A 57344-nucleotide genomic window follows, 5' to 3' on the forward strand; every position below is an offset into this window, starting at 1 on the left:
GAATTCAGCCGACGGTGCACACCACCGATGCCGCACCATCAGCCGGCGGCACATCGCTGTCGATCATGTCGTCGCCAGCTGTATTGAACTGCGCCACAGTGGTTTCGTCGATCGCTGCAATCACCGCACGGGCCGCCAACGCTAGCGGCTGGTCCGCGCCATGGCTATCAGCCAACGCCGCCTCCAGTTGGTCCCGCGCCGCCAGCAACGCACCGAATCCGGGTGCCGCAGCGGGAGTCTGTGAGGCAACGAACGCGCGGAGCAACTCGTCGAGGGCACGGCGCTGGCGGGTATCCATCCGCTGCGCTTCGGCGGGCAGTTCATAGCGGTCCGCTGCCGGCGGGCGAACACCCACCGCCGCGAACGCTGTCGCCTCCGGCACATGCGCGAGATACGCAATAGCTCGGATGGACGCGTCGGTAGGCCGGGAGGCGTAGGTGCCCTGGCGCAGCCGATTGAGGGTGGCGTGGGAAATGTCGTGGCCGGCCTGCTGCGCAACCTCGGCCAGGCGCCTGCCGGACGCTCCACCGTTGCGCTTGACCGCGATTTCGATCAGGTCCATCAATGATTTGCTGGTCTTGGCCATCAGCACACCTGCCTTACCTCTGCGCCGGGGTTGCCCGTTTGCTTGCCCCTCATTCTTCTGCCGCATGTAACACGAGTCAAGCGCAACCTTCGGCGTGTCATTGCCCGCAAACGCTTTCACGTTTTGTATCGTGCCACACGTGTCATGCGCCACCAATTCACGAGCAGCCGCAGGTACCGTCGGCCAACCGCGGCCACAGGGTCCGCCCCAAGGCATGTTCAAGGCTGGCCAGCGTTCCAATGTCACACAACACGGTGCCGGCCAAGATGCGACCGACGGTCGTGTGAGCGACGCCGGTGACAGTAGCCAGCGCCCGCTGGCCGACCCGGGTCTCCGCCATCGCCAGGCGCAGTTCACGCGCCACATGCTGAGCCGCCGACGCCGACGGTGGCGCATCAGCGACCAGTTGCCCGCTCGGCCAGGCGCCAGCGGCCAAGTAGGAGACCGGCCGCCGAACACCGTGACTGCGCGCCATCAGCCGACGATAGCGACCGCGACCGACATCAGCATCTGTGCCGTCAATCACCCTGGCCAGGATGGGTTTGGTGCATATACGCACCGCATGCGAGGGTGCCGCGGTGATTCAACGCGTTCAACCAATGGACACCTGCCATGAACTGGCAGTTAACCTTGGCGCTGCCCTGGGGCCCCGCCATGGCTGAAGGCAGCCTCATCACCGCGGTGGACACCGTCGTCGCCGCCTGGACGGTCGATGGCACCATGTCCGAGCAGACCCTGGACAAGTTCGCGCTGCTGGCCCGCCGGTTCACCCGTTTCGCCGCCGCCTACGACGTCACCACCCTCGCCGGCGCCGACACCGAGCTGGTCACCAAATTCGTCGCGGCCAAAGGCCGAACCCGACACGGCGCGGTTGGCACCGCCGCGGTGGCGACCATGCACAACCGCCGCGCCGCCCTGCGAGCGTTTTTCCGCACCGCCCGTCGCCTGGGCCTGACCCTCGATGACCCCACCACCGACATCACCGTCCCCGACCGCGAAGCCAAGACAGTACGGCCGCTGCACGACGAGGAAGCCGCACTGGTGCGACTGTTCTCCGAACACGCCACCCCAACCCGACACGCCGCCACGACCGCACTGCTGCTGGCCGGAGCGCATACCAGCGAGCTCGGCCACATCAGCATCAGCGACGTCGACACGGCGGCCCGCACGGTGTGGGCGCACGGGTCGACCAAACACCGTGCCCGGGCCTTGCCGCTGGACACCTGGGCCTACCGAGTCATCACCCAACGCATCGACCATTTGACCGACCGCAGCGCCAACGACGAGACGATCTTCTGCACCGGCTCGGACGGATCGGACGCCCAGCGCCAAGCCCGGGTGTGCGTCACCGTCCGCGACGTGCTGACTCGCGCCGGCCTGAGCAGCACCGCCGGAATCAAACCGTCCTCACTGACCGCGTACGCCGCCCGCTGCGTCTTCGATGACACCGGACGCATCGAAGCAGCAGCGAGACTCGTCGGCTCCGGTTCACTTGACCGGGTCGCAGCCCTCATTGGCTACACGTGGAGCCAGGACGACTAGGGGCCATGGCTTCCCTGCACTCTTCGCGCCGGCGCAGTAGCGCCAACGCGTACGGTGCCCACCGCATCAACCAGCGACAGCGTGACGCGCTGCCCACGCCCATGGATAACACGCTGCTGGAATTCGAAAAGGTCCGCGCCGTCGCGTCCTATTCGGCCCTGTACGGGATCAGCGACCTGATCCCCGACCGCGCGCCCAATAGTCCCGGACGCCCTGCGCACTACCCGCCGTGGGTATCGGTCATCCACAAGGTGCTGCACGGCGTGTTCGGCAGCGCCAACATGGCCAGCCGGATCATGGCCAACCCCGAGTACTGGCAGATGATCCGCGACCACGCCGCTAGACACGGCAAGACCGCCCGCGCTAAACCACCCCGGCGCCACCATCACACCTACGCCTTGGAGCGACTCGATACCTACATCGACAGACTGCACCAAGGACTACTCAACACCGCCGCCGCTCTCGCTCGCCAACTCGGCTGCCTCAACCCAGAAACGCCCGTCAGGCGCGCCGACCCCGTCCGCGCGCAATTCGTCGTTGGTGACGGCACGGTTGTCGCTGCACCCTGGCGCCAATCAACGATCGAAAAGAAAACCGCCAAGGGAAAGTCCACAGTCCACGCCCACCTCGAATTCCAAAACGGTGACGGCGCACCAGAAGCCCGCCACGGCACCAAATTCAGCATCCTGGGCGCGCGCCCCGACAACACCCCCAACGTGCGCGTCATCCTGGACGCCATGCCCGTTCCACCCGGCAAGGGCTACACCGGTGAAGCCGGAATATCGCGAGCCATGCTCGACCGCGTCATCGCACGACCCGATCTACGCGTCGACGGCGCCTGCTACGACGGGGCCTTCCGCGGCAAACACATCGACCACCTGATGAAGCAAGGGCTTACCGTCCTGGTCCCACCGCATGCCGGCACCGCCAAACCCACCCCCCACAACACGATCAAATGCCCTTGCGGCGACACCCATGCGATATGGACCAAAGACGGGCGCCTGCACGAACGCATCATTCTGGACACCGGCGAACCCGACGATCAGCCTCTGCCGATCGCGAAGGTATACCCACGACGCAACCGCAACGGCACCTTCCGCTGGTACATCGAATACGCCGCCCTGTGCGGCACCGTCTACACCGACCGCATCGACAACACAGACGAGGACGCTAAGAAGGGCTACAACCGCGCCGAGCACCTGCGCCAGCACACCAAGACCGAAGAAGGTGACAGCATCTACGACCGCTGCTATGGCTGGCGCGAAGACGCCGAATCCCTCAACAACACACTCGACCGCACCCTCTACGGCGGCCGGATGACCGCGCACTCAGCCACTAGGCAGTACAGCGTGATGATTGGATTTTCATTGGGCCGCAACGCAATTGCCGCCTTCCTCCACCAAAAACAGCGGCAACCCGCAGCAGTCTGAGCACCCCCAACGGGACAGATCTACCTTCCGATCAGTCACATGCAACCCATGTAGCACACCGGCCACACTCGCACCACAAATACCGCGGCATCGCGAGCCCAAATACCGCCACCGCCCGTTCGCCGACTAGCATGAGGCGTCCCTTAGGGTTTTACACACCTATTTCGATAGGTCCCCCGCCCCCGTAGCTCAGGGGATAGAGCACGGCTCTCCTAAAGCCGGTGTCGCAGGTTCGAATCCTGCCGGGGGCACTTTCCTGTTGGCGCTACGTCGAGCGTGCGACCTTTCGAGGTCCGCCGCGGCGTGTCGCCTCGTCAGCCCCCACGCTCGGCGTAGAGCGCTAGCCCGGTAGGTAGATCAGCCGGGCCATCACCACCGTGATCACCATGGTCAGCGCCAGCAGGGGCACGCCGACCTTCGCGTAGTCGGAGAACCGATAGCCGCCAGGCTCCATGACCAGCATGTTGGTCGGCGACGACACGGGCGTGACGAACGCCGCGGAGCACGCGATGGCGACGGTCATCGCGAAACCCTGCGGCGACACATGCAACGCCTGGGCCGCCTCGATGGCGACCGGCGCGATGAGCACGGCGGTCGCCGAATTCGAGATGAACAGCGCCACCACCGCCGTCACCAGAAACACCACCGCGAGCATGCCGGTGGGGCCCAGCGCGCCGAGCGTCTCGACCAGCTGGTGCGCGATGAGCGTCGTCGTCCCCGTCTTGGCCAGCGCCGTGGCCAACGGCAACATCCCAGCGATCAGGACCAGGGCGTTCCAGCTGATCAGCCGGTAGATGCTGTCGACGCGAACGCAGCCCGCACCGACCATGGCCAGCGCCCCGAGCAGGGCCGCGTCGGCCCCGGGAAGCCAGCCGAAAGCCATGCACGCCACCATCGCGATGAGGATGGCCACCGCGGCGCGCGCCCGGCCGGGCGCCACCAACCGCTGTTGGTACTCGGCGGGCAGGTTCAACAGGATGAAATTGCGCCGAGCATCGCTGAGCCGCTCGATGTCGTCCCAATTGCCGCCCACCAACATCGCGTCGCCGAAGTCGAGGGTGCGGCTGGGCAGGTCCTCGGTGATGCACTGACCGCGATGCCGGACCGCCAGCACCGTCACGTTGTGTGCGGCAGCGAGGTCCAGATCGCCGAGTGTGGTGCCGATGGACTTCGACTCGGGCGCGAGCATCACCTCGGCCACGCCGACGTCCTGCAACACCTCGCGGCGCTCATCTTCCGGGCGGGGACCGGTCACCTGACAACGAAGGTCGGCGGACAGCGCGACGGTCTGCTGTTCGTCGACCAGGGTGAAGACGAGATCGCCTGCCTCGAACACGGTTTCAGGCCGCGCCGACAGGTACCGCGCGGCGCCACGGCCGTGTTTCTCGAAGCCGAGAAGTTCCAGGCCGTAGCGGTCGCGCAGCGGTTGTCGTTGCGCCGCAACCGATTGTCCGACCAATGACGAGTCAGCCGAAACATGCAGCAAGTGCCAGCGGGCTTTCAGTCCATACGACTCGATGACGTCGAAGGTGGAAGGTTCCTGGGCATCCGCATCACCGGTTCTTCTGCGGCTCAACAGGTTACGGCCGACCACGAGCATGAAGACGACGCTCACCGCGAGCGTGACGACGCCGAACGGCGTGAAGCCGAAGAAGCCGAGCGTCGGCGTGATGCCGCGCTGACTGAGGATGCTCTCGATGATGATGTTCGGCGATGACGCGATCGACGTCATCATGCCGCTGATCATGACGGCCACACACAACGGCATCAGCATGCGTTTGCGGTTCAAACCCGTTGCGGCCGTGACCGTGAGGACCACGGGAATGAGCATCGAGACGATCGCCGCCGAATTCATGACCGAGCCGATGCCGGCGGCAAGCACCATGACCAACGCGACCAGCCGGGCCTCACTGCGGCCACCGACCTTGACGACGAATTCGCCCAGCCGCTGCGTGATCCCGGTGTTGACCAGCCCCGCACTGACGATGAATATCCCGGCCAGCAGAATCACCACCGGAGAGCCGAAGCCCGCCAGCGCCTCGGTCGGGGTGAGCACTCCACTGCTCATCAACGCGACCACCACGAGCACGCCGACGATGTCGGCGCGCGGACGGCCCCACACGAACAGCCCGACCGCCCCGGCCAGGATGCCGACGACGATCCACATTTGGTGAGTCACCCCTGATCAATAACATTCGACGCCGCTGATCGGTCGGAGATGCCCCGAATCCGAAGCGCATGCCGCTGGCGCACCGATTGCCGCAACACCCATTCAACCGTCGGAAATCTACGCATTGTTCAGGAATTTCCGCGGCCGTACAGTCAAGCTGACAACCAAATATCGGAGGGTCAGACATGACCGTGGACGAAGCCAAACTCAACGAATTTCTCGGCATGGCGATCGGCGACATGGGCGCCGCGATGAGCGCCAGCCTGGTCCTCATCGGCGATCGCCTCGGGCTGTACAAAGCCCTGGCTGCCGGGCCGCTCACCTCCACCCAGCTGGCCGAGAAGACCGGCACGGTGGAGCGCTACGTCCGCGAGTGGCTGTCCAACCAGGCAGCCGGCGGCTACGTCCAATTCGATGCGGACAGCGCCATGTGGTCGATGAGCCCGGAACAAGCCTCCTGCCTGGCCGACCCGAACGGACCAGTCGACATCCCCGGCGCCTACAACATCGTCGAGGCGGTGTTCCACGTCCTCGACCGCACCACCGAAAACTTCAAATCGGGCGGCGGCCTCGAGTGGGGTGAGCACCATCCGTGCCTGTTCGCCGGCACCGAGCGGTTCTTCCGCGCCGGCTACAACGCCGAACTCGTCAGCTCCTGGCTGCCGGCCCTCGACGGCGCGGTCGCACGCCTCGAGTCCGGGGGCAAGGTGGCCGACGTCGGCTGCGGCCACGGGGTCAGCACCATCCTGATGGCGCAGACCTACCCGAACTCCACGTTCATCGGCTACGACTACCACCCCGAGTCGATACACGTCGCCGCCGAACACGCCGAGGAAGCCGGCGTGACGAACGCACTGTTCGAGGTCGCCGACGCGACGGGATATGCGGACAAGGATTTCGACCTGATCGCATTCTTCGATTGCCTGCACGACATGGGCGATCCGGTCGGCGCGATGCAGCACACCCGGGCCGCCCTCAAGGACGACGGCATCGCGATGATCGTCGAGCCATTCGCCAATGATCACGTGCAGGACAACATGAATCCCGTCGGCCGCATGATGTACGGCGCGTCATCGCAGATCTGTGTGCCGGTCTCGCTCGCCCGCAACGGTCCGGCACTCGGCGCGCAGGCCGGCGAGGCCAGGTTGCGCGACGTCATCGTCGACCAGAGCGGATTCACCCAATTCCGGCGGGCCACCGAGACACCGTTCAATCTCGTCTTCGAGGCACGCCCCTGAACGATCAGGGAATCAGGATGTAGCTCATCCCGGGGACGTGCTGGGTGTCGCGGGTCCACCAGGCGAACGGCCCACCGTGCGACTCGTTGTTCATCTCGGTGATGTTGATCCACCGACCGGACACCGAATTCACCCACGCCACATGGCCGTACTCGCTGACGCCCGGCAGTTCGGCGGGATACACCGCGATGGAGCGGGCTTGCGGTTCATCAACGACCGTCCAGCCACGCGAGCGTGCGGAATCCGCCCAGAGCCTGGCGTTGCCGTGGATGTCCGGGTAGTAGCCCACATTCTGGTAGGCCATCTGCAGTGCACCCCAGGTGCACTGACCCGGCCAACCGGAGTTCGAGGCCTGGACCGCACCCATGGTTCGGCCGGGGCTGGAGACGGGTTGGCCGTAGCCCGTGGGACCGACGTACACCGCCGAGTCGGCGTTGCTCAGCGGCGCCGACACCACCCCCACGCCGGCGATCAAAGCGGCCGCGACCATGGCACCCGCATACGACTTGAAGCTCATTGCGTACATCCGTCCCCCCGATCAAGCGAACGAACCGATGCTTGGATCAAATCACAATTCGGTCACGATTAGACACGAATTCAAAAACATAGCTTGGCAAACTGTCAAGTTTTGCTCAAGAGATGCTGATCACCGGCGTGGGCGGCGTTACCTATTCAGGCGGAATTGCAGGTTGTTGCGCACTGCGGGCCATTCGATGTCGAGGATCGAGTACACCACCGTGTCACGTCGCGAGCCGTCACTGAGCAACTGATGCGAGCGCAACACCCCATCGAGCTTGGCTCCGAGCCGCTCGATTGCCGCGCGACTCGCCGAGTTGAAGAAGTGGGTTCTGAACTCCACTGCTATACAGTCGAGCGCTTCAAAAGCGTGCCCGAGCAGCAGCAGCTTGGCTTCGGTGTTCACCCCGGTCCGGCGAACCGACTCCACATACCAGGTCGCGCCGATCTCCAGACGCCGGTTGGGACCGTCCACATTCAGGTAGCTGGACGACCCGATGAGCCGGCCGTCGAGCGAGCGCACGACGAACGTCAGCCCGGTATCGGGGCGCTGCGCCGCCAACCGGGCCTGAACCCACTGCCCCGCCGTCGCCGGGGATGGCGCGGAGGTGAACCACAAGCGGCCCGGGTCCCCATCGGCGGCGGCCTCGGCGATCTCCGGCACGTGATCCTCGGTCAGTGGCTCCAACGAGACCCACTGCTGCCCCGTCAGCACGACCGGCTCGACGAATCCCATCACGCACGCCAGGCGACGACGGAAGCCAGCGCCGATAGCACGATGGCCAGTGCGGCTGCCACCAAACCCACATACAGCCCGTACGCCGCGACCACCGGGCCGTGCACGTACAGCACGTGGTACCAGACGCCGAGCGCCGTCAGCCCGGCCGAAAGAACCAGGGCCACAACGGAAGCGGCACGCGGCGACACCTTGCGCGCGGCCATCGCGGCTGCCACCAGCAGGCACGACGACAGCAGCACCATCAGCTGCCCGACCCCGAAACCCGGTGGCGGAACAGCGATGTGCCCGACCTTGCCTCCGATGGCGTTCGCATGCCCCGCCGGGCTCGACAGCCACGGCAACCAGGCGCTGACCAAGAGCACCGCCGCGCACAGCGCCACGATCCAGGCGGGCCGCAACCGTTCCATGGCATGAGCGTATCGACCTGCCGACACCGCCATTGCGCCGTAGCCTCAACTGCCATGACGGATCTCCCCGATTGGGCGCGACAGCTCGACCTGTCGCCGCATCCGGAAGGCGGCTGGTACCGCGAGACCTGGCGCAGCGACCTGACCGTTCCGCAGTCCGCACTGCCCGCGCAGTACACGGGCCCGCGCAGCGCCGGGACCGCGATCCTGTTCCTGCTGATGCCGGGCCAGCAGTCGGCCTGGCACACCGTGCACAGCGCCGAGCTGTGGCTGTACCACCGCGGCGGCCCGCTGCTGCTCGAGGTCGGGGCCGACCGGGACACCGCGGACACCGTGCTGCTCGGTGCCGACGTGGCGGCGGGTGAACAGCCGCAGGCGCTGGTGCCGCCCGGGCACTGGCAGCGCGCCCTGGCCCGGCCCGGGCGAGCGGAGCGACGGGGAAACAGCGCAGTCGACGAGCCGACTCTCGTCAGCTGTGTCGTGGTGCCCGGCTTCGATTTCGCCGACTTCGCGCTGACTGGGCAATAGCCGTATGCAGGGGCACGTCATCGTCTGCGGCACCGATGCGTTGGCCAACCGCATCGCCGAGGGGCTACAGGCAGCGGGCGCGACGGTGGTGACGATCCACGAACCCGCCGGCCTGAAGGCCGCCATCGTCACCAGCGCCGCCGCCATCGTCTGCGTCGGTGACGACGATGCCGTCAACCTCGAAATCGCCCTGCTGGCACGGGAACTCAATCCCACCGTCCGGGTGGTGACCCGCCTGGCCAACAGCGTGCTGCGCGCCGCGGTGGCCCAGGACAACGGTCCCGGCGCGGTCCTGGACGTCGCCGACCTGGCCGCGCCGTCGGTCGTGGAGGCCTGCCTGGCCCGCACCACCCACGCCATCTCGGTGGCCGGCGTGGATTACGTCATCTCCGGCACCGAGGCCCCGCGCGATGCCACGCTGCGGGAGATGTTCGGCGATCTGGCGCCGGTCGCCGTCGTCCGCGGTGAGAACTCGGAGGCGCCCGGCGAGGTGACACCTTGTCCCGGTAGGGATTTCGAGGTGCCGCCGGTGACTGGACCGCCATGATCGGCACCGCCGACGAACTGGCGGACGCCGGCATCACGGTGCCACGTCCGTTGACCAGCCGGACGCACCGCCCGTGGCCGCGCCGCCTGATCGACACGCTGCGCGTCATCCGCGACGACATCAACCCCATCTTCTGGTGGGCCCTCGGCACGTCGGCATCCCTGCTGCTCGGGTCGACGATCCTGCTGCGTTTCGCGTATCACAACCCGGCCGGCATGAGCTGGATCGATGCGCTGTACTTCTCCACCGAGACCATCGCGACGGTCGGTTACGGCGACTTCAGTTTCATGCATCAACCAACCTGGTTGCGGCTGTGGGGCATTGGCCTCATGTTCGCCGGTGTCACCACCACCGCGATCCTGGTCGCGTTCGTCGCCGACGCGCTGCTGTCCCGTCGTCTCGGTAATTCGTCCGGGCGGCGGCGGGTGCAGCATCTGCGCAACCACATCGTCGTGGTGGGCCTCGGATCGTTCGGCATCCGGGTGGTCAGTGATCTGACCGCAGCCGGCTACGACGTCGCCGTCATCGAACGCGACGAATCCAACCGGTTCCTCGCGCAGGCCGCGCAACTGGACGTCCCGGTGATCTTCGGTGACGCCACGCTGCGGCAGACGCTGGAGCTGGCCCGGCTCGACCGGGCCCGCGCCGTCGCGGTGCTGACCCAGGACGACATGGTCAACATCGAGACCGGCATCGTGCTGCGCGAGATGCTCAGTCCCCGGGTGCTGCCGGAAATCGACCGGCCCGACGTCCCGCTGGTGCTGCGGATCTACGACCGCACGCTCGGGGCTGCGGTGGCCCAGCGGTTCGGCTTCGCCAACGTCCGGTCGACGGTCGAGCTGGCGGCGCCGTGGTTCGTCGGCGCGGCGATGGGATTGCAGGTGCTGGGCACGTTCACGGTGGGACAGCAGTCGTTCACCGTGGGCGGCGTCCACGTCGACGCGGGCAGCGCACTCGACGGCATGCGGATGGCGGAGGTACCCACGCAAATCCGGGTCATCGCCATCACCCGGGCGGGGACCACGCATCGGAGGCCGCGGCGCGACACCCAGCTCTGTGCGGGCGATACCGCGTACCTGGTCGGCCCGTACCGCGAACTCATCGACACGCTGCTGACCGGTCAGGCCGCGATCATCAAGTCGATGGACAGCTGATCGCAGATGGTGTGCGTGGCGGGCCAGTCGCCGCGCAGCGTCGCGTGGGCGAGTTCCTCGGTCAATGGGCTCTGCACATCCAGTTCGGCGAGCCAGCCCGCCACCGTCGCCGCGACGCGGTCCGCGGTGACGCCGACGGCGTGACGATCGTGGAGCTGGTCGACGATCTCGTACGTCGTCGTTGCGGGGCGCTGGTGCCGCCAATGGATGTTCATATCGGTAGGAGCACCGAACTCCGGGAATCGGGACACTTTTCTTCAGTCACTCTCTTAGTTGTAGTAACGTCGCCGGAATGGACGTGTGGATCCTCGGCGGCTACCAGAGTGATTTCGCCCGCAACCTGCACCGGGAGGGCCTGGACTTCGCCGACCTGACCGCTGAGGTGGTCCGCGAAACCCTGGCCGCGGCCAAGGTGCGGGCCGCGGATATCGGCGTTGTGCACGTCGCGAACGCCTTCGGCGAGATGTTCGCCGCGCAAGGTCACCTGGGCGCGATGCCGGCCACCGTCGACGAGGGGTTCTGGGAAACCCCGGCCACTCGGCATGAGGCGGCGTGCGCATCCGGCGGCGTGGCGACCCTCGCGGCGATCGCCGATCTGCGTTCCGGCGCCTATGACAGCGCGCTCGTCCTCGGCGTCGAACTGGAGAAAACGGTGCCCGGAGACACCGCCGCGCAGCATCTCGGCGCCGCGGCGTGGGCCGGCCACGAGGGTGCCGACGCACAGTTCATGTGGCCGCACATGTTCAGCATCGTGGCCGACGAGTACGACCGGCGTTACGGCCTCGATGACATCCACCTCGACGCCATCTCCGCCCTGAACTACGCCAACGCCAAGGCCAACCCGAACGCCCAAACCCGGTCCTGGTCGGTCGATCCGCGGTCCAATCCCCCTGTCGAGGGCCGCATCCGGCGGTTGGACTGCAGCCAGATGACCGACGGCGGTGCCGCGGTCGTCCTGGTGAACGACGCCTACCGGCGTAACCACCCCACGGCCCGGCCCAACGCCCGCATCGACGGCTGGGGGCATCGCACCGTCGGCCTGGGGTTGCAGCAGAAGCTCACCCGCTCCGCCGATCACCCGTACGTCCTGCCGCACGTACGCCGGGCCGCCCTCGACGCATTCGAACGGGCACGGGTCAGCGTCGACGACCTCGACGGTGTCGAGGTGCACGACTGCTTCACGCCCAGTGAGTATCTGGCGATCGATCACCTGGGCCTGACCGGCCCCGGCGAATCGTGGAAAGCCATCGAGAACGGCGAGATCGAGATCGGCGGACGCCTGCCGGTCAATCCCAGCGGCGGCCTGATCGGCGGAGGGCATCCAGTCGGCGCCTCCGGCGTCCGGATGCTGCTCGACGCCGCCAAACAAGTCAGCGGAACCGCCGGCGCCTACCAGGTCGAAGGCGCAAAAACCTTCGGCACCTTGAACTTCGGCGGCAGCACCGCCACCACGGTCAGCTTTGTCATCGGGTCCGCCCAGGAGGTCTCATGAACACCGACGTCGTCGCCAAGTACCTGTCCACGCTGCCTGAGGACGACGACCATCCGTACCGGACCGGAGCGTGGCGCCCGCAGACCACGGAGTGGGACGCGGACGATCTGCCCGCCGTCGACGGCGAGATTCCCGTCGACCTGGACGGGGTGTACCTGCGCAACACCGAGAACCCGCTGCACCCCGCGTTCAAGTTCTACCATCCGTTCGACGGCGACGGCATGCTGCACATCGTCGGCTTCCGGGATGGAAAAGCCTTCTACCGCAACCGGTTCGTCCGGACCGACGGTTTGCTCGCCGAGATCGATGCGGGTGGCCCGCTGTGGCCGGGAATCGCCGAACCGGTCGAACTGGCCCAACGCGAACATGGTTGGGGCGCACGGACTTTCATGAAGGATGGCTCGAGCACCGACGTGACGGTGCACCGCGGCGTCGCGCTGACCAGTTTCTATCAGTGCGGCGACCTGTACCGCATCGACCCCTGCACGGGCGACAACCTGGGCAAGGAGGACTGGCGCGGCGGCTTCCCCACCGACCTCGGGGTGTCCGCGCACCCGAAGTCCGATGACCGCACCGGCGAATTGCTGTTCTTCAACTACGGCAAGCAGGCGCCGTACCTGCACTACGGAGTTGTCGACGAGAACAACGCGCTGGTGCACTACGTCAATGTCGAACTGCCGGGGCCGCGGCTGCCCCACGATATGGCATTCACCGAAAACTATGTGATCCTCAACGACTTTCCGCTGTTCTGGGATGCCGAGCTACTCAAGCACAACGCACACATCCCGCGCCTGCACCGCGATCTCCCGTCGCGGTTCGCGGTCCTGCCCCGCCGCGGCACCGCAGACGACGTGCGCTGGTTCGAAGCGGACAGCACCTATGTCCTGCACTTCACCAATGCCTACGAGGACGGTGACGAGATTGTGCTCGACGGGTTCTTCCAAGGTGAGCCCGCACCGAGCGACGGCGTCGAGAACGGTATGGATCCCAAGTGGCAGCGCATCTTTCGCGGTCTGTCCCTGGACGGAATGCAGACCCGACTGCACCGCTGGCGATTCAACCTCGTCACCGGGCAAACTCGTGAAGAGCAGTTGTCCGACAGCATCACCGAATTCGGGATGATCAACTCCGCCAACGCCGGCCGCGACTACCGCTACACCTACGCCGCGACCGGGAAACCCGGCTGGTTCCTGTTCGACGGCCTGGTCCGACACGACCTGCACACCGGATCAGAACAGCGATACGCCTTCGAAGACGGGGTGTTCGGCAGCGAGACGGCCATGGCACCACGCGTCGGCAGTACCGGCGAGGACGACGGCTACCTGGTCACCATCACCACCGACATGAATGCCGATGAATCCTATTGCCTGGTCTTCGACGCGGCCCGGGTGGCCGACGGGCCGGTGTGCAAACTCCAACTGCCGGAACGAGTATCGAGTGGCACCCATTCGACCTGGGCTGCCGGGTCGGAGCTGCGGCGCTGGCGCGAATGATGGGGCCCGGCCCGGATGTCAATGCCGTGGGGCGGATGCTCGGCCTGCTCGGCGACGAATGGACCCTGTTGATCGCACAGCAGGCCTTGCTCGACGCCACCCGCTATGCGGAGTTCGCCGACCGGCTGCCGATCTCCCATGCGGTGCTCACCCGGCGGCTCACCATGATGACCGACGCCGAACTGCTGAATCGTGTTGAATATCAGTTGAACCCGCCCCGATACGAGTATCGGCTGACGGGACGCGGCCGGTCCTTGTGGCCCGTGCTGGTATCGATCTGGGACTGGGAACGACGGTGGGTGCCCGAGCACGACCTTCCCGCCTTGCGGCACGGGCTATGCGGGCGGACCTTCTCCCCAGAGCTGACCTGCCGCGCCTGTGGAAGCCTCACCGATGAGAAAAGCCTTGTCGCGCAATGGGGTCCGAGCGGGTCGTGGCCCCGGTCCATGCCGGTATCGGCGACTCGGCGGCGCTCCCACGGCGACCGGGGCGGACAGGCCGAGCTGTTCCCGCAGACCATGAGCATCCTGGGTAATCGGTGGTCGTTCGCGGTGATGGTCGCCGCGTTCGTGGGAACCACCCGGTTCACTGATTTCGCCGACCAGCTCGGTGCCCCACCGGGATCGCTGGCCGACCGGCTCCAAATCCTGGTTGGCAACGACGTGTTGACGGTCAGCGACGGCCGGTACCGGCTGACCGAGAAGGGCCGGGCGGTGCTCCCCATCATCGTCACGGCACTCGACTGGGCGCAGCGCTGGTTCGCCACGCCGGAAGGCCCGGCGGTGATCGTCACCCACACGCGGTGCGCGAACGAGTTCCACGCCCAACTGGCGTGTGACCAATGCCAGGAGTCCGTACGCGGGTCCGAGATCGGGCAGCAGCCAACCTGAGAAGACTCAGCGGTCAGGGCATCAGGATGTAGCTCATCCCCGGAATGTCCTTGACATCGCGGGTCCACCAACTCCATTCACCGCCGTGGGCGATGTTGTTCATTTCGGTGATGTTGATCCATCGCCCGTCGGACCGCTGCGAGACCGAATTCACCCAGGCAACATGGCCGTTGGCGCCGATATCCGGCAGTCCCGGCCGGAACACCACGATCGATCGAGGCTGCGCATCATCGACCACGGTCCAATGGTGGTTACGTGCCGAATTTGCCCAGCTCAAGGCGTTACCGTCGAGATCCGGGTAGTAGCCGGCATTTCCGTGCCACTTCTCGAGCGCACCCCACGTGCACTGCCCGCCGACTGCCGAGTTCCCAGATTGCTTGTCACCCATCGCCCGGCCTGGAGTACCCGTCGGGGCGGCCTCCGGGGCCGGCGCACCGCCGCCGGCACCGAGCGCGCCACAGTCCGGGCCGACCGGCTGCAACGTGCCCGTCTCGATGTCGACATCAGCGACGTAGTGATTGTCCGCGGACCGGTACCAGAGGTTGTCCCAACCGCCGTTCGGAATATTGAAGCTGAAGTAACCCTTGACCGGCTGGCCGCGCTTCCAACAGGTCAACGTGACCCGATCGCCGGCGTTGTACCAGCCGTCCTGCCCGGAGCCGAGGTTGGCATCGGTCATCCGCTGCGTGCGCACCTTGACCGTGGCCGACGCATCGGCGTGCGCCGGTGCCACAACAGTCAGCTGAGAGCAAACAACGAACGCGGCGGCCACCGTGACTCCGATACGAGTGGCGGGCCATGGCTTTGTGCGCATCTGACTCCCGTTCAGCAAACAAGTCGAAACTTCGATCGAATGGAGGTATAGAGCACTAACAACCCCTCGCGCAAGTAGTTGCTGCAGATGAACTCGCGGAACTTCCGAGATTCATACGTTCGGATTACTACGACCGATGAGAGAACTGGTTACTTCAAAGCGAATCACCGTCCAAACCGTGCAGCAGCTTGACAAGTCGACTACCTTGACCGCAAACAGCAAACACTGATCGAGGGGAACCGCATCGTGGGATGGCTGATCGGCTTATTCGTTGCCCTCGTGCTCGCCGGGCTTACAGGCGAACTGGTCCAAACACAGCTTTTTCATGTCACGACACCCATCGCCGAGCGCGGTGCGACGTCGGACTTCATCATCGGCGGCATCGTCTGGCTGGTGATCGGCGCCGGCATCTACCTGCTTCGGCAGCGCAGCAAGGCGAACAAAGCGGCAGCGGCTCAACGCGAGCGCGATGAGAACGCCGCTCGTTCCAGGCATCAGGAACTCACCGCCGAACAAGAACGCATCGCCACGGCGCTGCTGTCCAACAACCGCAGTGCGGTAGCCGATTTCAATCGGCTGCCCACCCATCTGGCCAATGCCCATCGGTATCTGGACGGAGCGGAAACCGAATACCACGAGACCGCCTACGTTCCGTTCTGGACGGCGATCGAGAACGCAACAACCGAACTCGGAGAGTTCATCGATTGCGTCAACCGCATCAGCCGAGCCTCCGATGACTACGCATCGCTGGCCCGCCAGTACAACGGCCCCGTCGACCCCTTCGCGGTTTCGCTGGATGCCACCGCGAGACTGCATGTCAGCGAAGGTGTTTCGCAACGCATCGAACAGGTGACACGTCCTGCACACAGGGATCCGGAGTTTGCGAAAACCTTCCTGCTCATGCGCGGCAACGCCATCATGGTCGCAGGGTTCGCCAACCTGGGCCAGGCGCTCGGCAGAATGACGGGCCTGCTCTCCGACTCCCTGTCGCAAGTCGATCGGTCCATTCAGGGCCTGTCTACGCAGATGAGCGGAGTCGCGGTCGGCATCGGTTCCGTTGACGCTGCCATGCGCGCGAATACCGCCCAGGCGAGCTCCCACTACCGAGAGCTGGAGCGTCAACAGATGCAATCGGTCCGGATGCTCGACAACATCCAGCGCGACCGGAAACCCTTCTTCTGATCAAGGCTCCGAAGCTGAGCTTGCGGTCGAAAATCCGCGGAATGTTCGACCACAAGCTCAGTTTGGACAGTCAGCCCTGGATCGACGCCAGGTTGAATGCGGCGCCCGTCGGGTCGGTGACGGCGGCCAGTCGCCCGTACGGGGTGTCCTCGGCGGCGCGCACCACGGAGCCGCCGTTGGCGGTGATGAGTTCGATGGTCTTGTCGACGTCGTCGCTGCCGAGGAAACAGTTCCACGTGGAACCCTCGAGTCCGGGAATGACCGAGCCGTCCATCACGCCGATGAGCGGCACGCCGTCGAAGATGGCGTTGCTGTAACGGAATTCGGGGCTATCGGCCTCGACCTGCAGCTGCCAGCCGAACACCGTCGTGTAGAACTCGGTGGCCTTGGCGAAGTCGGTCGTGGTCAGCTGGAACCACGCGGGAGCGCCGGCTTCCTCGTACACCTCGAAGCCCTGGTGCCCGGTCGGCTGCCACAAGCCGAAGAAAGCGCCCGTCGGGTCGGTGAGCATGGCCATCCAGCCCTTCTCGGGCACCTCCATGGCCGGGATGCAGTTGGTGGCGCCGGCCGCGACTGCGGCGTCGATGGTGGCCTGGATGTCGGCCGTGTGCAGGTACACCGTCCAGGCGTCGGGAGCGTTCCACGCCGGGTCGCTCGCCATCATGCCGCCGACGTACCGGCCGTCGCGCCGGGCGTTGATGTAGCCGCCGTAATCAGGCCCCGGGTTTTCGTAGTCCCAACCCATCACCGTGCGGTAAAACGCCTGGGCGCCAGCCGCATCCGAGGTGGCCAGGTCGATCCATACCGGAGCGCCGAGCGGGGTTGCAGTACGGGTGGTCATGATGCTTCTCCCTAGATGGGTAACGGGGTGGTCATCAGTACAGACCACCACCTCGCCGAAAACTCATCGCTGCGCCCCGAACGTGAAAAAGATGGCGAGAATCTTCGAGATTCTCGCCATCTTCTTCACGTTGGACGCTGTCTAAACCGACGCGAACAGCTCCTTGAACTTGTCCAGCGACCGGTGGATATCGGACCGCAGCGCAGCCGCCACCACCATGCCGATGGGCCCGAACAAAGCCGGGCCACCGAGGTGGATGTCGAACGCCACGTTCGAGCCGTCGCCGGCCGGCGTGATCTTGGCCATCAACTTGACCCGGACACCACCCTTGCCGACACCGTTGAGGGTCAGTGACCCTGGCGGGTTGTAATGCACGATGGTCCAGTCGACCCGGTTGAGCATGCCCTTGACCTCGACGACGGACGAGATCTGGGTGCCCTTCTCCAACGTCTCGGGCAACGCGCTGCGCCACATCCGATGAATGGACAGCCAGTCGTCGTACCGGGACAGGTCTGACGCTGCCTCCCAGGCCTTGTCGGGAGACAGCGGTACTTCGATGGAACTTGCGAGCTTTGCCATGACTACTGCTGTTGGGTCCCCTCGGCAGGCGGTTCGGCAGCGGCCTCAGCCGGCTGCTCGCCCGCAACGGCCTTCTTCGCGGCCTCCTGGGCGCTGTCGACGACGCCCTTGAACTTGCCCTCGGTCTTCTCGTCGACGATGTCGCCGACCTTCTCGATGGCCGCCTCGACCTTGTCGGCGTTCTGTGCCGCCAGGTCCTTCACCTTGTCCAGAAATCCCATGGTTTCACCCTATCTATTGCCGGATTGTCCAGTGAACGTGCTCATTGTTCATTGCTCTTCGGTTCGCCACAACCGACGCGGCTCGCCCAGCCAGCGGCCCTGCAGCCACCACAGCACCTCGATCGCGCCCGCGCCCACCAGGCCTATTCCGACCGCGGCCGAGGTCAGCGCCAGGTTCGACGGATCGAGCATGAACTGTTGCTGCGCCCAGGGAATCGAAAAAATCACCACGTACGCCAACGCCGACCCGGCGACCAGCGCCACGCGCCACCACTGATACGGCCGGGCCACCACCGCCAGCACCCACACCGCGGACACCAGCAGCGTGATCAGCGCGGCGGTGGACGCCTGGTTCTGCTCGACCACATCTGCGTACTTCCCGTGATAGGCCATCAGGTACGAGGCGAACGTCGCGGCACCGACCACCAGGCCCGACGGCAGTGCGGCCGTCATCACCCGGCGCACGAAACCGTGATGCGCCCGTTCATTGTTCGGCGCCAGCGACAGCACGAAAGCCGGAATGCCGATGGTGAACCAAGCCGCGATGGTGACGTGGATGGGCTGGAACGGATACAGCACCGGCTCGGTACCGAAGAACCTGGCGGACAGGCCTGCCAGACCCACGAGGACCGCCAGCAGCACCGAGTAGACCGTCTTGGTCAGGAACAGGTTCGAGACCCGCTCGATGTTGCCGATCACCCGGCGGCCCTCCCCCACCACATACGGCAGGGTGGCGAACTTGTTGTCCAGCAAGACGATCTGCGCGACCGCGCGGGTCGCCGAGCTGCCCGACCCCATCGCGACGCCGATGTCGGCGTCCTTGAGGGCCAGCACGTCGTTGACGCCGTCGCCGGTCATCGCGACGGTGTGGCCGCGGGACTGCAGGGCATGCACCATAGCGCGTTTCTGGTCCGGCCGGACGCGACCGAAAGTGGTGTATTCGCTGACGGTTTCGGCCAGCTGCTCGGGCTCGTCCGGGAGGTGACGGGCATCGAGCGTCTCACCGTGCAACCCGAGCGAACCGGCCACCGCGCCCACCGACACCGCGTTGTCGCCGGAGATCACCTTGACCGAGACATGTTGCTGCGCAAAGTACTCCAACGTCGCACCGGCATCGGGGCGGACGCGCTGCTCCAGGGTCACCAGCGCCACAGGGGTCACTTCGCCGGGTGCATCGGGTGCGTCGACGGGGCGGTCCGAGGCACCGAGCAGCAGCACCCGCAGGCCTTGTGCGCCAATCTGTTCGGCCTGTTCGGCTTCCGGTGAACCGGCAGCAAGCAGGACGTCGGGCGCACCGAGCACCCAGTTGCCGTGCTCGCCGTAGGACACCCCGCTCCACTTGGTCGCCGATTTGAACGGCGCGTTCGCGGTCTGGGTCCAGCCCGGCGGCAGTTTGTACGCCTCGGCGATCGCGGCCATGCTGGCGTTGGGCCGGACGTCGTCGGCCGCCATCTGGGCCAGCACGGACGCGGCGTCGTCCGTCGTGAACGTACTGAGATCACTGACGCGCATACCGTTTTCGGTCAGCGTCCCGGTCTTGTCGGCGCACACCACGTCGACACGGGCCAGGCCCTCGATCGCCGGCAGCTCCTGCACCAGGCACTGGCGCCGGCCCAGCCGGACCACGCCGACGGCGAATGCCAGCGACGTCATCAGCACCAGGCCTTCGGGCACCATCGGCACCAGGGCGCCGACGGTCCGCAGCACCGACTCCCGCCAGCCGACGCCGGTCACGGTGAACAGCTGGGTGTAGATGATCAGCGCCCCGGCGGGCCACAGCAGGTAGGTGATGAACCGCAGGATGGTGTTGATACCACTGCGCAGCTCGGACTTGACCAGGGTGAATTTGCTTGCCTCGTCGGCCAATTGGGCCGCGTAAGCCGCACGACCGACTTTGGTGGCGCGGTAGGAACCGCTACCGGCGACAACGAAGCTGCCCGACATGACTGTGTCACCCGGGTTCTTGTCGATGGCGTCGGCCTCACCGGTGAGCAGCGACTCGTCGACCTCGAGGTTGGCGGCTTCCAGCACGATTCCGTCGACCACGATCTGATCGCCGGGGCCGAGTTCGATGACGTCGTCGAGCACCACCTCGCCCGCCGGCCGTTCCTGCGTGCCGGACTGCCTGCGCACCAACGGTTTTGCCTGACCGACGATGGCCAGCCGGTCCAGGGTCTGTTTGGCCCGCAACTCCTGGATGATGCCGATGGCGCTGTTGGCGACGATCAGCAGCCCGAACAGCCCGTTGATCACCGAGCCCGTCGCCAGCACGATCAGGAACAGCGTCCCGAGGATCGCGTTGATCCGGGTGAAGACGTTGGCGCGGATGATCTCCGAGACACTGCGGGCCGCCCGCGTCGGGACGTCGTTGGTCTGGCCGGTGGCGACTCGCTGTGCGACGTCAGCGTCCGACAGGCCGGTGAGATCCGTCGTGACGCTGCGTTCCGGATCGTCGACAGTCACGCTTCATTCCCCCACGAAGTCGTGATTTGTGCACGAAAATCCGCGACCGGCGCGGAAAATCGTGCACAAATCGCTATTGAGACGGCCGCCACCACTCATCCAGCCCCGGCAGCCGTGCCGGCTCCAACCGTTGCCCCGGCATGGGTACGGCCACATCGACCGATTCGTCGCGCGCCGCGACGATCATGCGTTCGACCGGCTCGGACCACGGGTGCGGGGCCAGCCGGAACGTCGCCCAGTGGATCGGCACCAGCAGGCCGCTGTCGGTGACGTCGCGATGCGCGCGCACCGCGAACTCCGGGTTCATGTGGATATCCGGCCAGCCCGGGTGGTACGCACCGATGGGCATGAGGGTCAGGTCGAATGGCCCGTAGTCGGCGCCGATGTCGCCGAAGCTCTTGGTGTAGCCGGTGTCGCCGCCGAAGAACGCCCGGTGCTGCGGGCCGATCAACGCCCACGACGCCCACAGGGTGGTGTTGCGGGTCAGGAATCGGCCCGAGAAGTGCCGGGCCGGCGTGCACACCAGCGTCAGCTCGCCGAGCTTGGCGCTCTGATTCCAGTCCAGTTCGACGATGCGCTCAGCCGGGATGCCCCACCAGCGCAGGTGTGCGCCGATGCCCAGCGGCACGAAGAACTTGGCCCGCTGCATGCCGGCCAGTTGCGTGACGGTGTCGATGTCCAGGTGGTCGTAGTGATCGTGGCTGATGATCACCGCGTCGACCGCCGGCAGCGCCTCCAGCGGCGCAGGCACCTCGTGGAGGCGCTGCGGGCCGACGGTCCGCGACGGCGAGCACCGTCGGCTCCACACGGGATCGGCCAGCACGCGGTAGCCGTCGATCTCGATCAGCGCCGACGAGTGCCCGAACCAGGTGACCGCCAGGTCCCCGGCGGGAAGCCCGGGGTCGGGCACCACCAGCGGGATGGGCACCGGGGGCTTCTGGGTCGCACCGGCCGTGAGGAGGTCACGGACCAGCGCGTACTGCTGTTCCCGGCTCAGCTCCGTGTCCGACGCCGGTTCGAGGTTGACGAACACCCCGTCGTGATAGTTGGGCGAGGTGGCCGCCACCGCGTTGATATCCACGGGGCCGGCACCGAGTGCGGCGGGCGCGCCGTTGAGCGCCCGCACCACCCAGCCACCGGCTACCAGCGCCGCCGTTCCCCACATCAGCCGCAGTGCCCGTCGCAGCATCAGGCGCCCTGGAACCTCGGCGCCCGCTTCTCGAACCGGGCCACCTGGGCCTCGATCACATCCGGGCTGGCCCAGGCCTTGTTGAACATGCGGGTGTGCTCGCCGCGAACGGTGTCGTAGGCACCGTCGTCGTTGAGCACACGCTTGGAGTGCGCCACGGACAGCGGCGCGTGGCCGGCGATCTCGGCAGCCCAGGCCTGCGCCTCAGTCAGCGAGCCGACGCGGTTGATCATGCCGGTCTGCACCGCGGTGTCGAAGTCGAGGCGCTCGGCGGCGATCAGCATGGCGCGGGCCCGGCCGTGTCCGACCAGCGACGTCAGCCGGCGGATGCTCCAGTTGTCCAGTGCCAGACCGTATTTGGCGATGGGGAATTGGAAGTAGGTCCCGGGAACGGCCACGCGCAGATCGCAGATCATGGCCAGGATGACGCCGGCGCCGATGGCCGGGCCGTTGAGCGCCGCGATGACCGGGATCGGGCTGGCGTCGATGGCCAGGTTCAGGGCCAGCGCCTTGTCCGGCAGCTCCCTGGCCACGCCCTCGGCGTCGGACAGGTCGGCGCCCGCGCTGAACACGGTGCCCTGCCCGGTGAGCACGATCGCGCGGGTATCGGCCGGCGAGGCCTTCTCGATTTCTTCGCGCACGCCGTCGACAAGTGCGGCGTTCAGCGCGTTGCGCCGCTCGGGGCGCTGCATTTCCAGGGTCAGGACATTGCCGTCCCGGGTCACTCCGATCATTCGGCCAGCCTAGGCGGTACGACGATCAAGCGGCGAGGCACGAGCCGTGTTGCGGAGTAACGCACGTGTTCAGGTGCAACGATTGCCCCGTGCCGCCTACCCCGCCCGACCAGCCCCGGGCGAATCGCATCGCTCACACGTTGACGCTGATCGCGGCCAACGCGATCCCGGCGGTGGGCTGGTTCTCACAGGACTGGTCAGCGGCGACGACGCTGATCGTCTACTGGTTCGAGACCGTCGTCGGTCTGCTGTTCATCTACGCGCGCGGTGTCCTGCAGCAGCGGTGGAACCCGCGCCGCGGCCATTTCCGGTACGAAGCGCCGCAGTCGAAAGGTCCCCAAGGCAAGCCCGGTTCCTTCATCAAGGGGTTCTTCTTCATCAACGCGGTCTTCTGTGCGGCGCACGGCGTCTTCATCGCGGTGATCCTGCTGATCCTCACGCACAACGGAAACGCCGAGCTGGTGGGTCTGGACTGGCGCAGCGCGGGCATCGGCTGCGTGCAGATGCTCGTCATCATCGTGGTCGATTTCCTCGTGGATGTGCCGTACCTGCGCCGCTGGTCGTTCGGTCTGCTCGAGCAGACCGCCAACCGGAGCTTCGGGCGGGTCGGGGTGGTGCATCTCGCGCTGATCTTCGGCATCTTCGCCGCCGCGGTGAGCAACTCCCCCGCCCGGATGTTCGGGGTGTTCGTCGTGCTGAAGACGCTGTACTCGCTGGCCAGCGGACTGCCGCAGTACGAGCCCGCCACCCCGCCGAAGTGGCTGAGCCGGCTGCTGAATCGCCTCCGCCGCGAACCCGAAGGGCAGCGGTTCGAAGACGTGTGGGTCAAGGACCAGGCCGCCGAGGTCAGGCGCCGGGTCCGAAACGACGAAGTGTGGACCGGGGCCGGGCGGTAGGCCATTAGCCTGACCGAGTGAGCCGGACGGGAGCACGGCAGTTCTTCGACGCCATCCTCGACGACGGATCGTTCCGCAGCTGGGACGGGCCGCCGCTGGAGGTCGCCGTCACCGACGCGTACCGCGCCGAGCTGGCCGATGCGACGCTGCGCACCGGACTGGACGAGTCCGTCCTGACCGGTGAGGGCACCGTCTCCGGTCGACAGGTGGCCGTGCTGGCCTGCGAATTCGACTTCCTGGCCGGCTCGATCGGCGTGGCCGCGGCCGAGCGGATCACCGCGTCCGTGCAGCGCGCGACCGCGCTCGGCTTGCCGCTGATCGCGTCGCCGTCGTCGGGCGGGACGCGCATGCAGGAGGGCACCGTCGCATTCCTGCAGATGGTGAAGATCGCCGCGGCCGTCGAGCTGCACAAGAAGGCGCACCTGCCGTACCTGGTGTATCTCCGGCACCCGACGACCGGCGGGGTGTTCGCCTCGTGGGGGTCGCTCGGGCACCTGACCGCCGCCGAACCGGGCGCCCTGATCGGCTTCCTCGGGCCGCGCGTCTACGAGCACCTGTACGGCGAGCCGTTCCCCGAAGGCGTGCAGACCGCCGAGCACCTGTTCGCGCATGGCGTGATCGACAGCGTGGTGCCGCTGGACAAGCTGCGCGGCGTCGTGGATCGCGTGCTGACGGTGGTCACCGACCCGCCCGAGCCAGTGATTTGTGCACGAAAATCCGCGGCGGGCGCGGAAAATCGTGCACAAATCACGGATAACCCGGCGTGGGATTCGGTGGAGGCGTCGCGGCGCGCGGACCGGCCGGGCGTGGACTACCTGCTGGCGCACGGGGCGACGGACCGGGTGCTGCTGTCCGGGACCGGGCGCGGCGAATCGGGGACGACGCTGCTGGCGCTGGCCCGCTTCGGCGGGCAGCCCGCGGTGGTGGTCGGTCAGCGCCGGGTGATCGGCGGCCTGGTCGGGCCGCGCGCGCTACGGGAGGCGCGCCGCGGCATGGCGCTCGCCGCCGGCTTGCAGCTGCCGCTGGTGCTGGTGATCGACACCGCCGGGCCCGCGCTGTCGCAGCAGGCCGAGGAGGACGGGCTGGCCGGGGAGATCGCGCTGTGCCTCGCCGAACTCGTCACGCTCGACACCCCGACGGTGTCGGTGCTGCTGGGTCAGGGCAGCGGCGGACCCGCGCTGGCCATGGTCCCGGCAGACCGGGTGCTCGCTGCCCAGCACGGCTGGCTGGCGCCGTTGCCGCCGGAAGGTGCCAGCGCCATCGTCTACCGCGACGTCGACCATGCCCCGGAACTTGCTGCCGCCCAAGGTGTCCGGTCCCTGGATCTGCTGAAGGCCGGGATCGTCGACGTGATCGTGCCCGAGGATCCCGACGCCGCTGACGACCCGGTCGGGTTCACCGAACGGATGTCCTCCGCCATCGCCACCGAGCTGCACGCGTTGCACACCGTGCCCGCCGCGCAGCGGCTCGGGGTTCGGCTGCAGCGGTACCGGCGGATCGGCGTCCCCGACAGCTGATCAGGCCTCGTCGAGGTAGCGCTGCAGCGTCGGCGCGAGCCAGTGGACGAGGTCGCCGTCGCTCATCGCGACGATGGGCGGCAGCTTCAGGACGAACCGGCACATCGCCATGCCGAGCACCTGCGTGGCGATCAACCCGGCACACCGCGCCGGGTCGGTGGGGTTCAGCCGGGCGATCGCGGGCCCCAATTGCTCGGCGAAAATGGCCTGCATTCGTTGCGCCGCTTCGGCATTCGTGGTCGACGACCGCAGCAGCACGATCAGCCCGTCGTCCTGGGTCCAGCGGTCCAGGAAATGCGCCACCAGCGCGGCACCGAGTTCGACCCTGGGGATGTCCGACAGGTCCGGGAAGCGCAGGTCGAATTCGGCTGCGGCGGCGAACAATTGGTCCTTGTTGCCAAAGTACCGCATCACCATCGACGGATCGATGTGCGCGTCCGCGGCAATGGCCCTGATGGTCGCCGCCTGATAGCCGGTCGTCGCGAACCGCTCCCGGGCCGCGGCCAGGATCACCGCCTTGGTCTCTTCCGACGATCTACGCATGCCAACAAGTGTATGCCAACAACTGTTGACTTTGGCATCGCGGCGCGCCACCATGGTTATGCCAACAACTGTTGGCATACGTCGAAGGAGACGCAGATGACTGACACCGATGTGCTGATCGTCGGAGCCGGCCCCACCGGACTGGCCCTCGCCGCCGCACTACAGGCCCGCGACGTCGACACCGTCGTCGTCGACCGTCTGGCGGAGGGCGCCAACACCTCGCGCGCGGCAGTGGTCAATGCCCGCACACTGGAGGTGCTCGAGGAGTTGAAAGTGTCTGAACGCCTGGTTGAGCTGGGCATTCAGGCGCCGCGGTTCACGATCCGCGATGGCCACAAGACCCTGATCCCGGTCGACTTCAGCGCGCTGCCGACGCGCTATCCCTACAGCCTGATGGTGCCGCAGTGCACCACCGAGCGGGTACTGCTGGACCGCCTGGCCGAACTCGGCGGCAAGGTCGTCCGGCCCAAGACCCTGACCGGTCTCACCCAGGACGCCCACGGTGTCACCGCGCAGTTCGATGACGGCGAGACGATCCGCGCGCGGTATCTGGTCGGCGCCGACGGCATGCACAGCGTCGTCCGGGAGCAGGCCGGGATCGGGTTCAGCGGCGGGCAGTACGGGCAGTCGTTCGCCCTGGCCGACGTCCGCCTGACCGGCGACGTCACCGCGGACGAGGTGATTCTCTTCTGGGCGGCCACCGGACTCACGGTCGTCGCTCCCCTGCCCGGCGGCACCTACCGGATCGTCGCGCCCGTCGACGCGGCGCCCGAAGAGCCGTCCGCCGCTTTCGTCCAGGAACTGCTCGACACCCGCGCTTTCGGGCCGGGCCGGGTGACGGTGACCGACGTCGAATGGGGATCGCGGTTCCGGGTCCACCACCGGGTCGCCGACAGCTATCGCGCCGGGCGGGTGCTGCTCGCCGGGGACGCCGCGCACGTGCACAGCCCCGCCGGCGGCCAGGGCATGAATCTGGGCATTCAGGATGCCATCGCGTTGAGCGATTCCCTGGCAACGGTTTTGGCGACGGGACGCGATGAGGTGCTCGACGAATACAGCGCGACCAGGCGCCCGCTGGCCCAGCAAGTCGTGACGCTCACCGACCGACTGACCCGGCTGGCCACCCTGCCCGCGCCGGTCCGCCCCATCCGGAACCTGGCGATCGGGCTGGTCGGCCGGATCCCCGCCGTGCGCAATCAGCTGGCGTGGCGGTTGTCCGGGCTGTCCAACCGCTGAGCCCGCCCGGACAGCGGAAAGCCGGGCCTGGTCTTCGGGGGTGACCAGGCCCGGCGGCCTATCGTCCGCTCAGCCGTTGCAGCAGCGCGACTTCTTCTTTCCCGCAGGCACATTCAGCGCCGGGTTGCGGTCGAAGAAGCTGACCGGCTTGAGGGTGAACCCCGCGTAGTCGACCGGCATCATCGGCCAGTCCTCGGGCCGCGGGAAGTGCGTCAGCCCGAAGGTGTGCCACAGCACGACGTCGTCGTTCTCGATGTTTCGATCCTGCGCGACGAACCGCGGCAGCCCGTCCCCGCCCGGGTGCTGGTTGACGATATGGCCCGCCGGATACCGTTCCGCCGGATCGTATTTCGTCACCCACAGGTGCTTGGTGGTGAATGCCGCGCGCTTGGCGACCGAGCTCGACGGGTCGGCCAGCAGGGTGGGCTGTCCCTCGGGATACAGCGCGTAGCCGACGTTCTGCCCCAGCCGGTTCTGCTTGTTGGGATTGGTGATGTGCCAGACCCGCGCCTTGAGGTTGTCGGCCATGCGCATGGCCTCCAGCTCATGGGTCAGCTTCGTCTTCTGCTGCACGAATCCGTTGCCCCACGGGTTTTCCGGGCCCATCGGGGCGGCGACGGCGTCGACCTCCTCGACGGTGTTGGCGTGCCCGTCGACGGACATGTCCAGGCGCGCCGAGAACAGGTGCTGGTGGAACGGGGCACCGAGGCCGGGAGCGAGTTCCGAGGCGAACGGGTCCGGCGCGCGGTAGGCGGAGGCGAACACGACGCCGGTCGCCTTGACCTCCAGCTGCACGGTGCCGTCGAGGTACAGGTACCAGAAGAAGCCGTAGTCGTAGTTGCCGATGGTCAGGAAGAAGGAGATGACCAGGCGGCGCTGCCGGCGGACCTCGGCCATGCCGTTGAAGATGTCGACGTGCTTCCACAGCACGCCATAGTCCTCCTCGTGCAGGCAGATCGCGTTCTTGATCACCCGGGGTTCGCAGTTCTCGTCGGCGATGGTGACGTCGAAGTACTTGATCTCGCCGAGGCAATCACAGCCCAGTTCAAGGGAATTGGTGTAGCGGCCGAACATGTACTCGCCCTGGTCGAAGTAGTTGATCCAGTAGCGGGACGGTGACGGATGGGCGTACGGCACCACCATCTCGGCGACCGACGCCCGGTAGATCAGGGGTCGCTCGTTATCGCCGTCCTTGATCGACAGCTGGTGCAGGGTCAGGCCTTCGCGGATGTCGAAGCCGAACCGGAAAGACCAGTCGGCCCAGGTGATCTTGTTGCCGTCGACGGTGAAGCTGGGACCTTCGGGCTGGGTGATCTCGATGGGCTTGAGATCGGTGCGGGTGGGCGTCAGGTGCGGCTCGGCGTCCCACTCGGAGCGCTCGCTCGGCACCGGCAGGTCATCGTGATCGTTGACCGACAAGACGTGCTTGGCCGTCACGTCGATGGTGGCCAGCAGCCCGTCGATGGGATGTCCCCAGGGCAGGTCGGCGTCGTCGTACTGGTAGAAGCCGAGCACCCGCACGACGCGCTTGCCGACCTCGTCCGCATGGCCGAATGCGCCGGCCGACAACGGAACTGCGCGTACCTTCTCGGGGTCCAGGTCGCGCTTGCGGATCGCGGCGACCCACTCGTCGCAGGCCAGCAGCATCGCCTCGATGTCGCCGAATTCCTCGTCGAGGATCGGCACCTGCCCTTCGGTGACGGGGTCGACGGTGTGTTCGTAGACCACCGCGTTGTCGGTGATCGACACGATCGCGTCGGTACCCTTGCCGATTGCCCGGTCCAGCAACATGATTCGGGCCCGCCGCTCGATCGGATCACCGGGCCGGAACGCCAGGACCACGTCCTTGTGGGGTTCCTCCAGCGCGGCGTAGACGAAGCGGACGCTCTCGCCGAGCAGGCCATGTGCGCCGACGATGCGACGTACCTCGCGGATTTCGTCGGCACTCAGCGGGGTGAGCGGGTGATCAGGGGTAGTGGTGTCGGACTGGGCGCCAGGCTTGTCCAGGGTGGCGGTCATCGTGCGATCTCCTTTGCGATATCAGGGTTTTCGTTCTGTTGAGCTCCAGCACGTGGCCGCATGACCGCGACCACGATGCCGCCGACGAAGGCGCCGACCAGCAGGACGCCGAGAATGGCGGCCATGGTCCCGGAGCCGCCGACCAGCAGCGGCAGGTTCACCGCGGTCATCACCGACAGCACTGCCAGACCGGCGAATCCGAGGCTCGGCGCGATCACGGTGTGCCACGGCCGGGTATCGAGGCGGGTCCGGCGGAAGAAGACGACGACGGCCGCGGACGTCAGCGTCATCAGCACCACGATGCCCACGGAGGCGGCGCCGACGAACCAGGTGAACACCTGCGTCACCGGCTCCAGGCCGGCGAGGACCGACGCCGCGACCAGCACCAGCGCCGAGAGCGTCTGGGCGAACGAGGCGATGTGCGGGGAGTCGTGGCGCGGGTGCGACCGGCCACACCGCTCGGGCAATGCCCGGGTGTTGCCGAGGGAGAAGATGTAGCGGGCCAGCACGTTGTGGAAGGACAGCAGCGCCGCGAAAAGGCTGGTGATCAAGAAGATCTGGACCAGGTCACCGGCCACCGTGCCGACGTAGTGGGTCGCGGTCTCGGTGAGCATGGTCGCGGGGTTCTTCGTCGCCTCGTCCACCGCACCGGCGTCACCCCAGGCGCTGACCAGCGCCCAACTGCTCAGCGCGTAGAAGCCACCGATCAGCAGCAGTGCGGCATACGTCGCCCGCGGGATGGTGCGCACCGGATCGCGGGCCTCGTCGCGGAACACGGCGGTGGCCTCGAAACCGATGTAGCCGGCCAGCGCGAAGATCAGCGCGATGCCCGGGGCGCCGGAGAAGAAGTTGTCGGGGTGCAGCACCGCCGCCGAAAGTCCTTGGGCGCCGCCATGTCCGATGACGGCGGCGTTGATCACCAGGACGATGCCGACCTCGCACACCAGCAGGACGCCCAGCACCTTGCCCGACAGTTCGATGTGCCGGTAGCCGAGGAACCCGGTGACCGCCATCATCACCAGGGCATAGAGGTACCAGGGCACCGACGGTCCGCCGTGGGCGGTGACGAGCTCGTTGATGGACGCGCCGATGTAGCCGTACACACCGACCTGAACAGCGGTGTAGGACAGCAGCGCCAGGAACGCGGCGCCGAGTCCGGCATGCCGGCCGAAGCCGTGCGCGATGTAGGTATAGAACGCGCCTGCGCCCGTGATGTGCCGGGCCATGGCGGTGAAGCCGACCGCGAACAACAGCAGTACCGCGGTGCACACCACGTACGACGCCGGGTAGGCCGCCCCGTTGCCTGCGGAGATACCGATCGGGAAGGTGCCGGCGACGACGGTCAGCGGCGCGGCAGCGGCGACGACCATGAACACGATCGCCACCGGGCCGAGTCGGCCCGTCAATCGGTTCGGCTGAGCGCCGGTGCTTCGACCGGCATCGAGAACTGCGTCAGTTGTCATGACAGCACCTTCGCTGGAATTGAATGTGAATTGGTTGCGGTGCGGTAAGGCTTCGGTGAGTTCAAATGAGAATTGCCGGTTCGGCGAATTCTCATTTGACCGGCGAATTCACAGCGCGATGTTGATGGCTTTCGTCTGGGTGTATTCGGCGATGGCGCCCTCGCCGAGTTCACGACCCCAGCCCGACTGTTTGTATCCCCCGAATGGCAGGGCGGTATCGAACGCGTTGTGGCAGTTGACCCACACGGTGCCGGCCTTGATCTGCTGGGCCACCCGGTGTGCGGTCGACACGTCGCGGGTCCACACGCTGGCCGCCAGCCCGTAGGGCGTGTCGTTGGCCGCCTCCCGCACCCCGCGGTCGCGGTTGAACGGCACCGCCACGGCCACCGGCCCGAAGATCTCTTCCTGATAGACGTTGAAGTCGCGGTTCACGTCGACCAGCAGCGTGGGCTGCACGTAGAAGCCGGTGTCACCATGGCGGCCACCGCCGGCCAGGGCGCGCGCACCCTGCGCGATGCCGTCGTCGAGATAGCCGGTGACCTTGGTGAGCTGTTCACTCGAGACCAGCGGCCCGATGTCGTTGGCGGGGTCCAGGCCGGGCCCGATCCGCAGACCGGCGGCGTGCTCGGCGACACCCTGGGTGAACTCGTCGAAGATGGTGTCCTCGACCAGCAGTCGGGTGCCCGCGGTGCAGGTCTGGCCGTGGTTGAACAGGAATCCGCCGGCCACGCCGGGAATCGCGGCCTCGAGATCGGCGTCGGCGAAGACCACCTGCGGGCTCTTGCCACCCAGTTCCAGCGAGACCTTCTTGAGGTTGCCGGAGGCGGCGTTGACGATCTTCTTGCCGACCTCGGTCGACCCGGTGAAGGCGACCTTGTCGACGCCGTTGTGGGCGGACAGGGCGGCGCCGACGTCACCGAAGCCGGTCAGCAGGTTGAACACGCCGGCCGGGACCCCGGCCTCGGCGATCACCTCCGCGAGCAGCAGCGCGGTCAGCGGGGTCTGCTCGGCAGGCTTGAGGATGACGGTGTTCCCGCAGGCCAGGGCCGGTGCGACTTTGAACGCGGCCATGACCAGCGGGAAGTTCCACGGGGTGATCTGGGCGCAGACGCCGACGGGCTCACGCAGAGTGAAGGCGTGGAACTTGCCGCCCGGAGCCCACGGGACCGACACCGGGACGGTGCGGCCCTCGATCTTGGTGGCCCAGCCCGCGTAGTAGTAGAAGATTTCCGCAGCCCAGGTCACGTCGACGGCTTTGGCGACGGCGACGGACTTGCCGTTGTCGATGCTCTCCAGCTCCGCGAACTGGTCGGCCCGGGCGGTGATGCCCTCGGCGATCCGCCAGATCATCCGCTGCCGTTCGGCCGGCGTCGTCGTCGGCCACGGGCCGTCTTCGAACGCTCGCCGCGCCGCCCGCACCGCGCGCTCGACGTCCTCGGGGCCGCTGTGCGGGACCGTCGTGATGACCTGCTCGGTCGCGGGGTCCACGGTGTCGAACCGCCGGCCGGAGACCGACTCGACCCACTGACCGTCGACGTACATCTGCAGCGGACGGGAAATGAAATCGGCGGTCCGCGGGTCCAGATCGGCGCTGAGCGTGGCTGTCATGGAAATCATGTTTACGCCTCGCTATGGTGCGCGTCACCACTAATTCCGAATGGGTATTTCAGCTATTCGGATTCTCATTTGAAATGGCTTCACCATTCTCATTCGGGCCGGTTGGTAATCGCAGATCGGGCCGATTTGGGGGCTACGTGTGGGCTCCCCCGGGGCCGGACCCGGCGCGGATTCTCATTTGAAGATTTTGGATGTTTACCCGACAACGCTGTCGGCGTCGGCGGCGATCGGCTACCTTCCGACAAATGGGCCCCACCCGCACCATCCGGAGCCGCTCGCCGGTCGCCGGGCTTCAGCGCGCACAGCTGACGTTCACCCAGGTTCTCGGGCAGTCGGTGTCGGCGGTGGCCCCGTCGGCGGTGATGGTCACCCTGCCGGCGCTGGTCCTACCGGCGGCCGGGCACCTCACGATCGCGGTGTTCATCCTGACCGCCCTCATGATGACCGCGGTCGGCTACTGCATCACCCAGTTCTCCACCCGGATGGTCGCGGTCAGCGGGCTGTACAGCTACACCGTCAAGGGCCTCGGCCCGGTGCCCGGCATCGCGGCCGGCTGGTCGCTGGTCATCGGCTACGCAGCGGCGGCGATGGCCAGCGCGCTCGGCGCGGCCAGTTACATGGCGGTGCTACTGGGCCGGGTGGGGGTACCGGCCGGCAAGCCCGTCATCGCCGGCCTGACCGTACTGGTCGGCGGCGCCGCGCTGATCCTCATGGTGCAGGGCATCAGACTGTCGGCGCGCATCTCGCTGGCCGTCGAATTGTTCGCCATCGTGGTGGCCGGCGTAGTCCTGATGATCGCCTTCGGCGGAGCCGTCACCGGCAGCGCCGCATCATCGAAAACGGTTGCGGATGCGCCACATTCAGCCCTGGGCTTCGCCATCCTGCTCGCCATCACCTCGTACGTCGGGTTCGAGAGCGCCAGTACCGTGGCTCGCGAGGCCCAGCGCCCGTTCGTCACCGTGACCCGCGCCATCCGCTGGACGCCGCTGGCGCTCGGTGCGCTGTACACCTTCGCCGCCGTCCTGCAGGCCACCGGCACCATCCAGACCCGGACCGGGTCGACACCCATCGTGCTCTCTCTGCCGGACTCGGCCGACACCCTGGCCGGAGCGCTGTCCGTCGCCATGGAGATCGGTATCACCGCGTCCTGGATCGCGTGCGTGATCGGTTCCACCACCGCGTTGTCGCGGACGCTGTTCGCGATGGGACGCGAAGGCCTACTGCCGGACACGATGGGCCATGCCCACCGGCGGTACCGCACACCGCACGTCGCACTCAGCGTCGCGGTGCCGGTGATCGTCGCGGTGCCGGTCGGCTACCTGTTCGCCGCGGAGTCCAGCCGCGACGTCCTCGTCGGGCTGCTGGCAGTGTCGGCGCACGGCTACATCGTGGCGTATCTGCTGGTGTGCCTTGCCACTCCGGCATTTCTGCGCCGGATCGGCGAGCTCACCACCGTCCCGCTGATCGTCGGACTGGCCACCGCCGCCACCATGGTCGCCATCATCATCTGGGCCGCGCTGACGGTGGCGTCGCCGGTGTGGATCGCCACCGCGGTCTACTCCGTTCTGCTGGCAGCGGGTCTGGCGGCATTCCTGGTGCGCCGCCGTCGGGTGCCCGATCTGGCCGAACGGGTCGGGGTGTTCGACGAGACCATCGCCGGCGACGTGTTCGCCGACTACAACCCGTGGGAGGTGCGCCGATGAGCCCCGCCGACGGCGCGCTGTCGGGCCGTCAACCCAAAGCGGTGCAGAGCGCGCTGCAGGTGCTCGAGGCGGTCGCGCTGGCCGGCACCGGCGTCACCGCCAAGGACATCGCCGAGCACCTGTCCATGCCGTCCGCCACCACCTACCGGCTGCTGAATCTCCTTGTCGCCGATGGCTATATCGTGCGCCTGCCGGACCTGTCGGGGTTCGCACTGGGCCCGCGGATGGGCCTGCTGATCGACGCCGCCGTCTCCCCTGCCGTGTGCACGAAGGCCCGCGAGACACTGGGCGAGCTGCGGCTGTCGGTGCGCTTCGGGGTACACCTGTTCTACTTCACCAACACCTCGGTGCGCCTCGCCGACGCCGACGGCGAGTACCCGCCGCCGGCAGACGAGTCGGTGCTGAACCGGAACCTGCATGCCAGCGCGGTCGGCAAGCTGTTGCTCGCTGAGAAGCGCGATGCCGACGCGCTGCTCGGACCCGCGCCGGCCGCGCTGACCGACCGCACCGTCACCTCGAAATCGGCTCTGGCCGAACAACTCACCGAGGTCCGGGAGCGCGGGTACGCGGCCCAGACCGGTGAGCTGCGGCCCGACTTCGCGTGTGTTGCGGTACCGGTCCGGTCCACCACTGCGACCTTGGTGGCCGCGGTGGCGATGTCCGGCCGGGCCGAACAGGATCAGCTACTGCACCGCCAGATTCCGGTATTACAGGACTACGCAACCCAATTGGCGCCGCTGCTGGCGTGACGCCGATCAGAAAGGAATCGAGGCGATCATCGCCCCGTCCCCGGTGACCAGGCTGTCCTTCTTCAGCGTCGTGCCGAAGTACTTCGCCTGCGGATCGACCACCACCCGCTGATCGTCGTGATGGATGGCCAGTACCTCGCGAGCCAGCCGGGAGAACGGGATCTTCTCGGGCCCACCGATGTTGACCACGTGGTTACGCGGCGACTCTATCGCGACCTCAGCGAGGAAGGCCGCCACTTCGTCGGCCGCGATCGGCTGAATCAGCGCATCCGGCACCCGCACATCATGCTCGTCGCCCTCATCCGTGGCGGCCTCGACGACCATCGACTCAACGATCGCTTGCGCGAACTCGCGGAACTGCGTGGCCCGCACGATCGTGTAGGGCAGCCCCGACGACGCGATGATCCGCTCCTGGGCGACCTTGGCGCGCATGTAGCCACTGTCCGGCAACTCGTCGACTCCCACGATCGACAATGCGACGTAGTGACCCACCCCGGCCGCCCGGGCCGCGGCCACCAGATTGGTGGTCGATGCGACGAAGAAATCCATCACTTCGCTGTCCTCGAAGGACGGCGAGTTGGTGACGTCGACCAGGGCGTCGGCGCCCGCGAGCGCCTTGGCGAGGCCCGCGCCGCTGCAGACGTCGGCACCGGAACGGCGTGACGCCGCGACCACGTCCTCGCCCTCCCGCGTCAAGAGGTCAACCAGTAGGGTTCCGATGAGGCCGCTGGCCCCCATTACTGTCACCTTCACTGTGCCAACACCTTTCGTCGTCGCCCCGCCGACTTGGGAGTCGGATACCCAGCCTACGTCGCGCAACCTGCCGCGGGTTGCGAAACGACATCCCGCACCAGCCGTCTCCAGCTGAGGCACACCGTTTGCCGAATTGACGCTTGCGTCGGTACTGTGCGACAGTCTTCGGGGACGATCTTGATACGCACAGCAACGCAATTCATCGGACGGTCAGCATGGTAAATCGACTGTTTACAGTGCATCAATTGGTTGTTTTACTGCGGTCGGCAAACCAGATCGAGTTGCTGTTGACCGCAGCGGCCGGCGCGGTCTCGATAGTCGCGGCTGCACGTGACGCGGCAGGTGGGGTTGCTGCCCTGGGAGCGGAGCGCCAACACTCGGAATTCTGTACCTGCAAAGAGGGCGACACCTCGCACTGTCCGGCACGCGATTCACTCTGACCTGCGGGCAACGAGGTGGGCACGGCGCCGCAGAACCGAGCCCACCTCGATAGCGTCAACCGCTGATCGCCTCGGCGACCTTCACCCCGACGAGCACCACCGCCACCAGCAGGTAGCCGCGCAGGGCCACCATGCCGGCCACCCGCAGCGGCGACCAGGCCGGCCGATCCAGGGTGTCCAGGGCGGGCGTGCGGAAGCTGTCCCGCTCCTGGTTCCGCAGTGCCCTCCGGACTTTGCGATCGTCGGGCTGCTCGTCCAGATCCTCCACCTGCTCGGGGTCCAGACCACCCAGTTCGGCGGCGACCGCCGCGGCGGCCTGCTTCCGTTGCGTGCGCCGCGACCGCAGCCCCGCACCGGCGATGGCCACCCCACCGAGCACGCCGACGGCCGCACCGGCACCGAAGCTCCATTCAAGTTGTGCGGCAGTCAGATTCGGGAAGAACGTCGCGGCTGTCAGCGCCAAGGACAGCAGCACCAACGCCCAGACGATCACGCCGGCCATGATGTTCTGCCGCACCGTGTTGACCCACGGACCCAGCACGGCCTTGTCGTTGCACAGCAGCACCAGGAACACCGTCGCCGACGGCAGCAGCACTCCGGCCAGTGCCTGGACGCCCTGAGTCAGCAGCCCCAGTACGTGATCCGGGCTGAACGACACCGCCGCCGCAACCGCGAGCAGCGCGGCGTAGCCCAGGTAGAAGGCGGGCGCCTCACTGACCTTCCAGTGCAGCGAGTGCCGCTTGCCCAAGGTGTCGCCGAGTGCGTAGGTGGTGGCCAGTCCAACAGCGTTGGCCCCGATGAGCGAAGCGTCGAGCAGCAGGATGGCGAACAGCGCGCCCGCGGTGTGAGACACGTGCTGGCCCAATTGCGTTGCCACGTCGCCCGCATCGGTGAAGTTCCCGGCCGCGGCGGTGCCACCGAGCCCGAACGCGGCGGCAGCCATGATCGCGACCGCGCCCACCATCACCACGACGATGCCGATCCACAGGTCGACCCGCTCGTAGCGAATCCACTTGGGGGTCAGGCGCTTATCGACGATGTTGGACTGCTGGAAGAACAGCTGCCACGGCGCGACGGTGGTGCCGACGATCGCGACGATCAGGAGCAGCAGCGTCGAGTTCAGCCCGCCCGGGAACGACGGGACGAGACCGCGCGCGGTGTCCGCGGCCGACGGGTGCACGATGAACGCCAACGGGAAGATCACGATGTTGATGGCGATCAGCGCGAAAATGAAACGCTCCCAACGGCGGAACGATCCACCGGCCACCACGGCGAACAGTAGCACCGCCGCCAGCGGCACCGAGATCGACTTGGGCAGCCCGAAGTAGTTCAACGCCATTGACACACCGACGAATTCGGTGACGATCGTCAGCGCGTTGACGATGAACAGGTCACCCACACTGAACGCACCCCAGAACTTGCCGAACCGGGCGAAGATCAGCCGCGCGTGCCCCACGCCGGCAACTGCACCGAGCCGGACCACCATCTCCTGGTTCACGTACAGCACCGGGATCAGCAGTGCCAGCGTCCACATCAGCGCCATGCCGTAGTTCTGGCCGGCCTGGGCGTAGGTGGCAACACCGCCGGCGTCGTTGTCGCCGACCATGACGATGAGGCCGGGCCCCATCACCACCAGCAGCATCTTCAGTCGCTGCCAGCGGCTGCGACCCGTCGTGGTCTCGTCGGTGCGGATGGTGCCGAGCGCGCCGACGATATCGCCGACGTGCGCGGAGTCGAGCACTGCAGTGCTCGGTGAATCATGTTGGTTCACAGGCGTTCCACCGGCGGGTCGCGGCGTGCGAGCGAAGAGAGCCATGGCGAGATTCCTCTCGGGGAGAATGGCAGCACAGCAGGGGTCCGCCCACCAAAAATCGGTGGGCGGACCGTGCGGCCGAACGGTCAGAAGTCGGGGTGTGCCCCAAGGGAAGCCGAGATCACCGCGAGCGGCGTCTGCGACATCTGAAGGTTGTGCCGTTCCTGCGGAGTCAGGTGCGTGCGGGTGTGCACCATCCGGGCGATACGACGGACTGAGGTGATACGAAATACGGTCATGACAGGGCTCCTGTCGGGATCAGTCCCGCGGGCCAACAACAGCGCGCATCGATCAGGCGCCGTCGGTCAGACGACCATCCCGATCACGAGTCGGCAGGGCTGCGGGAGAGCTTGAATGAAGTTGTTCACGTTGGGTTTTCGCTCCGGACTGGAACTCGGACCATCGCCAGGTTTCATTCGCCCCTCACCTCCTCGCTGCCAGGCCCCGGTCGGGGCAGTTGTGTCACGCATATCTATGACAACACGCAGGGGAGAACGCAGCATCCGAACTCGGCATCAAGAACCCGATAAAACTCGGTGCCACTTACACCCCTCTCGTCAGAGCTTCGGCACTGAACGACGTAATCCGCGAGCGGATAGCCACTTTGGGTAACCCCTTAATCCGGGGAGACCTGTCCTGACCCTGGGCGTCTCTCGACGTCGTCGGATCAGTGGCTTCTGTTCGTTCAGGAGCCTCGCCTAGCGAGGTGCTGACCAACCAAAGGTAACCCCGGTGCACGGGCCCGTCAACTTCAGTCGGAGTCGCCATACCCGCGAGCAGACGCAAAACTGTCAATTTCGCCGAAAATACGACAGTTTTGCGTCTTCTCGCGAGGGGAGGCGAGGCTAGGGCTGTTCGAGGCCGAAGATGCGGATGCTCTCAGCGCGCATGTCGACCTTGCGGACCTTGCCGGTGATCGTCATCGGGAACTCGTCGACGATGTGCACGTAGCGTGGAATCTTGAAGTGTGCCAGTCGATCTGCTGTGAATTCCCGGATTGCCGCGGCGTCCAGCGGCTCGGCCCCCGGGCGCATCCGCAGCCACGCGCAGATCTCTTCGCCGTAGCGGGCGTCGGGTACGCCGATCACCTGGGCGTCCTCGATGTCCGGGTGGGTGTACAGGAATTCCTCGATCTCGCGCGGATACACGTTCTCGCCACCACGGATCACCATGTCCTTGATCCGGCCGACCACCGCGCAGTAGCCGTCCGCCCGCATCACCGCGAGATCGCCGGTGTGCATCCAACCCTCGGAATCGATGGCTTCCCTGGTCTTTTCGTCGTTGTTCCAGTACCCGAGCATCACCGAGTAACCGCGGGTGCAGAACTCCCCAGGTTCACCGCGCTCCACCGTCTCACCGGTTTCCGGATTGACGACCTTCACCTCGATGTGGGGATGCGCCCGGCCGATGGTCGCGGTACGACGGTCCAGGTCGTCGTCGATGAGCGTCTGGCAGGACACCGGCGAGGTCTCGGTCATGCCGTAGGCGATGGCCACCTCGGCCATGTGCATGTCGGCGACGCAGTGCTTCATCACCTCGACGGGGCACACCGAGCCGGCCATGATGCCGGTGCGCAGGCTCGACAGGTCCCGTCCGCTGAACGACGGATGATTCTGCATCGCGATGAACATCGTCGGCACCCCGTAGACGCCCGTGCACTGCTCGACTTCGACGGCATCGAGGGTGGCAGCGGGATCGAACCCGGGGGCCGGAATCACCACCGCTGCACCATGACTCATACAGCCGAGCACACCCATCACCATGCCGAAGCAATGGTAGAACGGCACCGGAACGCACAACCGCTCCCCCGCCTGCAGGTTGATGCCCTCCGTGGTGAAGTAGCCATTGTTCAGGATGTTGCGGTGCGACAGCGTCGCCCCCTTGGGGAATCCCGTTGTCCCTGAGGTGTATTGGATGTTGATCGGATCGGTGTTGGACAGCGTGGCATGCCGCGCCGCCAAGGCATCGGCGCCGACAGCCACACTGCCGGAACGCAACTCATCCCAGTCTGCGCTGTCCAGGTAGACGACGTCACTGAGGCTGGGTACCTGCGGACGCACCTCCTCGATCATCGCCGCGTAGTCGGACGTCTTGAACGACGTCGCCGAGATCAGCATGCGCATCCCGGATTGGTTGAGCGCGTAGGCCAGTTCGTGCACCCGATACGCCGGATTCACGTTGACGAGAATGGCGCCGATCTTGGCCGTCGCGAGCTGCGTCACGATCCACTGCGCACAGTTCGGTGACCAGATGCCGACCCGGTCACCCTTCTCGATGCCGCGAGCCAGCAAGCCCCGGGCGATCAGATCGACTTCGGCATTCAACTCGGCGTAGGTGTACCGCAGGCCTTGTCCACGGTCGACCAACGCCAGGGTGTCGGGATAGGCGGCAACGGTGCGCTCAAAGTTGGCCCCGATGGTCTCTTCCAGGATCGGGGTGTCGGTCGGCCCCGCGTCGTAGCTCAGCATCAGTTCACCAGGTCCTCGTAGCGGTACTCCGATGCGATCGGAGTGCCGGCCGCATGCGCTTGATCTTCGCGCTTGCGCAGGTCCACGCGTCGGATCTTCCCGGAAATCGTCTTCGGAAGATCGCCGAACTCCACCCGGCGGACCTTGAGATACGGCGCCAGGTGATCGCGGGCGAATTCCATGATGGACCTTGCTGTTTCCTCGTCGGCACTCCAGCCCGCAGCCAGGCAGACATACGCCTTCGGCACGGCGAGCCTGGTGTCATCGGGCTGGGGCACCACGGCGGCCTCCACCACCGCCGGATGCTCGATGAGCACGCTCTCCAGTTCGAACGGCGACACCTTGTAATCCGACGACTTGAACACGTCGTCGGTGCGGCCGATGTAGGTGATGTAGCCGTCGCTGTCACGGGAGGCCACGTCACCGGTGTGGTAGTAGCCGCCTGCCATGACGGCCGCATTCCGTTGCGGGTCACCGAGATAACCGGTCATCAGATTCAGCGGACGCGCGCTCAGCTCCAGGCAGAGCTCGCCCTCGTCGGCCGGCTCGCCGGTCACCGGGTCGACCAGCAGCACCGGCACCCCCGGCATCGGCCGCCCCATCGAACCGGCCTTCACGGGTTGCCCCGGGGTGTTGCCCACCAGCAGGGTGGTCTCGGTCTGCCCGAAGCCGTCGCGGATCGTCAGGCCCCAGGCGTCCTGCACCTTCGCGATGACATCGGGGTTCAGCGGCTCCCCGGCGCCCAGAATCTCGCGCAGCCCTTCGGGTTTGGCGCCGAGATCGGCCTGGATCAGCATCCGCCACACCGTCGGCGGCGCACAGAAGGTGTTGACGCCGGCGCGACGCAACTGCCCCATCAGCGCGGCGGCGTCGAAGCGGCCGTAGTTGTAGACGAAGATGGTCGCCTCGGCGATCCACGGCGCGAACACACAACTCCAGGCGTGCTTGGCCCAGCCCGGCGAGCTGATCGCCAGGTGCACATCGCCCGGCCTCACCCCGATCCAGGCCATCGTGGACAGATGCCCCACCGGATACGAAATCTGCGAGTGTTCAACAAGTTTGGGCTTGCTGGTGGTACCCGAGGTGAAATACACCAGCAGCGGATCGTCCACCTCGGTGATGGCAGCGAACGGACCCGCCGAAACCACTTGATAGGCATCGGCGTAGCGGTGCCAGCCCGGCGCCGAATCCCCGACGACGATCCCGGTGTACTGCCCATCGACGGACGCGAACTTGTCGGCGTCGGCAGCGCCCGCCACCACGAAGCCCGCCCCGCCGCGGGTGATCCGGTCCGCCAGATCGGCCGGGCCCAGCGCGCCGGTCGTCGGCATCACCACCGCGCCGAGCTTCGCCACCGCCAGCATCGACTCCCAGAGCTCGACCTGGTTGCCCAGCATCACGATCACCCGGTCGCCCTTGCCCACGCCGAGCGACCGCAGCCACGTCGCCACCTGGTCGGACCGGTCGGCCATCTCCGCGAAGGTGTACCGCTGCTCGGCCCCGCCCTCTTCGGTGATCCACAGCGCCACCTGAGCGGCGCGCTCCGGACTGCGGGCGATGACGTCGAACCAGTCGGTGGCCCAGTTGAACGTGCCGGTCAGCCGCGGCCAGGTGAAGGTATCGACGGCCTGCGCGTAGTCACCGATCGATGTCACCAGCCGGTCCCGCGCGGCGCGATACTGCTCGGTGTTGGTCGTGATCCCAGCGTCTGTCGCCATGAACGTAGGATCTACGTCACACGTACCCGCCCGCTACCCCCGAAAGAGGGTACTGACCGTGACCACCGGCCCGACTCTGCTGCGTCCGCGCGACACCGATGCCGTGCGCGCTGAGCTGCGACGGATCGGGACCGAGGGCGCGGTGCCGGTGATGTTCGGCGGCGAGGTGCACGACGACGCGCTGCTGCTCACCGAGTTCTACGGCACCCGGACCGGCAGGCTGCGGGGCCTGGTGGTGCGGTCCACGCTCGGTCTCGGCGGGGCCAGCATGGTGTCTGGCCAGCCGCTGGCGGTGGCCGACTACCGGCGCGCGCCGTCGATCACCCACGACTACGACATGCCGGTGCTGTCCGAGGGCATCCGTTCGATCCTGTCGGTGCCCGTCGTCGTCGACGGCCAGACCCGGGCCGTGCTCTACGGCGCGTACCGCTCCGCCGCACCGTTCGGCGGACGGGCCATCGACCTGATGATGACGTCGGCCCAGCGGCTGGCGGACGAACTGGCCATCCGCGACGAGGTGGACCGCCGGCTGCGGCTGCAACAGGCCCCGTCCACCGACACCGTGGTCAACGCCGAACACATCCGTGAGGTGCACGCCGAGCTGCGTCGGCTGGCGGCCGGTGGCGAGCACGTCGCGCCGGCGCACCTAGGTCATCTCGCGGACCGGCTGGCCGAGGCCCTGGCCGGCGGACCGGCGCCGGCCAGTCCACTGAGTCCACGGGAACTTGACGTACTGGCGCAGATCGCGCTGGGCTGCACCAATACCGAAGCGGCACAGCGGCTCTCGTTGAAGCACGAGACGGTCAAGAGCTACCTGCGCAGTGCCGCAACGAAACTCGGCACCCATACCCGCCACGAGGCGGTGTCGAAGGCGCGGCAGTTGCGACTGATCCCCTGACCGGTCAGGCCAGCGAGTCGATCCAGGCGCGGTGCAGCGCGGCGTACCGCCCGTTCTGCGCGACCAGATCGTCGGGCGCGCCGTCTTCGACTATCCGTCCACCATCGAGGACCAGCACCCGGTCCGCCGATTGCACGGTGGAGAGCCGGTGGGCGATCACCAGAGCCGTGCGGACGGCGAGCACCTACCGCACCAAAGATTCACCGTCGGACCTGCCAGTCTGCGCTGAATTGCACGCCGGCTATCCCCAAGCGACCTCTCGCCGTGTTCGCCCATAGTCCAGCAATTGACCGGTAATCTGCCGACAGCCCCGCCGACTAGTCGGGTGACGATTGATCAACTGGAGGCAGAATGACGGCCTGCAAGACACACGAGCTTCAGCGACGACAGGCTGACGATGACGCGACGAGATTTCTGAAGGCTTCTCTGCACTGTGAGCGCATCTCGCTCAGATGGGAGTACGCGGCACTGTCGACTGCAATCGCCTCGGCCTTCCTCCCAATCCTCCACCGCGACCTGGATGGACTGAAGGTCGCTCTTCAATTCGGTGCAGTCGCCCTCATCGCATGGTTCAAACACCGCAGCTCGTTGAGAAGAAAAGACGCCACGATACTGCGCAATGAATTCGAATACTTTGTATTCGATCTCTTCAAACCGTACCCAACAACATTAGATAAGACCGATGTCGACAGTTGGTCTGATGCTTACGACGCAAAGCCGACAAACAGCGACGTAAGCAAATGGTTTGCAGGAAAATGCGAACCTAAATCTCTGGAATCCCCTCCATTCGCTGAGCAGGTGCGGGATGCCCAGAAAGAATCAATGGGGTTCGGCAGTGATACTCGACGCTTCTGGGGTCGAGTCGTTGCAGCCATATGCATCGCGATCGTTGTAAGCTACGGTATTTTGTCCAACGGTAGATTCACATCGTCTCCCGCTCAAGTACTGAGTTTGATCGCCGGAATTACCATAGCCCTCCAGATTGCGGCTATTGCTCGCACGAATTTCAAATATGCCAATTCGCGAATGGACTTGTCCGACAACATCGATGAAGCCCTTATCCCAGACGGCCTCGACTACATCAGCGTCGCGTCGGTTTACCAAGAGCGCATCAATGCGCTCCGCAAGGACCGGCCGCTCGTACCGAAATGGGTGTACCTCATTCGTAGCTCACGGGACAAGCCATGTCCGTGCGCAATCGCAGACGCCGCGGATCGCGAGGCTGATGTTGGCTAGCCGAACCAGTGGTGACCTGAGCTACTGCGTCAAATCTGTGGAATTTGCGGTTCCAGACCCTGGCCAGGGACGGTTTTATACGGCAATCGCGCTCTGCACGGTCAGCGACGGAACAGCGGCGTCCGCCCAATCTTATGGCTATGCCAGCGATATCCAGCCCAACCAGGAAGTTGTCGATCGAGCGGTCAGTGAGGCCGTCGAACGTTCAGTTGTCACGCTGTTAAACCATCGTGATTCAGCTAAAAATATCGGTTCGACGATGGGATGCGCGGTCCACATCCGCCCGAATGCGGCTATGCAGTCGGCAAGTGACGAGCTTCGCATCAACCTGGAGTGCATCTCCAGGTTCCATCAACGGAGGCTCGGCCAACGCGTCGATCTAACACCGGACCAAGTACCTACCGTACCGGCATCGACTCGGGTGATGGCATGGTCCGACAGCGACTTAGGGTTCGTGTGCACCGCGTTGTTCGACCTGACTGCTGCACCCAGACTTGGTATGAGCGCAAGGAGCCAGCAAGGGAAGTCATTCAATAGAACCGTCGAACTGTCCGTCACCGAATGCTTGCAACCGCGCGCTTGGTTGAAACATCACATGAGCGCGCCAGCCAGGCGCGCGATGACCGGCGGGCGAACGCCCGACGAGCGAGCGCAGTTTTGGTGCTCGGCGAACAAAGATACGACAAATTCAATTGTCAGCCAATTGGATACCGAACTATCGGTTGGTAGCGTCAGAACATTCGCACAAAGCGTAACTCACGAATTAATCATAAAGGGCGATACGGATCGTGACCTTTACTTTGCGCGAGTAGAGGATGAGTCGATCGGCACTCGAGCACTAACTATTGAATTCGAACACTCACTATTCTGGGGAAACTGCACAGGATCCTTCGTGCCACACCCCATCATCTGAAACCCAGGAGTAGCAAGTGGTTGCTCAGCAGTCTTCCATGGCGGAACAAATCAACGAACAGATAGCAAGGTACCGCTCGTATGAGAAGAAGTTATTGAAGATCGCCACTAGAATTGAAGCAACGATTAACAACAAGATCCAAGCCGATCTTAAGAATCCGAAGCAACGAGAACGGCAATACTACCGAGGCAGCATACTTGTTTACTCTCGCGTCAAAAGCGAGGAATCCATACGCGACCGACTCAAAGACCGCCACAGTACCCTCGAATCATTTCCCGACTTGATCGGCTGTCGGATCGTGGTTGTTCAACGCGCCGAAATAGCAGATATCAAAAACCTCCTCTCACACCAGTTCGATGGTTACAATTGGGAGCCGATGAACTACTACGATGGGATCGGGAGAGGCCGCGGCTACTCCGGTCTATCGCTCGACAAGGTGCCGATAGTCAAGTGGGTATCGGAACATGTCAAATCGCGCGCCCCCCGGCTCGATATTCCCGAAGATCTAAAATGGGAATTACAGATTCATACCGCAATGGAAGAAGCATGGAGTCGTTACTCGCATGCCGGCTTCTACAAAAGCCCACGTGGCATACCATCGGAACTGCAGCAACGCATGTACCAGCTATCGGCCGCCGCCAGGCTGATCGACGACAGCTTGCGTCAAACCAGTCTGGAAGTCCGCGAACGCCAGAATGAGATAATTAACAAGTTCGAACCCGCCGGAATGTACGATTCAAAGGCCCAGATCGCCGCACTTGATCTCGACGAGTGCGTGCTATACGGCTGTCAAGAGGAGAACACGTCCTACCAGCACTTGTACGATCAGTTGCGAGATATCGGACGAATAGCAGGCTTTCGCATATCAGAGTACGAAGACACCCTGAAAGTGAAGGTGGGCGATGAAACCGTTGTCGCGCTAGAAATCTGTCAACGCGCGGAAATACACAAATTTGGACATTTCGAACGACTCCTTCGCTTATTCAGCCAAAACAAAGAACTATTGGGTGCAATCTTGCATGAATGCTTTCCGTCGACGACAAGCCCCGATGTTAAGCAGGCTCTTTTTGATCGCCCACTCTTAGTATTTGCAATCTTGGTTCTATTTAATATGGAGGACTATCCACGTGTATACGAGATTTTGCCTCCATTGCGCGACTACATCAAGGAAAATCGACAGAATTACCGCGATAAGGCCGGCCAGCTTGCTGATACAATCAGAGCGGAAATCAGCCTGAAGGAACACGGACACCGCTAATGCCAACCTTTGAACAAGCGACTCATGCTGGGGCCTACGCCGTCAGCACTAGTCGAGATTTCCGACAGGTACGTGTCATCACATGGGCCGACCACCTGCTTTCCACTACTGAAGCAACATCCAACTCGTCCCCAAGCGGATGCGGTTCATGCGGAGGGTGCGGTAGTTGCGGGGGCAGTCCCAATACCCCGACCACACTCCTTGCGGAGTGAATTATCGGGGATTTGGAAGCCCATCGATGGTCGACGTCGTGGCGGAAGTCGAACTGGGACAAGCCAGCCGACCTTGATAATCGGTACCGGCCGGGTACCGATTCAGCGCGCTTGATAGCGCCGGAGGCGGCGAATTCGTCGCTTCCTCTTGCTACCCCAGATAGCCAAGCGACGTTGCGACTGCGTTCGACCCGTTCATTTGAGCCGACGGCGCTGTCTGACGAGCATCTTTCTGATTTGGTGCGCCCGCTGTGTTCTATCGAGGGTCAGATGCCGTATGCCTCCGCGGGTGGGCTCTACTGCTGCCACTTGTTCGCGCTACGCCCGGCCGCTGACCACAGCGAGGTCTGGTACGTCGACATAGCCGATGCCGCACTTCATCGGCTATGCCATATACCATCAAACGAGGTCGGAGCCGCTGTCTTCGAGCCATGGGCATGGCCGTCCGGGTGCCTCATCGCCATTGTCGTTGACTTTCGACGGATATGCGGCAAATACGGACTGCGCGGATTGCGGTTCGGCATGTTCGAGAGCGGCTCGATCGCACAGATAGTCAGGCAGCAAGCCTTCTCTATGGGGTTGGGTTCCTGCGTCGTCGGAGGGTACTCGGATGATTCCGTACTCGAGGTGCTGGATCTCGATCCTGAGTGGTTCGGGATCGCCATGCTAATTGCCGCTGGGGCTCCAGCGGGACAGGCGTAGCCCGCTGGTTCATCAGGTCAGATGAAACCCAGGTACCCGATGCCACCGCCCGCGGCCACCACGATCAGCGGGTTGAGCTTGGTGAGCATGAAGATCACGGTGCACACCGCCGTGACGGTGTACGCCCGCCAGTCATGGTCGGCGGCACGGCTCATGACCAGCGACGCCGCCAGGATCAGGCCGACCGTCAGCGGGGCGAAACCCTTCTCGACGGCGCGGCGGAGTTTTGAGCGCTCGGCCTTCTGCCAGATCAACGTGATGACGTAGACGAACATCGCGGCGGGCACCACCATCGCGCTCATCGAGATGACGCCGCCGATGATCGCCCCGGGAATCCCGGCCACTTTGAGGCCGGCGCCGTAGCCGACCATCGACACGATGAGGATGCTCGGCCCCGGCGCGGTCTGGGAGATCGAGAACAGGTCCGCGAACTGGTTGTTGGTCAGCCAATGCCTGCCGTTGACGGCGTTGATGTGCATTTCCGGCAGCACCACGTTGCCGCCGCCGATGGACAGCAGCGACAGCATGCCGAACAGCCCGATCAGCTGGACGTAGGTCGACAGCGCGGCCGTACTCATGCCGCTGCGGCGCGATCCCGGGGCCCTGGCCCGCCGCCGCGCTCGCGCGGCCATGCCCACAGCAGGCTGAGCGGAGCCAGGATCGCGAGCGTCCCCAACAACGGAAACCGCAAGACGCCGTTGAGCACGAAGGCACCGGCGAACAGCAGGACCGGCACGACGCCCGTCAGGCACTTCTGGCCGGTCTTGAGCACCATCGTCAAGGTCAGGGCCACCGCGGCCGCCGACGCGCCGTGCAGGACACCCTTGACGGCGGGCACCTCCTTGAACCGGAAGTAGGCGAACGACAGCGCCAGCACGATTACCAAAGGCATGGCGCACAAGCCGAATACTGCCGCCGCGGCACCCGGGAAGCCGCGCATCTTGGTACCGGCGAACACCGCCATGTTGACCTGATTGGCGCCGGGCAGGATGCGGCACATCGTTGTGGCCGAAAGGAACTCGGCATCCCCGAGCCAGCCCTTCTCTACGACCAGCACCTCACGGGACCAGGCCGACAGCCCGCCACCGAACGACGCCAGCGCGATGTGGTTGAACGTCAGGACCAACTCGAACAACGAAACCCGTTGTGCTGTCGAGTCGATCTGCTCACTCATGGACCAACTCGGGGTCGTGCGGGAAGTCGTCTTCGTGATGCTGCGACGCGTCGAGCGGATCCGGCGGCTCGTAGTGGTGCGAGGTCTCCCAGTCGGCGTCGAACACCTGGGTCAGCTGCCCGACCGCGACCGGGTCGTGGACCATGACACCCAGTTCGCGGCGCAGGTCGAAGGCGCTGCGGTCGATGTTCATCGACCCCACCAGGGCCTCCCGGTCGTCGACGATGACCAGCTTGGCGTGCACCCGCAGATTCTTCTGCTTGCGCACCTTGGCGCCGAACCGGCGCAGGGTCCGCAGCGACGCGAAGGTATCGAGGATGTCCCACTCGCTGATGCCGTGCTTACCGCCGCACAGCACGTGGACGTTCACGCCGCGGCCCACCGCAGCCGCGATGTGATCGAGGATGACGGCGTCGACGTACTTGGGGTGCTGGATACGCAGGTGGTGTTCGGCGGTGTCGATGAATTTCGCCATGTGGTACCGCGAATTCGAGTTGCTCCACAACAGCCCGTGGTACTGCGACGGCGCCCAATCGGTGTGGGACCAGTCGGCGTCGAACACCTCGACGATCTGCGCGACATGCTCGGCATCGGTGGTGATGAAGCCGTAGTCGCGGGTGAGCGTGAAGTACTTCTCGCACAAGTTGAATGTGGCCACCAGCGCGGCCGTCTCGTCGACCACGATCGACTTCTCGTGCGTCACATAGAACGACGGATTGGACCACTGCACGTTCACTCCGGCGTCCGAGAACTGTTCGAACGTCTCGTCATTGGCGCGGTCCCCGCCGGAGCGGGCCGGGTTCAGCATGACGCGCACCGTGACCCCCGCCTGGTGCCGCTCGATCACCGCCGCCACGAGCGACGGCTCGGTGAACGTGAATTGTTTGATCAGCAGCGATTTCTGCGCCGATGCGATGAACTCCCGCACCGGCTGCACACCGTCATCGGGTTGGACGATGACGCGCGGCGACTCAGGCCCCATAAGCGCCGGATGCTAGCACCGAATAGGGGCTGCCAGACGTGCCTCCGTCAATAAGAGGTGGCCATCGGGCAAGATGAGGCGCATGGATAGCGGAAGCGCCTCGCCCCGTCTGCTCGTAGTCGACGACGACCCGGACGTGCTGGCCTCATTGGAGCGTGGACTGCGGCTGTCCGGATTCGAGGTGTCGACCGCGGTCGACGGTGCCGAGGCCTTGCGCAGCGCCACCGAATTCCGGCCGGACGCCATCATTCTCGACATCAACATGCCGGTGCTGGACGGCGTCAGCGTCGTCACCGCACTGCGCGCCATGGACAACGACGTGCCGGTCTGCGTGTTGTCGGCCCGCAGCTCGGTCGACGACCGGGTCGCGGGGCTGGAGGCCGGCGCCGACGACTACCTGGTGAAGCCGTTCGTCCTGGCCGAGCTGGTCGCACGGGTCAAGGCGCTGCTGCGCCGCCGGGGCGCGACGGCGACGTTCTCGTCGGAGACCATCGCGGTCGGGCCGCTCGAGGTCGACATCCCGGGCCGGCGGGCCCGCGTCAACGGCGCCGACGTCGACCTGACCAAGCGCGAGTTCGACCTGCTGGCCGTGCTGGCCGAGCACAAGACCGCAGTGCTGTCCCGCGCCCAGCTGCTGGAGCTGGTGTGGGGCTACGACTTCGCCGCCGACACCAACGTCGTCGACGTGTTCATCGGCTACCTGCGCCGCAAGCTGGAGGCCAACGGAGCGCCGCGACTGTTGCACACGGTCCGCGGCGTGGGGTTCGTACTCAGGCAGCAGTGATGAGCGCCCGCGCGACGAACAGACGGCAGTAGCGGCGTGAACGTACTGGCGCGGGTCTTCCGCCGAACCCCGTCGCTGCAGTCGCGCGTCGCGTTCGCCACCGGTATCGCCGCGGCCATCGTGGTCGGGATCGTCGGCACCATCGTGTGGATCGGCATCACCAACGACCGCAAGGAGCGCCTGGACCGGCGGCTCGACGAGGCGGCCGGTTTCGCGATCCCGTTCCTGCCGCGCGGGCTGGACGAGATTCCGCGGCCGCCGCACGACGAGAACGTCGTCATCACCGCACGCCGGAACGGCCAGGTCAGCTCGAACTCGAACGTCGTGCTGCCCGAGCTGCCGGTCGGCTACGCCGACACCGACGTCAAGGGCATCCGCTATCGGGTGCGGACGGTGCAGATCCACATGCCGGACCCGATGCTGGTGGCGGTCGGCGCCACCTACGACGCGACGATCGTCGACACCAACAACCTGCACCGCCGGGTAATCGCCTTGTGTGCGTTCGCGATTGGCGCGGCCGCGCTGGCAGGCTGGGCGCTGGCCGCGTTCGCGGTGCGTCCGCTCAAACGCCTGGCCCAGCAGACCCGCGACATCGACCCTGAGGGCGAGGCGCCGGACATCGACGTCCGCGGCGCCACCGAAGCCGTCGACATCGCCGACGCGGTCAAGGGTTTGGTGGATCGCGTGTGGGAGGAGAAGGGCCGGACCAAGGCCGCGCTGGCGTCAGCTCGCGACTTCGCCGCGGTGTCGGCGCACGAGTTGCGTACCCCGCTCACGGCCATGCGCACCAACGTCGAAATCCTGACCATGCTCGATCTGCCGGACGAGCAGCGCAAAGAAGTGCTGAGCGACGTGGTCCGTACCCAGTCGCGCATCGAGACCACGCTGTGGGCGCTGGAGCGGCTGGCGCAGGGCGAGCTCTCCACCGTCGATGACCATGTGCCCGTGGACATCACCGAACTGCTGGACCGCGCCGCGCACGACGCCATGCGCGTGTACCCCGATCTGGAGGTGTCGCTGGTGCCGGCGCCGACGATCATCATCGTGGGACTGCCTGCGGGACTGCGGCTTTCGGTGGACAATGCGATCGCCAACGCGGTGAAGCACGGCGGCGCGTCGAAAGTTCAGCTGTCGGCGGTCAGTTCGCGGGCCGGGGTCGAGATCGCCATCGACGACGACGGCTGCGGTATCCCCGAAGACGAGCGACTGAAGGTGTTCGGGCGGTTCAGCCGGGGCTCCACCGCGTCGCATTCAGGCTCGGGGCTGGGCCTGGCCCTGGTGGCCCAGCAGGCCGAATTGCACGGCGGGACCGCGACATTGGAGACCAGCCCCCTCGGCGGCACGCGGCTCCTGCTTCGCCTGCCCGGGCACCGCTAGATTCCCTACTGCAACCGCGTTGCCGCAGCCAGTGCGGAGGCGACGTGCTCGGCGAGTTGTTCTTTGGAGATAGGGAACTCGCCTCGCAGCCAGGCTGCGACGAGTTCCAGTGCGCCGCTGGCGAATACGTACAGGGCAGGGTCGGGATGGGACAGATCGTCCGCCGACTGCCCTTTGGCCACGGCGGTCATCGTGGTCATCACAACGGCCAGCCGGTGAATGGTCAATTGACGTGCCTGCTGCAGGACTTCGTGCGAGTAGGAGGCCAACAGCAGCGGGCCGTTGAGCCGGTCCGTCACGGCGAAATCCACAGCGGCCCGGGCAGCGCCGCGCAGTTGCGTGGAGACGTCCGGCCCGGCCGCACTCATCGCAGCCGTGACCTGGCCGATGCCGCTCTCGGTGCGGTCATGTACGAGCTCGAGAAGCAAGGCGTCACTGTTCGCGAAACTCTCGTAGAAGTACCGATCGTTCAATTGCGCGCGCGCACAGACCGCGCGTTTCGACACTGCGCCGGGCCCCGACTGGACCATCAACTCATAGGCGGCCGCCAAAAACGCCGCACGCCGCTCAGCTCGGCGCTGCGATGCGGCGATCCCGCGATACGGGCGGACGGTCGGCGATGAAGGCAAGGTCGGCGCGCTGTCTGTTGACTCGAAAGGTGACAAGGTGCACACTACCCTCAGTTCGATTTCTGGTGCCGCACTGCATCAGAATTTGCTGGCGATCGCACGCGCGTCGCGATCTGCCACAGAATGAAGGGTTATAGGCGATGGCAACGATGGAATCTACGGCCGAAGTACCCAAACTCGGAAGTAGCAGTGGAGCGGTTCCTGTGTTTGCCGACGCCGACGCCGACATGGCCGGCGCGCAGGCCGAGCAGTGGGTGCAACCCGTCCCGGATCTGGTCGACCCGTTGGGCCACATGGGCACCGTCATCGGTCAATGGGCAGGCCTACCGGTCAATGGCGCGGCGTTTCTACTGCAGGCGATGCACCCGGTCATCGGCTCCGTCGTAGATAGATTCTCGGTGTACGACACCGATCCCCTCGGTCGCGCCGTCCGATCGTTCGATGCGGTGCAGCAATGGACTTTCGGCGGCAAAGCCGCCATCGAACACGGGTACTGGCTCCGCACGATGCACCAGCCGCTGCAGATGACATCCCCGGAGGGCCAACACATCAGCGCATTGCATCCGGGCGCCTATGCCTGGGTCATCGCCACCGCATTCCCAGCCGCGGTGTGGAGCGCGCCGCTGATCTTGGGGCGGAAGTACACCGCAGCCGAGGAAGACAAGCTCTACCAGGACACGCTGAGACTCGCTCGGATCACCCAGGTGCCCAAGAACCAGATTCCCGGCAGCCGTGCCGAATTCTGGCCCTACTTCGACAAGATGGTCGACGAGGTCCTCGAGAACACCTACGTCGCGAACAACATCGTGCACAATCTCAGCAAGAATCCGCCGCTCACAGTTCCGCGTCAGGTACCGCGGCCGCTGCGGCCGGCCACCAAACGGCTGGCGCAAACCGCTGCCGCAATCCCGGCGGAAGTCCTGCGGCTGATTCTCATCGGGACTCTCCCGCCGAACATCCGGGAAATACTCAACGTCTCGTGGAGCCGCACCGAGGAGCTCGAACTCCAAGCCGCGTTCCGGGTCTATCGGAGAATCCTGAAAACCCTGCCCGAGCGAGTCACCTACGCACCGCTGGCGTATCACGCGCGCAAGCAGCAGCGCATCGTCAACGCCATGCGCAAGCGCGAACTCACCGACTTCACCGCGCACGACAAGCAACAGAACGCCGCGAGGTGCCCTTTCTAGACGACCATGCGAACACTGGCGAGCGACGACGGCTGGTACCGCCGCACGGCGAAACTCGTTCAGCCGACGGTGATCTCGACCCGGCGGTTCTTCGCCCGACCTTCCGCGGTGCCGTTGTCGGCGATCGGGTTGGCGGACCCGGCGCCGCGGGCGGACACCTTCGAAGCCAGGACTCCGTTCGAAACCAGCGCGGCGGCAACGGCTTTGGCGCGGGTGTCGCTCAGTTTGAGGTTGACGGCGTCGCTGCCTTCGTTGTCGGTGTAGCCGACCACGGTCACCGCGCCGTTGGGGCAACCCTTGATCTTGTCCGCAACCTGCTGCAGCACCTTGCGGGACTCCGACGTCATCTGCGACCCGCCGGTGACGAAGCTGATCGGGGTGCGCAGCATCTCGGTGATGTCCGCCTGCACCTTCGCGCACGAGCCGCCGGTCGGGGCCGGGGCGGGCGCAGGCGCGGGAGCGGGTGCCGACGAGGGCGCCTGCACGGGTGGCGCCACCGGCCCGCCCGGTGCGGGAATCTGAATGTTGTTGGCCAGCTTCGCGCCGGGGAACGCGAGGGCCGCAGCGCTCTGCACTTCGCCGGCGACGTCGAGGTTGGGCGCCGTCCCCATCAACGTGATGGTGGCGCCGTCGATGGACAATCCGAAATCCGGGATCTGATCGGCGGTGGAGAGCACGTTGCCGATGGCCGACATGTCGGGAGTCCCGGCACCGTCCACGACATTCGTCTTGTCGTTCAGGGTCGCGTTCAGCCATTGCGCTTTCACCGCGGCAGCGAGTTCGGACTTCGACCGGGTACTGGCCACGCTGCCCGTCAGGGTGATGGTGTTGCCGTCGCGCGTCAGGGCGAAGGGCGCCGAGGTCAGCTCGGGCGGCGCCGGAGCCGGCGCCGCAGCGGACGCCGCGATCGAACTCGGGGTCCGGTGCTCATCTGAGGTGCCGAACACCGCCCAACCGATCGCCGCGACGACGGCCACCACGATCACCAGCGCAACCACGCCGCGGCGCGTACCCAGCCGACGGACGACGCCGGACGGCTCGGTGACGTCAGCAGTGTCCGGCACGCAACCCTCCTCAAAACAAGTTCGAGCCTAGGGCCCGACGGCTGCGGAGACGGCAGGTTGCCGCCATGACACGCCACAACCGCCGGGCCCTAAGCCCGACGAAAGTCGATCAGGTCAGCGGGCGCCGACGAGGTCGATGACGAAGATCAGCGTCTTGCCGGACAACCGGTGGCCACCACCGGCGGGGCCATAGGCCTGTGCGGGCGGGATGGTCAGCTTGCGCCGGCCGCCCACGCGCATCCCGGGGATGCCGTCCTGCCAGCCCTGGATCAGGCCGCGCAGGGGGAACTCGATGGTCTCGCCGCGGTTCCACGAGCTGTCAAACTCGTCACCGGTGTCGTACTCGACGCCGACGTAGTGCACCGTGACGTTGCCGCCGGGCACCGCCTCGGCACCGTCGCCGACGATGAGGTCCTCGATCACCAGCGAATCAGGTGCCGGGCCGTCCGGGAATTCGATCTCAGGTTTGGTGTTTGCCACGGACACCACCGTAGTCGGGCACTCATCGCGGGTGGACGGGAACCGCGTCCCTAGTGGCCGCGCAGGCGGCTCAACAGATCGCGGAGCGTGGCCAGCTCGTCGGCGTCCAACGCGCTGAACACCGGTGGCGCTGGATCATCGATCTGGTCGATGCCCCGCATCGCCGCCGCACCGGCGTCGGTAAGCGACACCAGTTTGCACCGCCGATTACCCGGATCCAGTTGGCGCACAACCAAACCGCGTTCTTCGAGATCGTTGATGGAGACCGTGGTGGCGGGCGCGTCCATGCCGGTCGCCGCGGCGAGTTCCTTGGCCGTCATCGACTTGGCCTCCAGCCGGCGCAAAATCCGGGCGCGGCTGAACGGCAATCCGGTCTGCTCGACCACGGCGCGTTTCCAGCTGTCGCGGTTCTCGACCACGACGGCGGCCATGGCCTGCCAGACCTCGTCGGCCAACGGATCAGTGGACACCGGCCGGCTCCGGCTCACGGGAACCCTCGATCAGCGGCGCCAGTCGCTCGGCGGAGCGCAACGCGCGCGGCGAGGTCGAGATGAAGCCGAGCACGGTGACCGCCACACCCACCCCGACGCACATCCACCACAGCGGCCGGGCCTGCGTGGCGAAGTCGACGCCGCTACCGGCCAGTGCCGAGCCGGCGATCGAACCGCACAGTGCCACACCGATACTCACGCCCACTTGCCGGCTGGTAGAGGTCACAGCCGCCGCGGCGCCGGCGCGATCTACCGGCATGCCGCTCACCGCGGCGTTGGTCACTGGCGCATTCATCATCGCGAACCCTATGCCGTACACCGCGAAAATGACGACCACTCGCCACATGGGCGTCGTCGCGGTCAACGTCGTCAACATCAACGCCGCCGAGGCCATCAAGACGCCCGCGGCCATCAGCGACGGGCGTGCGCCGTAGCGCCCGACGATCCGTCCCGACAACGGTGAAAACACCAGGGCACCAATGGCGATGGGCAGGTAGATGATGCCGGTGTGCATGGCAGAGTAGTGCCGCTCGTTCTGCAGGTAGAACGACATCATGAACAGGAACGCACCCCAGGCGGTCAGGGCGAGCACCGCGGTGACGGTGGCCCCGGCGAACGGGATGCTGCGGAAGAAGCGCAGATCGATGAACGGGTCGTGGCGCCGCCGCTCGTAGCGCAGGAAAGCGATGAGGGCGACCGCCGCCAGCGCCGCGATGATCAGCGTGCGGGGCTGGGTCCAACCCATACCCGGCCCCTCGATGAGGGTGAAGACCAGGCCGAACAGGAACAGCACCGCCAGTCCCTGACCCACCGGATCGACGTCGCGCATGGTGCCCGACTTGCTCTCCGGGACGAACACCGCGGTCAGCACGATGGCGGCCAGACAGATCGGCAGGTTGATCCAGAACACCGAACGCCAGCCGATGGCGTGGATCAGCAGGCCGCCGACCGTCGGGCCCAGCGCCATCGAGATACCGACGACCGCGCCCCAGAAACCGAGCGCCCGCGCCCGCTCGACCTTCCCGGTGAAGACCTGCGAAATGATCGACAGCGCAACAGGGTTGAGCATCGAGCCACCGATGCCCTGAACCAGGCGAGCACCGATCAACGCGTCGGCGGTCGGCGCCAGGCTGCACAACAGCGAACCGAACGCGAAGACCGTCAGGCCGATCTGGAACACCCGCCGGCGGCCGAAGCGGTCGCCGGTGGCGCCCGAGAGCATCAGCAGCGAGGCCAGCACCAGCGTGTAGACGTCGACGACCCACTGCATCTGGGTGGCGCTCGCGCCGAGGTCGGCGCGGATCGACGGAATGGCGACGTTGACGATGGTGGAGTCCATCGACACGATCAGCAGACTGAGGCAGCAGGAGATCAGGATGATCGTCTTGCGCCGGCCGTCGAGCGCGTCGATAGTTGTATTCACACAACCATTGTGAAACTACAACTATCGGTTGGGCAACATCGGCCCGGAGTGACATTGGCGACAGTGAGCGATTTGGGGCCGCTCGACGCGCGCGAGCGTGCTCCGACTGCCCGCGGAACGCGGCGTGTTGCAGTACAGTCCCGCACGCTCGCGGGCAGACAGATACGGCCCCTCGCGCGAGATGCGGGAGGGGCCGTGTCTGTGGTCAGGCTCTAGTGGGCGGGGTAGTCCCGCTCGGTGTAGCCGGTGTAGATCTGGCGCGGGCGGCCGATCTTGGTGCTCGGGTCGGCACTCATCTCGCGCCAGTGCGCGATCCAGCCCGGCAGCCGGCCCAGGGCGAACAGCACGGTGAACATGCGCGTCGGGAAGCCCATGGCCCGGTAGATCACGCCGGTGTAGTAGTCGACGTTCGGGTACAGCTTGCGCTCGACGAAGAAGTCGTCGGTGAGCGCGATCTCCTCCAGCGACTTCGCGATGTCCAGCAGTTCGTCGTCGCCGCCGAGCTTGCCGAGGATCTTGTCGGCCTGCTCCTTGACGATGCGCGCCCGCGGGTCGTAGTTCTTGTAGACCCGGTGACCGAAGCCCATGAGCTTCACGCCATCCTCGCGGTTCTTCACCTTCTTGACGAAGTCGCGGACGTCGCCGTGCTCGGTACGGATCTTCTCCAGCATCTCCAGCACCGCCTGGTTGGCGCCGCCGTGCAGCGGGCCCCACAGCGCGTTGATGCCACCGGAGATCGAGGTGAACAGGTTGGCCTGCGACGAACCGACCAGCCGCACCGTCGACGTCGAACAGTTCTGCTCGTGGTCGGCGTGCAGGATGAACAGCATGTCCAGGGCCCGGA

54 protein-coding genes, 1 tRNA gene, 1 pseudogene and 1 riboswitch (1 of these 57 running past the window's edge) are annotated in these 57344 nt (G+C 65.9%); of the genes and pseudogenes, 23 read left to right on the forward strand and 33 right to left on the reverse strand.

The window, feature by feature from the left end; translation table 11 throughout:
* Positions 1–4 precede the first annotated feature (4 nt).
* Both A7G45_RS02450 and A7G45_RS02455 read right to left on the reverse strand, forming a co-directional pair.
* The gene (locus tag A7G45_RS02450) at positions 5–586 is read right to left on the reverse strand and encodes a hypothetical protein (protein ID WP_260933254.1); all 582 of its coding nucleotides are present in this window, start codon (positions 584–586) and stop codon (positions 5–7) included.
* A 157-nt stretch (positions 587–743) separates the two neighbouring features.
* Entirely contained in the window at positions 744–1061 is a 318-nt protein-coding gene (locus A7G45_RS02455) for an XRE family transcriptional regulator (RefSeq protein ID WP_260933256.1), read from the reverse strand.
* A gap of 137 nt (positions 1062–1198) precedes the next feature.
* On the opposite strand from A7G45_RS02455, the gene A7G45_RS02460 reads away from it, so the two are divergent.
* The 3 genes from A7G45_RS02460 to A7G45_RS02470 all read left to right on the forward strand — a co-directional run bounded on the left by A7G45_RS02460 (position 1199) and on the right by A7G45_RS02470 (position 3809).
* Positions 1199–2128 carry a tyrosine-type recombinase/integrase gene (locus tag A7G45_RS02460; RefSeq protein ID WP_260933258.1) on the forward strand — a complete coding sequence of 310 codons (930 nt, stop codon included), beginning with the start codon at positions 1199–1201 and terminating at the stop codon, positions 2126–2128.
* 263 nt (positions 2129–2391) lie between these two features.
* A complete protein-coding gene (locus A7G45_RS02465) occupies positions 2392–3558 on the forward strand; it encodes a hypothetical protein (RefSeq protein WP_260933261.1) in 1167 nt (388 codons plus the stop codon).
* Between the two features lie 178 nt (positions 3559–3736).
* Positions 3737–3809: transfer RNA gene (locus tag A7G45_RS02470), tRNA-Arg, on the forward strand.
* An 89-nt stretch (positions 3810–3898) separates the two neighbouring features.
* On the opposite strand, the gene A7G45_RS02475 is transcribed toward A7G45_RS02470, so the two are convergent.
* On the reverse strand, positions 3899–5737 hold the full coding sequence (locus A7G45_RS02475; RefSeq protein ID WP_260933265.1) for an SLC13 family permease: 1839 nt from the start codon (positions 5735–5737) through the stop codon (positions 3899–3901).
* 176 nt (positions 5738–5913) lie between these two features.
* On the opposite strand from A7G45_RS02475, the gene A7G45_RS02480 reads away from it, so the two are divergent.
* A complete protein-coding gene (locus A7G45_RS02480) occupies positions 5914–6966 on the forward strand; it encodes a class I SAM-dependent methyltransferase (RefSeq protein WP_260933267.1) in 1053 nt (350 codons plus the stop codon).
* A 4-nt stretch (positions 6967–6970) separates the two neighbouring features.
* Here the strand turns inward: A7G45_RS02480 and A7G45_RS02485 are convergent, their stop codons facing one another.
* From A7G45_RS02485 to A7G45_RS02495, 3 genes are all read right to left on the reverse strand, one after another.
* Entirely contained in the window at positions 6971–7483 is a 513-nt protein-coding gene (locus tag A7G45_RS02485) for a CHAP domain-containing protein (RefSeq protein WP_260933270.1), read from the reverse strand.
* Positions 7484–7630: 147 nt separating this feature from the next.
* Positions 7631–8221 (reverse strand): GNAT family N-acetyltransferase, encoded by a 591-nt coding sequence (locus tag A7G45_RS02490; protein WP_260933272.1) that lies wholly within the window; start codon positions 8219–8221, stop codon positions 7631–7633.
* Positions 8218–8628 carry a hypothetical protein gene (locus A7G45_RS02495; protein WP_260933275.1) on the reverse strand — a complete coding sequence of 137 codons (411 nt, stop codon included), beginning with the start codon at positions 8626–8628 and terminating at the stop codon, positions 8218–8220. The genes A7G45_RS02490 and A7G45_RS02495 overlap by 4 nt, the downstream gene beginning before the upstream one ends.
* Positions 8629–8682: 54 nt before the next feature.
* Here A7G45_RS02495 and A7G45_RS02500 point away from each other — a divergent pair, with 54 nt between their 5' ends.
* Positions 8683–9156: a cupin domain-containing protein gene (locus A7G45_RS02500; RefSeq protein WP_260933278.1), complete on the forward strand. Its 474-nt coding sequence runs from the start codon at positions 8683–8685 to the stop codon at positions 9154–9156.
* A 4-nt stretch (positions 9157–9160) separates the two neighbouring features.
* A pseudogene (locus A7G45_RS02505) lies at positions 9161–10857 on the forward strand (NAD-binding protein).
* Here the strand turns inward: A7G45_RS02505 and A7G45_RS02510 are convergent.
* Complete coding sequence (locus tag A7G45_RS02510; RefSeq protein WP_043390624.1) at positions 10824–11072, reverse strand: Rv2628 protein family; 249 nt, start codon at positions 11070–11072, stop codon at positions 10824–10826. The pseudogene A7G45_RS02505 and the gene A7G45_RS02510 sit on opposite strands and share 34 nt — an antisense overlap.
* 77 nt (positions 11073–11149) lie before the next feature.
* On the opposite strand from A7G45_RS02510, the gene A7G45_RS02515 reads away from it, so the two are divergent.
* Genes A7G45_RS02515 through A7G45_RS02525 form a run of 3 tightly spaced genes read left to right on the forward strand, consistent with a single transcriptional unit; the run spans position 11150 to position 14732 of the window.
* Positions 11150–12349 (forward strand): acetyl-CoA acetyltransferase, encoded by a 1200-nt coding sequence (locus A7G45_RS02515; RefSeq protein WP_260933283.1) that lies wholly within the window; start codon positions 11150–11152, stop codon positions 12347–12349.
* Entirely contained in the window at positions 12346–13842 is a 1497-nt protein-coding gene (locus A7G45_RS02520; protein WP_260933286.1) for a carotenoid oxygenase family protein, read from the forward strand. The genes A7G45_RS02515 and A7G45_RS02520 overlap by 4 nt, the downstream gene beginning before the upstream one ends.
* A complete protein-coding gene (locus A7G45_RS02525) occupies positions 13842–14732 on the forward strand; it encodes a winged helix-turn-helix transcriptional regulator (RefSeq protein ID WP_260933289.1) in 891 nt (296 codons plus the stop codon). The genes A7G45_RS02520 and A7G45_RS02525 overlap by 1 nt, the downstream gene beginning before the upstream one ends.
* Before the next feature lie 13 nt (positions 14733–14745).
* Here A7G45_RS02525 and A7G45_RS32470 read toward each other — a convergent pair whose 3' ends face one another.
* Positions 14746–15465 carry a CHAP domain-containing protein gene (locus A7G45_RS32470; RefSeq protein WP_260933291.1) on the reverse strand — a complete coding sequence of 240 codons (720 nt, stop codon included), beginning with the start codon at positions 15463–15465 and terminating at the stop codon, positions 14746–14748.
* Positions 15466–15792: 327 nt separating this feature from the next.
* Here A7G45_RS32470 and A7G45_RS02535 point away from each other — a divergent pair, with 327 nt between their 5' ends.
* Positions 15793–16728 (forward strand): hypothetical protein, encoded by a 936-nt coding sequence (locus A7G45_RS02535; protein WP_260933294.1) that lies wholly within the window; start codon positions 15793–15795, stop codon positions 16726–16728.
* Positions 16729–16798: 70 nt separating this feature from the next.
* Here A7G45_RS02535 and A7G45_RS02540 read toward each other — a convergent pair whose 3' ends face one another.
* The 6 genes from A7G45_RS02540 to A7G45_RS02565 form a co-directional block, all read right to left on the reverse strand.
* The gene (locus tag A7G45_RS02540; protein ID WP_260933296.1) at positions 16799–17569 is read right to left on the reverse strand and encodes a VOC family protein; all 771 of its coding nucleotides are present in this window, start codon (positions 17567–17569) and stop codon (positions 16799–16801) included.
* Between the two features lie 141 nt (positions 17570–17710).
* Entirely contained in the window at positions 17711–18148 is a 438-nt protein-coding gene (locus A7G45_RS02545; RefSeq protein WP_260933299.1) for a type II toxin-antitoxin system Rv0910 family toxin, read from the reverse strand.
* A gap of 2 nt (positions 18149–18150) precedes the next feature.
* Positions 18151–18369, reverse strand: coding sequence for an antitoxin (locus A7G45_RS02550; protein ID WP_133762282.1), 219 nt, complete (start codon positions 18367–18369; stop codon positions 18151–18153).
* A gap of 48 nt (positions 18370–18417) precedes the next feature.
* Positions 18418–20832, reverse strand: coding sequence for an HAD-IC family P-type ATPase (locus A7G45_RS02555; RefSeq protein ID WP_260933306.1), 2415 nt, complete (start codon positions 20830–20832; stop codon positions 18418–18420).
* A 73-nt stretch (positions 20833–20905) separates the two neighbouring features.
* On the reverse strand, positions 20906–22021 hold the full coding sequence (locus A7G45_RS02560; protein WP_260933307.1) for an MBL fold metallo-hydrolase: 1116 nt from the start codon (positions 22019–22021) through the stop codon (positions 20906–20908).
* Positions 22021–22755 carry an enoyl-CoA hydratase gene (locus A7G45_RS02565; protein ID WP_260933309.1) on the reverse strand — a complete coding sequence of 245 codons (735 nt, stop codon included), beginning with the start codon at positions 22753–22755 and terminating at the stop codon, positions 22021–22023. Before A7G45_RS02565 ends, A7G45_RS02560 begins: the two co-directional genes overlap by 1 nt.
* Positions 22756–22844: 89 nt before the next feature.
* Here A7G45_RS02565 and A7G45_RS02570 point away from each other — a divergent pair, with 89 nt between their 5' ends.
* Together A7G45_RS02570 and A7G45_RS02575 are read left to right on the forward strand one after the other, a co-directional pair.
* The gene (locus A7G45_RS02570) at positions 22845–23651 is read left to right on the forward strand and encodes a DUF6498-containing protein (RefSeq protein ID WP_260933312.1); all 807 of its coding nucleotides are present in this window, start codon (positions 22845–22847) and stop codon (positions 23649–23651) included.
* A 17-nt stretch (positions 23652–23668) separates the two neighbouring features.
* Complete coding sequence (locus A7G45_RS02575) at positions 23669–25168, forward strand: carboxyl transferase domain-containing protein (protein WP_260933315.1); 1500 nt, start codon at positions 23669–23671, stop codon at positions 25166–25168.
* Here A7G45_RS02575 and A7G45_RS02580 read toward each other — a convergent pair whose 3' ends face one another.
* Positions 25169–25711, reverse strand: a complete 543-nt coding sequence (locus A7G45_RS02580) for a TetR/AcrR family transcriptional regulator (RefSeq protein ID WP_260933319.1) — start codon at positions 25709–25711, stop codon at positions 25169–25171. It abuts the gene before it with no gap.
* Between the two features lie 96 nt (positions 25712–25807).
* On the opposite strand from A7G45_RS02580, the gene A7G45_RS02585 reads away from it, so the two are divergent.
* The gene (locus tag A7G45_RS02585) at positions 25808–26947 is read left to right on the forward strand and encodes an FAD-dependent monooxygenase (RefSeq protein ID WP_260933321.1); all 1140 of its coding nucleotides are present in this window, start codon (positions 25808–25810) and stop codon (positions 26945–26947) included.
* Between the two features lie 69 nt (positions 26948–27016).
* Here A7G45_RS02585 and A7G45_RS02590 read toward each other — a convergent pair whose 3' ends face one another.
* The 3 genes from A7G45_RS02590 to A7G45_RS02600 form a co-directional block, all read right to left on the reverse strand.
* Positions 27017–28966 carry a primary-amine oxidase gene (locus A7G45_RS02590; RefSeq protein ID WP_260933324.1) on the reverse strand — a complete coding sequence of 650 codons (1950 nt, stop codon included), beginning with the start codon at positions 28964–28966 and terminating at the stop codon, positions 27017–27019.
* Entirely contained in the window at positions 28963–30429 is a 1467-nt protein-coding gene (locus A7G45_RS02595) for an APC family permease (RefSeq protein ID WP_260933325.1), read from the reverse strand. The genes A7G45_RS02590 and A7G45_RS02595 overlap by 4 nt, the downstream gene beginning before the upstream one ends.
* Positions 30430–30537: 108 nt before the next feature.
* Positions 30538–32037, reverse strand: coding sequence for an aldehyde dehydrogenase family protein (locus A7G45_RS02600; protein WP_260933328.1), 1500 nt, complete (start codon positions 32035–32037; stop codon positions 30538–30540).
* 254 nt (positions 32038–32291) lie between these two features.
* Between A7G45_RS02600 and A7G45_RS02605 the strand changes: the two genes are divergently transcribed.
* Both A7G45_RS02605 and A7G45_RS02610 read left to right on the forward strand, forming a co-directional pair.
* Complete coding sequence (locus A7G45_RS02605) at positions 32292–33749, forward strand: APC family permease (protein ID WP_260933332.1); 1458 nt, start codon at positions 32292–32294, stop codon at positions 33747–33749.
* Positions 33746–34498, forward strand: a complete 753-nt coding sequence (locus A7G45_RS02610) for an IclR family transcriptional regulator (protein WP_260933335.1) — start codon at positions 33746–33748, stop codon at positions 34496–34498. Before A7G45_RS02605 ends, A7G45_RS02610 begins: the two co-directional genes overlap by 4 nt.
* A 6-nt stretch (positions 34499–34504) precedes the next feature.
* Here the strand turns inward: A7G45_RS02610 and A7G45_RS02615 are convergent, their stop codons facing one another.
* The 5 genes from A7G45_RS02615 to A7G45_RS02635 form a co-directional block, all read right to left on the reverse strand.
* Positions 34505–35251 (reverse strand): SDR family oxidoreductase, encoded by a 747-nt coding sequence (locus tag A7G45_RS02615; RefSeq protein WP_260933338.1) that lies wholly within the window; start codon positions 35249–35251, stop codon positions 34505–34507.
* 495 nt (positions 35252–35746) lie between these two features.
* Positions 35747–37507, reverse strand: coding sequence for an NRAMP family divalent metal transporter (locus A7G45_RS02620; protein WP_260933341.1), 1761 nt, complete (start codon positions 37505–37507; stop codon positions 35747–35749).
* A gap of 83 nt (positions 37508–37590) precedes the next feature.
* Positions 37591–37743 (reverse strand): hypothetical protein, encoded by a 153-nt coding sequence (locus A7G45_RS02625; RefSeq protein WP_156127081.1) that lies wholly within the window; start codon positions 37741–37743, stop codon positions 37591–37593.
* 303 nt (positions 37744–38046) lie between these two features.
* Positions 38047–38217, reverse strand: a riboswitch (M-box (ykoK) riboswitch).
* Between the two features lie 132 nt (positions 38218–38349).
* Positions 38350–39972 (reverse strand): AMP-binding protein, encoded by a 1623-nt coding sequence (locus tag A7G45_RS02630; protein ID WP_260933344.1) that lies wholly within the window; start codon positions 39970–39972, stop codon positions 38350–38352.
* On the reverse strand, positions 39972–41672 hold the full coding sequence (locus A7G45_RS02635) for an AMP-binding protein (RefSeq protein WP_260937917.1): 1701 nt from the start codon (positions 41670–41672) through the stop codon (positions 39972–39974). The genes A7G45_RS02630 and A7G45_RS02635 overlap by 1 nt, the downstream gene beginning before the upstream one ends.
* 76 nt (positions 41673–41748) lie before the next feature.
* Between A7G45_RS02635 and A7G45_RS02640 the strand changes: the two genes are divergently transcribed.
* A complete protein-coding gene (locus A7G45_RS02640) occupies positions 41749–42588 on the forward strand; it encodes a LuxR C-terminal-related transcriptional regulator (protein WP_260933347.1) in 840 nt (279 codons plus the stop codon).
* Positions 42589–42592: 4 nt separating this feature from the next.
* On the opposite strand, the gene A7G45_RS02645 is transcribed toward A7G45_RS02640, so the two are convergent.
* A complete protein-coding gene (locus A7G45_RS02645; protein WP_260938195.1) occupies positions 42593–42772 on the reverse strand; it encodes a hypothetical protein in 180 nt (59 codons plus the stop codon).
* Between the two features lie 167 nt (positions 42773–42939).
* Here A7G45_RS02645 and A7G45_RS02650 point away from each other — a divergent pair, with 167 nt between their 5' ends.
* The 4 genes from A7G45_RS02650 to A7G45_RS32655 all read left to right on the forward strand — a co-directional run bounded on the left by A7G45_RS02650 (position 42940) and on the right by A7G45_RS32655 (position 46909).
* Positions 42940–43824 (forward strand): S-4TM family putative pore-forming effector, encoded by an 885-nt coding sequence (locus A7G45_RS02650; protein ID WP_260933350.1) that lies wholly within the window; start codon positions 42940–42942, stop codon positions 43822–43824.
* 37 nt (positions 43825–43861) lie between these two features.
* On the forward strand, positions 43862–44737 hold the full coding sequence (locus tag A7G45_RS02655) for a hypothetical protein (protein WP_260933352.1): 876 nt from the start codon (positions 43862–43864) through the stop codon (positions 44735–44737).
* A gap of 16 nt (positions 44738–44753) precedes the next feature.
* Entirely contained in the window at positions 44754–45995 is a 1242-nt protein-coding gene (locus A7G45_RS02660; RefSeq protein ID WP_260933354.1) for a RelA/SpoT-related domain-containing protein, read from the forward strand.
* Between the two features lie 386 nt (positions 45996–46381).
* A complete protein-coding gene (locus A7G45_RS32655; protein WP_377042104.1) occupies positions 46382–46909 on the forward strand; it encodes a nitroreductase family protein in 528 nt (175 codons plus the stop codon).
* Positions 46910–46926: 17 nt separating this feature from the next.
* Here A7G45_RS32655 and A7G45_RS02665 read toward each other — a convergent pair whose 3' ends face one another.
* Genes A7G45_RS02665 through A7G45_RS02675 form a run of 3 tightly spaced genes read right to left on the reverse strand, consistent with a single transcriptional unit; the run spans position 46927 to position 49065 of the window.
* Positions 46927–47487 carry a chromate transporter gene (locus A7G45_RS02665; protein ID WP_260933356.1) on the reverse strand — a complete coding sequence of 187 codons (561 nt, stop codon included), beginning with the start codon at positions 47485–47487 and terminating at the stop codon, positions 46927–46929.
* Positions 47484–48083 (reverse strand): chromate transporter, encoded by a 600-nt coding sequence (locus tag A7G45_RS02670; RefSeq protein ID WP_043390578.1) that lies wholly within the window; start codon positions 48081–48083, stop codon positions 47484–47486. Before A7G45_RS02670 ends, A7G45_RS02665 begins: the two co-directional genes overlap by 4 nt.
* A complete protein-coding gene (locus A7G45_RS02675) occupies positions 48076–49065 on the reverse strand; it encodes a phospholipase D-like domain-containing protein (protein WP_071286689.1) in 990 nt (329 codons plus the stop codon). The genes A7G45_RS02670 and A7G45_RS02675 overlap by 8 nt, the downstream gene beginning before the upstream one ends.
* A gap of 82 nt (positions 49066–49147) precedes the next feature.
* Between A7G45_RS02675 and A7G45_RS02680 the strand changes: the two genes are divergently transcribed.
* Together A7G45_RS02680 and A7G45_RS02685 are read left to right on the forward strand one after the other, a co-directional pair.
* Complete coding sequence (locus A7G45_RS02680) at positions 49148–49849, forward strand: response regulator transcription factor (protein ID WP_043390574.1); 702 nt, start codon at positions 49148–49150, stop codon at positions 49847–49849.
* Positions 49850–49885: 36 nt separating this feature from the next.
* A complete protein-coding gene (locus A7G45_RS02685) occupies positions 49886–51226 on the forward strand; it encodes a sensor histidine kinase (protein ID WP_043983905.1) in 1341 nt (446 codons plus the stop codon).
* A gap of 5 nt (positions 51227–51231) precedes the next feature.
* Here A7G45_RS02685 and A7G45_RS02690 read toward each other — a convergent pair whose 3' ends face one another.
* Entirely contained in the window at positions 51232–51855 is a 624-nt protein-coding gene (locus A7G45_RS02690) for a TetR/AcrR family transcriptional regulator (protein WP_260933363.1), read from the reverse strand.
* Between the two features lie 203 nt (positions 51856–52058).
* On the opposite strand from A7G45_RS02690, the gene A7G45_RS02695 reads away from it, so the two are divergent.
* Positions 52059–53042 (forward strand): oxygenase MpaB family protein, encoded by a 984-nt coding sequence (locus tag A7G45_RS02695; protein ID WP_260933366.1) that lies wholly within the window; start codon positions 52059–52061, stop codon positions 53040–53042.
* Between the two features lie 59 nt (positions 53043–53101).
* Here A7G45_RS02695 and arfA read toward each other — a convergent pair whose 3' ends face one another.
* The 5 genes from arfA to A7G45_RS02720 all read right to left on the reverse strand — a co-directional run.
* A complete protein-coding gene (gene arfA / locus A7G45_RS32475; protein WP_260933369.1) occupies positions 53102–54106 on the reverse strand; it encodes a channel-forming protein ArfA/OmpATb in 1005 nt (334 codons plus the stop codon).
* Positions 54107–54220: 114 nt separating this feature from the next.
* Positions 54221–54586 (reverse strand): FKBP-type peptidyl-prolyl cis-trans isomerase, encoded by a 366-nt coding sequence (locus A7G45_RS02705; protein ID WP_043390939.1) that lies wholly within the window; start codon positions 54584–54586, stop codon positions 54221–54223.
* 50 nt (positions 54587–54636) lie between these two features.
* Entirely contained in the window at positions 54637–55056 is a 420-nt protein-coding gene (locus A7G45_RS02710) for a MarR family winged helix-turn-helix transcriptional regulator (RefSeq protein ID WP_260933373.1), read from the reverse strand.
* Positions 55046–56500, reverse strand: a complete 1455-nt coding sequence (locus A7G45_RS02715) for an MFS transporter (RefSeq protein ID WP_043983902.1) — start codon at positions 56498–56500, stop codon at positions 55046–55048. Before A7G45_RS02715 ends, A7G45_RS02710 begins: the two co-directional genes overlap by 11 nt.
* A gap of 212 nt (positions 56501–56712) precedes the next feature.
* A protein-coding gene (locus A7G45_RS02720) for a citrate synthase (protein WP_043390565.1) crosses the window boundary here: on the reverse strand, positions 56713–57344 show its final stretch. It continues 664 nt past the right edge of the window; only the last 632 of its 1296 coding nucleotides appear in the window; the start codon falls outside the window, past its right edge; its stop codon occupies positions 56713–56715.

The organism is Mycolicibacterium llatzerense, assembly GCF_025331195.1.
In the GTDB taxonomy this organism is placed as follows: domain Bacteria; phylum Actinomycetota; class Actinomycetes; order Mycobacteriales; family Mycobacteriaceae; genus Mycobacterium; species Mycobacterium llatzerense.

Excerpts from the sequence above, each read along its gene's own strand:
- A7G45_RS02675 (WP_071286689.1), bottom strand. The coding sequence starts at position 49,065 with ATGGGGCCTGAGTCGCCGCGCGTCATCGTCCAACCCGATGACGGTGTG.
- A7G45_RS02580 (WP_260933319.1), bottom strand. The coding sequence starts at position 25,711 with ATGCGTAGATCGTCGGAAGAGACCAAGGCGGTGATCCTGGCCGCGGCC.
- A7G45_RS02565 (WP_260933309.1), bottom strand. The coding sequence starts at position 22,755 with ATGATCGGAGTGACCCGGGACGGCAATGTCCTGACCCTGGAAATGCAG.
- A7G45_RS02630 (WP_260933344.1), bottom strand. The coding sequence starts at position 39,972 with ATGCTGAGCTACGACGCGGGGCCGACCGACACCCCGATCCTGGAAGAG.
- A7G45_RS02495 (WP_260933275.1), bottom strand. The coding sequence starts at position 8,628 with ATGGAACGGTTGCGGCCCGCCTGGATCGTGGCGCTGTGCGCGGCGGTG.
- A7G45_RS02510 (WP_043390624.1), bottom strand. The coding sequence starts at position 11,072 with ATGAACATCCATTGGCGGCACCAGCGCCCCGCAACGACGACGTACGAG.
- A7G45_RS02665 (WP_260933356.1), bottom strand. The coding sequence starts at position 47,487 with ATGAGTACGGCCGCGCTGTCGACCTACGTCCAGCTGATCGGGCTGTTC.
- A7G45_RS02515 (WP_260933283.1), top strand. The coding sequence starts at position 11,150 with ATGGACGTGTGGATCCTCGGCGGCTACCAGAGTGATTTCGCCCGCAAC.
- A7G45_RS02485 (WP_260933270.1), bottom strand. The coding sequence starts at position 7,483 with ATGAGCTTCAAGTCGTATGCGGGTGCCATGGTCGCGGCCGCTTTGATC.
- A7G45_RS02610 (WP_260933335.1), top strand. The coding sequence starts at position 33,746 with ATGAGCCCCGCCGACGGCGCGCTGTCGGGCCGTCAACCCAAAGCGGTG.
- A7G45_RS02605 (WP_260933332.1), top strand. The coding sequence starts at position 32,292 with ATGGGCCCCACCCGCACCATCCGGAGCCGCTCGCCGGTCGCCGGGCTT.
- A7G45_RS02480 (WP_260933267.1), top strand. The coding sequence starts at position 5,914 with ATGACCGTGGACGAAGCCAAACTCAACGAATTTCTCGGCATGGCGATC.
- A7G45_RS02590 (WP_260933324.1), bottom strand. The coding sequence starts at position 28,966 with ATGACCGCCACCCTGGACAAGCCTGGCGCCCAGTCCGACACCACTACC.
- A7G45_RS02450 (WP_260933254.1), bottom strand. The coding sequence starts at position 586 with ATGGCCAAGACCAGCAAATCATTGATGGACCTGATCGAAATCGCGGTC.
- A7G45_RS02600 (WP_260933328.1), bottom strand. The coding sequence starts at position 32,037 with ATGACAGCCACGCTCAGCGCCGATCTGGACCCGCGGACCGCCGATTTC.
- A7G45_RS02585 (WP_260933321.1), top strand. The coding sequence starts at position 25,808 with ATGACTGACACCGATGTGCTGATCGTCGGAGCCGGCCCCACCGGACTG.
- A7G45_RS02680 (WP_043390574.1), top strand. The coding sequence starts at position 49,148 with ATGGATAGCGGAAGCGCCTCGCCCCGTCTGCTCGTAGTCGACGACGAC.
- A7G45_RS02670 (WP_043390578.1), bottom strand. The coding sequence starts at position 48,083 with ATGAGTGAGCAGATCGACTCGACAGCACAACGGGTTTCGTTGTTCGAG.
- A7G45_RS02520 (WP_260933286.1), top strand. The coding sequence starts at position 12,346 with ATGAACACCGACGTCGTCGCCAAGTACCTGTCCACGCTGCCTGAGGAC.
- A7G45_RS02460 (WP_260933258.1), top strand. The coding sequence starts at position 1,199 with ATGAACTGGCAGTTAACCTTGGCGCTGCCCTGGGGCCCCGCCATGGCT.
- A7G45_RS02500 (WP_260933278.1), top strand. The coding sequence starts at position 8,683 with ATGACGGATCTCCCCGATTGGGCGCGACAGCTCGACCTGTCGCCGCAT.
- A7G45_RS02550 (WP_133762282.1), bottom strand. The coding sequence starts at position 18,369 with ATGGGATTTCTGGACAAGGTGAAGGACCTGGCGGCACAGAACGCCGAC.
- A7G45_RS02545 (WP_260933299.1), bottom strand. The coding sequence starts at position 18,148 with ATGGCAAAGCTCGCAAGTTCCATCGAAGTACCGCTGTCTCCCGACAAG.
- A7G45_RS02625 (WP_156127081.1), bottom strand. The coding sequence starts at position 37,743 with ATGACCGTATTTCGTATCACCTCAGTCCGTCGTATCGCCCGGATGGTG.
- A7G45_RS02540 (WP_260933296.1), bottom strand. The coding sequence starts at position 17,569 with ATGACCACCCGTACTGCAACCCCGCTCGGCGCTCCGGTATGGATCGAC.
- A7G45_RS02525 (WP_260933289.1), top strand. The coding sequence starts at position 13,842 with ATGGGGCCCGGCCCGGATGTCAATGCCGTGGGGCGGATGCTCGGCCTG.
- A7G45_RS02560 (WP_260933307.1), bottom strand. The coding sequence starts at position 22,021 with ATGCTGCGACGGGCACTGCGGCTGATGTGGGGAACGGCGGCGCTGGTA.
- A7G45_RS02620 (WP_260933341.1), bottom strand. The coding sequence starts at position 37,507 with ATGGCTCTCTTCGCTCGCACGCCGCGACCCGCCGGTGGAACGCCTGTG.
- A7G45_RS02595 (WP_260933325.1), bottom strand. The coding sequence starts at position 30,429 with ATGACAACTGACGCAGTTCTCGATGCCGGTCGAAGCACCGGCGCTCAG.
- A7G45_RS02650 (WP_260933350.1), top strand. The coding sequence starts at position 42,940 with ATGACGGCCTGCAAGACACACGAGCTTCAGCGACGACAGGCTGACGAT.
- A7G45_RS02455 (WP_260933256.1), bottom strand. The coding sequence starts at position 1,061 with ATGGCGCGCAGTCACGGTGTTCGGCGGCCGGTCTCCTACTTGGCCGCT.